The organism is Pseudomonas sp. IT-196MI5 (assembly GCF_949767415.1).
In the GTDB taxonomy this organism is placed as follows: Bacteria; Pseudomonadota; Gammaproteobacteria; order Pseudomonadales; family Pseudomonadaceae; genus Aquipseudomonas.
Genome location: NZ_CATKPZ010000012.1, coordinates 57,672 through 107,343 on the forward strand (window position 1 = coordinate 57,672; position 49,672 = coordinate 107,343).

39 protein-coding genes and 2 pseudogenes are annotated in these 49,672 nt (G+C 59.3%); 11 read left to right on the forward strand and 30 right to left on the reverse strand.

Annotation, left to right across the window (positions count from 1 at the left end; translation table 11 throughout):
* Positions 1-255 precede the first annotated feature (255 nt).
* The 3 genes from ACM6IK_RS11215 (at position 256) to ACM6IK_RS11225 (ending at position 2,998) form a co-directional block, all read left to right on the forward strand.
* On the forward strand, positions 256-1,062 hold the full coding sequence (locus tag ACM6IK_RS11215) for a lytic transglycosylase domain-containing protein (protein WP_414874358.1): 807 nt from the start codon (positions 256-258) through the stop codon (positions 1,060-1,062).
* Positions 1,063-1,466: 404 nt separating this feature from the next.
* Positions 1,467-2,132 (forward strand): GntR family transcriptional regulator, encoded by a 666-nt coding sequence (locus tag ACM6IK_RS11220; protein WP_414874359.1) that lies wholly within the window; start codon positions 1,467-1,469, stop codon positions 2,130-2,132.
* 14 nt (positions 2,133-2,146) lie between these two features.
* Positions 2,147-2,998: an urea carboxylase-associated family protein gene (locus ACM6IK_RS11225; RefSeq protein WP_414874360.1), complete on the forward strand. Its 852-nt coding sequence runs from the start codon at positions 2,147-2,149 to the stop codon at positions 2,996-2,998.
* A gap of 133 nt (positions 2,999-3,131) precedes the next feature.
* Here the strand turns inward: ACM6IK_RS11225 and ACM6IK_RS11230 are convergent, their stop codons facing one another.
* From ACM6IK_RS11230 to ACM6IK_RS11250, 5 genes are all read right to left on the reverse strand, one after another.
* A complete protein-coding gene (locus ACM6IK_RS11230) occupies positions 3,132-4,571 on the reverse strand; it encodes a hypothetical protein (RefSeq protein WP_414874361.1) in 1,440 nt (479 codons plus the stop codon).
* 79 nt (positions 4,572-4,650) lie between these two features.
* Entirely contained in the window at positions 4,651-5,799 is a 1,149-nt protein-coding gene (locus tag ACM6IK_RS11235; RefSeq protein WP_414874362.1) for an iron-containing alcohol dehydrogenase, read from the reverse strand.
* Positions 5,800-5,987: 188 nt separating this feature from the next.
* Positions 5,988-7,361 carry a sigma-54 interaction domain-containing protein gene (locus ACM6IK_RS11240; protein ID WP_414874363.1) on the reverse strand — a complete coding sequence of 458 codons (1,374 nt, stop codon included), beginning with the start codon at positions 7,359-7,361 and terminating at the stop codon, positions 5,988-5,990.
* Between the two features lie 35 nt (positions 7,362-7,396).
* The gene (locus ACM6IK_RS11245) at positions 7,397-7,579 is read right to left on the reverse strand and encodes a hypothetical protein (RefSeq protein WP_414874364.1); all 183 of its coding nucleotides are present in this window, start codon (positions 7,577-7,579) and stop codon (positions 7,397-7,399) included.
* Between the two features lie 27 nt (positions 7,580-7,606).
* Positions 7,607-8,995, reverse strand: coding sequence for an amino acid permease (locus ACM6IK_RS11250; RefSeq protein WP_414874365.1), 1,389 nt, complete (start codon positions 8,993-8,995; stop codon positions 7,607-7,609).
* A 277-nt stretch (positions 8,996-9,272) separates the two neighbouring features.
* Between ACM6IK_RS11250 and ACM6IK_RS11255 the strand changes: the two genes are divergently transcribed.
* Together ACM6IK_RS11255 and ACM6IK_RS11260 are read left to right on the forward strand one after the other, a co-directional pair.
* Positions 9,273-9,722 (forward strand): Lrp/AsnC family transcriptional regulator, encoded by a 450-nt coding sequence (locus tag ACM6IK_RS11255; RefSeq protein WP_414874366.1) that lies wholly within the window; start codon positions 9,273-9,275, stop codon positions 9,720-9,722.
* 252 nt (positions 9,723-9,974) lie between these two features.
* Positions 9,975-10,439: pseudogene (locus ACM6IK_RS11260) on the forward strand (DJ-1/PfpI family protein); the annotation flags it as partial.
* 168 nt (positions 10,440-10,607) lie between these two features.
* Here ACM6IK_RS11260 and ACM6IK_RS11265 read toward each other — a convergent pair.
* From ACM6IK_RS11265 to ACM6IK_RS11280, 4 genes and pseudogenes are all read right to left on the reverse strand, one after another.
* Positions 10,608-10,937 (reverse strand): annotated as a pseudogene (locus ACM6IK_RS11265) (transposase); the annotation flags it as partial.
* A gap of 156 nt (positions 10,938-11,093) precedes the next feature.
* On the reverse strand, positions 11,094-11,444 hold the full coding sequence (locus tag ACM6IK_RS11270) for a BON domain-containing protein (protein ID WP_414874367.1): 351 nt from the start codon (positions 11,442-11,444) through the stop codon (positions 11,094-11,096).
* A gap of 360 nt (positions 11,445-11,804) precedes the next feature.
* Positions 11,805-12,170: a response regulator transcription factor gene (locus ACM6IK_RS11275; RefSeq protein ID WP_414874394.1), complete on the reverse strand. Its 366-nt coding sequence runs from the start codon at positions 12,168-12,170 to the stop codon at positions 11,805-11,807.
* Positions 12,171-12,214: 44 nt separating this feature from the next.
* On the reverse strand, positions 12,215-13,207 hold the full coding sequence (locus ACM6IK_RS11280) for a response regulator (RefSeq protein WP_414874368.1): 993 nt from the start codon (positions 13,205-13,207) through the stop codon (positions 12,215-12,217).
* Positions 13,208-13,589: 382 nt separating this feature from the next.
* Here ACM6IK_RS11280 and ACM6IK_RS11285 point away from each other — a divergent pair, with 382 nt between their 5' ends.
* Complete coding sequence (locus ACM6IK_RS11285; RefSeq protein WP_414874395.1) at positions 13,590-18,641, forward strand: AAA family ATPase; 5,052 nt, start codon at positions 13,590-13,592, stop codon at positions 18,639-18,641.
* A 651-nt stretch (positions 18,642-19,292) separates the two neighbouring features.
* Here ACM6IK_RS11285 and ACM6IK_RS11290 read toward each other — a convergent pair.
* The 12 genes from ACM6IK_RS11290 to bcsQ all read right to left on the reverse strand — a co-directional run bounded on the left by ACM6IK_RS11290 (position 19,293) and on the right by bcsQ (position 35,342).
* The gene (locus ACM6IK_RS11290; protein ID WP_414874369.1) at positions 19,293-19,790 is read right to left on the reverse strand and encodes a helix-turn-helix transcriptional regulator; all 498 of its coding nucleotides are present in this window, start codon (positions 19,788-19,790) and stop codon (positions 19,293-19,295) included.
* A gap of 162 nt (positions 19,791-19,952) precedes the next feature.
* The gene (locus ACM6IK_RS11295) at positions 19,953-20,108 is read right to left on the reverse strand and encodes a hypothetical protein (protein WP_414874370.1); all 156 of its coding nucleotides are present in this window, start codon (positions 20,106-20,108) and stop codon (positions 19,953-19,955) included.
* Positions 20,095-20,304: a hypothetical protein gene (locus tag ACM6IK_RS11300; RefSeq protein ID WP_414874371.1), complete on the reverse strand. Its 210-nt coding sequence runs from the start codon at positions 20,302-20,304 to the stop codon at positions 20,095-20,097. The genes ACM6IK_RS11295 and ACM6IK_RS11300 overlap by 14 nt, the downstream gene beginning before the upstream one ends.
* 313 nt (positions 20,305-20,617) lie before the next feature.
* The gene (locus ACM6IK_RS11305) at positions 20,618-21,772 is read right to left on the reverse strand and encodes an alginate O-acetyltransferase AlgX-related protein (RefSeq protein WP_414874372.1); all 1,155 of its coding nucleotides are present in this window, start codon (positions 21,770-21,772) and stop codon (positions 20,618-20,620) included.
* The gene (locus tag ACM6IK_RS11310) at positions 21,772-23,181 is read right to left on the reverse strand and encodes an MBOAT family O-acyltransferase (RefSeq protein ID WP_414874373.1); all 1,410 of its coding nucleotides are present in this window, start codon (positions 23,179-23,181) and stop codon (positions 21,772-21,774) included. The genes ACM6IK_RS11305 and ACM6IK_RS11310 overlap by 1 nt, the downstream gene beginning before the upstream one ends.
* 18 nt (positions 23,182-23,199) lie before the next feature.
* A complete protein-coding gene (locus ACM6IK_RS11315) occupies positions 23,200-23,874 on the reverse strand; it encodes an alginate O-acetyltransferase AlgF (RefSeq protein ID WP_414874374.1) in 675 nt (224 codons plus the stop codon).
* Positions 23,871-24,539, reverse strand: a complete 669-nt coding sequence (locus ACM6IK_RS11320) for an SGNH/GDSL hydrolase family protein (RefSeq protein ID WP_223549681.1) — start codon at positions 24,537-24,539, stop codon at positions 23,871-23,873. The genes ACM6IK_RS11315 and ACM6IK_RS11320 overlap by 4 nt, the downstream gene beginning before the upstream one ends.
* 17 nt (positions 24,540-24,556) lie before the next feature.
* Positions 24,557-28,408 carry a cellulose synthase subunit BcsC-related outer membrane protein gene (locus tag ACM6IK_RS11325; RefSeq protein ID WP_414874375.1) on the reverse strand — a complete coding sequence of 1,284 codons (3,852 nt, stop codon included), beginning with the start codon at positions 28,406-28,408 and terminating at the stop codon, positions 24,557-24,559.
* Positions 28,384-29,625: a cellulose synthase complex periplasmic endoglucanase BcsZ gene (gene bcsZ / locus ACM6IK_RS11330; RefSeq protein ID WP_414874376.1), complete on the reverse strand. Its 1,242-nt coding sequence runs from the start codon at positions 29,623-29,625 to the stop codon at positions 28,384-28,386. Before bcsZ ends, ACM6IK_RS11325 begins: the two co-directional genes overlap by 25 nt.
* 22 nt (positions 29,626-29,647) lie before the next feature.
* Entirely contained in the window at positions 29,648-31,951 is a 2,304-nt protein-coding gene (gene bcsB, locus ACM6IK_RS11335) for a cellulose biosynthesis cyclic di-GMP-binding regulatory protein BcsB (protein WP_414874377.1), read from the reverse strand.
* Entirely contained in the window at positions 31,948-34,179 is a 2,232-nt protein-coding gene (gene bcsA, locus ACM6IK_RS11340; RefSeq protein ID WP_414874378.1) for a UDP-forming cellulose synthase catalytic subunit, read from the reverse strand. The genes bcsB and bcsA overlap by 4 nt, the downstream gene beginning before the upstream one ends.
* Positions 34,176-35,342 carry a cellulose biosynthesis protein BcsQ gene (bcsQ, locus tag ACM6IK_RS11345; protein WP_414874396.1) on the reverse strand — a complete coding sequence of 389 codons (1,167 nt, stop codon included), beginning with the start codon at positions 35,340-35,342 and terminating at the stop codon, positions 34,176-34,178. Before bcsQ ends, bcsA begins: the two co-directional genes overlap by 4 nt.
* A gap of 287 nt (positions 35,343-35,629) precedes the next feature.
* Here bcsQ and ACM6IK_RS11350 point away from each other — a divergent pair, with 287 nt between their 5' ends.
* The 3 genes from ACM6IK_RS11350 to ACM6IK_RS11360 all read left to right on the forward strand — a co-directional run bounded on the left by ACM6IK_RS11350 (position 35,630) and on the right by ACM6IK_RS11360 (position 37,086).
* Positions 35,630-36,151 carry a hypothetical protein gene (locus ACM6IK_RS11350; RefSeq protein ID WP_414874379.1) on the forward strand — a complete coding sequence of 174 codons (522 nt, stop codon included), beginning with the start codon at positions 35,630-35,632 and terminating at the stop codon, positions 36,149-36,151.
* Positions 36,152-36,367: 216 nt separating this feature from the next.
* Positions 36,368-36,589 (forward strand): hypothetical protein, encoded by a 222-nt coding sequence (locus tag ACM6IK_RS11355; RefSeq protein ID WP_414874380.1) that lies wholly within the window; start codon positions 36,368-36,370, stop codon positions 36,587-36,589.
* Positions 36,590-36,774: 185 nt separating this feature from the next.
* Complete coding sequence (locus ACM6IK_RS11360; protein ID WP_414874381.1) at positions 36,775-37,086, forward strand: hypothetical protein; 312 nt, start codon at positions 36,775-36,777, stop codon at positions 37,084-37,086.
* Positions 37,087-37,177: 91 nt separating this feature from the next.
* Here ACM6IK_RS11360 and ACM6IK_RS11365 read toward each other — a convergent pair whose 3' ends face one another.
* The 9 genes from ACM6IK_RS11365 to ACM6IK_RS11405 all read right to left on the reverse strand — a co-directional run bounded on the left by ACM6IK_RS11365 (position 37,178) and on the right by ACM6IK_RS11405 (position 46,230).
* Positions 37,178-37,615 (reverse strand): winged helix-turn-helix domain-containing protein, encoded by a 438-nt coding sequence (locus tag ACM6IK_RS11365; RefSeq protein ID WP_414874382.1) that lies wholly within the window; start codon positions 37,613-37,615, stop codon positions 37,178-37,180.
* A gap of 289 nt (positions 37,616-37,904) precedes the next feature.
* The gene (locus ACM6IK_RS11370) at positions 37,905-39,029 is read right to left on the reverse strand and encodes an acyltransferase family protein (protein ID WP_414874383.1); all 1,125 of its coding nucleotides are present in this window, start codon (positions 39,027-39,029) and stop codon (positions 37,905-37,907) included.
* Positions 39,030-39,303: 274 nt separating this feature from the next.
* Positions 39,304-40,212, reverse strand: coding sequence for a MurR/RpiR family transcriptional regulator (locus ACM6IK_RS11375; RefSeq protein ID WP_108219313.1), 909 nt, complete (start codon positions 40,210-40,212; stop codon positions 39,304-39,306).
* A 184-nt stretch (positions 40,213-40,396) separates the two neighbouring features.
* On the reverse strand, positions 40,397-41,161 hold the full coding sequence (locus ACM6IK_RS11380; RefSeq protein WP_414874384.1) for an ABC transporter ATP-binding protein: 765 nt from the start codon (positions 41,159-41,161) through the stop codon (positions 40,397-40,399).
* An 18-nt stretch (positions 41,162-41,179) separates the two neighbouring features.
* Positions 41,180-42,292, reverse strand: a complete 1,113-nt coding sequence (locus ACM6IK_RS11385) for a succinylglutamate desuccinylase/aspartoacylase family protein (protein WP_414874385.1) — start codon at positions 42,290-42,292, stop codon at positions 41,180-41,182.
* Between the two features lie 8 nt (positions 42,293-42,300).
* Complete coding sequence (locus ACM6IK_RS11390) at positions 42,301-42,999, reverse strand: ABC transporter permease (RefSeq protein ID WP_414874386.1); 699 nt, start codon at positions 42,997-42,999, stop codon at positions 42,301-42,303.
* Between the two features lie 12 nt (positions 43,000-43,011).
* Positions 43,012-43,701, reverse strand: coding sequence for an ABC transporter permease (locus ACM6IK_RS11395; protein ID WP_414874387.1), 690 nt, complete (start codon positions 43,699-43,701; stop codon positions 43,012-43,014).
* Positions 43,702-43,793: 92 nt separating this feature from the next.
* Positions 43,794-44,570, reverse strand: a complete 777-nt coding sequence (locus ACM6IK_RS11400) for an ABC transporter substrate-binding protein (RefSeq protein ID WP_108219308.1) — start codon at positions 44,568-44,570, stop codon at positions 43,794-43,796.
* Between the two features lie 268 nt (positions 44,571-44,838).
* Complete coding sequence (locus ACM6IK_RS11405) at positions 44,839-46,230, reverse strand: aldehyde dehydrogenase family protein (protein ID WP_414874388.1); 1,392 nt, start codon at positions 46,228-46,230, stop codon at positions 44,839-44,841.
* Positions 46,231-46,330: 100 nt separating this feature from the next.
* Here ACM6IK_RS11405 and ptrR point away from each other — a divergent pair, with 100 nt between their 5' ends.
* Positions 46,331-47,209, forward strand: coding sequence for a putrescine utilization regulator PtrR (gene ptrR / locus ACM6IK_RS11410; RefSeq protein WP_414874389.1), 879 nt, complete (start codon positions 46,331-46,333; stop codon positions 47,207-47,209).
* Between the two features lie 77 nt (positions 47,210-47,286).
* Positions 47,287-49,491, forward strand: a complete 2,205-nt coding sequence (locus ACM6IK_RS11415) for an OsmC domain/YcaO domain-containing protein (protein WP_414874390.1) — start codon at positions 47,287-47,289, stop codon at positions 49,489-49,491.
* Positions 49,492-49,672 lie beyond the last annotated feature (181 nt).

Below are 49,672 nucleotides of genomic sequence, written 5' to 3' on the forward strand. Positions count from 1 at the left end.
AGGAGACAGCCACAAGGAGACATCCGTTTGCGACGGCATGCCCCCTATCCAGTCGTCGGGCATTAAGCACTGTTGGCCTGCGTTCGCCCGGGAACGCCGGCAGCCCGTACGTCAATGCAAGATCCAAGGCCGGTTACAAGGGGGTATAACTATCAGAACAACAGGCGGGTCACCCGGAACAGGCCCTCCAAAGGCAGCGCCCGGGCAGGCGCCCCAGGCCTGATCGGCGCCTGCGGCGCGGAGCGATGTGATGTGATGAGTTCCAGAGCATGGCGATGGGCTCGCAAGAGCCTTCTTGGCTGCATCGAGCTGGCCTTGCTGGTCGCTCCACTGTGCGCCAGCGCCATGTTCAAGTGCCAAGCCAGGGACGGAGCCATCAGCTACACCAGCCAAGCCATCGCCAGCGCCCGCTGCACTCGCCTCAATGGCATGACGGGCGCAGGTGTCGGTGCCAGGGCAATGGCCCTGCCACGGCTTGTGCGGGACGACGACTCAGGCGCGGTGCGGATTCGGGTGTACACCTTCATCCACAAGGGTATTCGTCAATTTGTGAGCCGGCGTCCCGTCGGGATCTCCGCACGGGTCGATGTCCTTGAACTCTATTACATCAAGGGCTGCTATCTGTGTATGGCGTCGAAGGATTTCAAGGTCGCCTCACTGCGCCTGGACACCCATTCCTATCGGCGGGAGATCGAAGCCGCTTCGGGTCATTATGGTGTCGACAGGGCGCTGATCCGCGCAGTGATACATGCCGAATCGGCGTTTCGCCCCAACGCCATTTCCGAAGCCGGCGCCCAGGGGCTGATGCAGTTGATGCCCGCCACCGCCGAGCGCTTCGCCGTGGACGATCCGTTCGACGCACGACAGAACATTCGTGGCGGCGTGCGCTACCTGGCCTGGCTGCTCAAACGCTTCAACGGCAACCAGGTGCTGGCGTTGGCAGGTTACAACGCTGGCGAAGCGTCCGTGGTCGAGTACAACGGGGTGCCTCCCTACGCCGAGACGCAATCCTACGTCACCCTCGTGCAGTCTTTGACCGAACGCTATCGAAACCATCGCTAGTACCGTAGGGCGCATAACCCGGAACAGGTAATACGCCGGCCCCTCCACATTGACGATCAATCCATTGCAGCTTGCGAGCTATGCGGGAATCGCGCGCGTTCGGTAATAACCCGGAATTTCAGCTGCGTAAAAACTGTTTTTTGCTCTGCAACGTAGCGTTCGGTAACGAGTCGCACGGTGTTGGCGTACCCGTCTGTCCATAAAAGGCGTTCTCCAGACAAAAAGCTTTCAAGCAGGCCTTGAATTCAATGATTGGCACGGTATACGCATATAAGTAACAAAGTGATTGTTGAACAATCACGATCGCCTTTACTGCTTCCACCTACCGAGGATACGAACATGCAAAAAGGTCTGATGGGCAAGAAAGCCACGCGCAACCTCGCGTGAACGGAGGGCGTGCAACGGTGAGTCAACCCAAGGAAAAAAGCCTGTCGCTGCCGGACCAGGTCGCCATCGAGCTGCGCGAAGACATCATTGGCGGGCGCCTGTTGCCAGGCATGCCACTGGTGGAAAGCGAACTGGTCAACGCCTACAACGCCTCGCGCAACACCGTACGCGAGGCGCTGCACCAGTTGGGTCGCGAAGGCCTGACCAGCTATGTGCGCAACAAAGGTGTGATGGTGCGCCGAATGGGTATCGACGATGTGCGCGACATCTTCAACGTCCGCCGCACGCTCCAATTGCAGGCGATCGCCGCGAGCAAGCCGTTACGCGAGTACCAGTCCGATCTGATGCTCGATGCCCTCGAGGCGGCGCAACTGGCCCGGGATCGCGAGAACTGGCAAGCCTTCGGTACCCACAGCCTGCGTTTTCACCAACACATCGTCGGCCTGATGCGCAGCCCACTGTTCGACGAATTCTTCACCCAGGTGGCGGCCCAGATGCGCCTGGTGTTTTCCAACGCTCCCAGCGAGGAAAGTTTCCAGAAACCCTGGCTTGAACGCGACCGGCATATTTACGACCTGCTGGGCGATGGCCGCAAGAAGGAAGCCGAGGAAGCCATGAGCAGCTATCTCAACGACTCCGAACTCGTGCTGCTGGATATTCTGAGCAGCCGACCAAAACACTGAAGAGAGGATCCATCATGTACAAGGATTATCCAGCGGCCTACCAAGTCAGCAAGGGCGCCGCATTGCAGGTAGACAAAGCGTTCTATGACCGCGTGCGCGAAAGCAGGGAAGGCCGCACGCTGGTCGAGCAATTCGAAGTGCCGATTCGTACCGGCCGCGCCTGGAAGGTGCCGGCGGGGCATGTGTTTCGCGTGACCACGCCTGTGGGGCCGCAGGTCGGCGACTTCAACGTGTGGAGCGCCAACGATCCCCGCGAACGCATGTGGGCCGCCCGCACCCGTCAGTTGCAAGGCGCGCACGTCACCACCTACGACCGTTTGTGGTCGAACCTGCCGTTCCTGCGGCCGATGGTCACCATCACCGACGACAGCCTGGCCGGGTACGGCATCGACGAACATGGCGGCCGCTTGCACGACCTGCTCGGCACCCGCTGCGATCCTTACGTGAACAAGATGCTCACCGGCGAGGATTTTCATCACCATTGCCACTCCAACCTGACCCGCGCGGTGTTGCCGCACGGCCTGACCGAGTTCGACGTGCACGATGTGTTGAACATTTTCCAGTGCACTGGCCTCAATCACGACGACATGTACTTCATGAAGGCGTGCCCGGCGAAGCAGGGCGACTACCTGGAGTTTTTCGCGGAAATCGACCTGCTCTGCGCGCTGTCCACCTGTCCGGGCGGTGACCTGTCATTGCCGATGTGGGGCCCCGACGCGGAGGATCCGCTGAAGGTTTGCCGTCCTCTCGGCGTGGAAATCTACCGTCTCGACGATTCGCTGCTGGAGGGTTGGAAACAGCCTGAGCGCGCCGCTTATAACGGTAACCACGGCTTGATGATTCCCAAGGCCGAGTGGGAAAAGTAAGGACCGAGTCGATTGACACCCGGGATGTCCGTCTGCCCTGGTTGGCGCCCGTCAAGCTTGGTTATATGGGGTAAATGCGGACCTGTTCATGGCGTCGGCACTACGCCGCGCGCCATGAACGAAGATCGAAGCCTTATTCGACTGCCGCCGTCTCGGCCACACGTTGAACCGTGGCCGGTTTCAACGGCGTCTCGGGCGAAGTCTGCGGCGTGTTCAGGTCACGGGCAAAGGTCCGGTCGTTTTCGCCACGGAAAAAGTTCTTGCCGTAGATCAGCAAGCACAACACCACGCCGATGGCGAACGCCCAGCTCGCGCCCTTGATTGCCAGCACCGCGCCGATCACCCCGGCGATACCCAGGTCACGCTGGCTTCGCGCTTCCAGGATGCCCAGACGCACGCTGACATAACCCTGGATCAGCAGGGTCAGGGACAGCGCGACGCCCAGGATCGGTTGCACCAGGGTTACCACTGGCAACAGCAGCAGCCCGGTATTGGTCCCCCAGCGGAATGAGCCGACACCGCCAATGATCGAACCCATTGCCTTCGGCCCACCCTTGAAACGTTCGATGATCACCACCAGCATGGCTGCCCACTTCGGTCCGCACATGGCGACGTCGGGGCCGAAGATGCTCATGAAGGCGTTGCGTGCGCCGAAGATCAGGTGCGCGCGGTCCGGGTTGTAGTCGATCTTCTGGTCGGTGCGGATCTGTTCAGCTTCGTCCAGCAGTACCTTGGCGCTCAGTACGTCGCCGAACACGATGATGTACACCGCCAGCACCGTTGGAATTGCCGAGATGAACATCGACAAAGGCGGCATGCCGAGACCGAACACCGTGTAGTGGGTCCACAAACCAACGAAGTCCGGCTGGCTGATGCCCCATTGAATGGTCGGCCACGGCGCCTCGTTGAACAGCGGAGCGATGACCACCGCCAGCAGGACAATCGGCAGGATGCCGAGCTTGGCGAAATTCCACCAGAACGCGTTCTTCTGCTTGAGTACCTGGAAGTGCTGGGAAAAAATCAGGTAGAAAGCCAGGCCCACCGCGATGGAGATCGTCCAGGGGAACGCGTCAAACTTGCCACCTACCTGAAACACCGCGATCACGGCACTCAGGCCCGCGCCGACGATGATCCCGGATTTCATGGCCGCCGGTATGTAGGTGAACACGCGTTTGGCCATCCCCGTGGCCCCCAGCGCAATGGAGAACACGCCGAGCATCAATTGAAACGCAATCAAGGCATGGACACGTTCCGGGCCTACCGGAAAGGTTGCGCAATAGGCCATCAGCAGCGGCACCGCCGGGGTGATCCAGCCCGGTACGGTCGGGTCGCCGAGCAAGTGGTGGGTGAGGTACAGCAAGCCGTTGAGCATGACCACTGCCAGTGCCACTTCGAATGGCATCCCGAGCAATTCGGTCATCAGCGGGATCGCCGCCAGGTCGACTGCGCACATCAGCAAACCTTGCAGGTAGTCCGGCAACTCGAATTTGTAGTGGATAAAGGGCAAGCGCACCTTGAACGGGCCAAGGGCGATGTACGGACTTTCGTATCGTGGTTCAGGGGAACTGGACATAGGCTGCACCTGTTTTATTGATCTTGTAGGGTGAGCGCTCGATGGGACATCGAGCGTTGTACGGTTTGAGGGGCGCCAATCAAAACGCCGAGCGATAGATTTTTTCGATATCGACGGCGCTCAGGCGGCGCGGGTTGTTGCGCATCAGGCGCTCGATCTTGCTGGCCTCTTCGGCCATGGCCGGGATGGCGTCCTCAGGAACGTCAAAGGCGCGCAGGCTTTTGGGAATCTCCACCGCCTCACACAGATCGGCCATGGCCTGCACAGCGGCATCGGCGGCTTGCGGGTCGCTCAGGTGGGACACGCGCAGGCCCATCGCTTCGGCGATATCGCGGAAGCGCTCGACACAGGCCATCTTGTTCCACTGCATCACGTGCGGCAGCAGCAAGGCATTGCTCACGCCATGGGTGATGTTGAAGCGACCGCCCAACGGGTAGGCCAACGCATGCACCGCGCCGACGCCGGCATTGCCAAAGGCCATGCCGCCCATGAGGCTGCCGGTGGCCATGTCTTCGCGAGCTTGCAGGTCGGCCGGGTTGGCATAAGCCTTGGGCAGGGCCTTGGCGATCAATTTGATGGCGCCCAGTGCCAGTGCGTCGGTGATCGGCGAGCGATTGACCGACAGATAAGCTTCGATGGCGTGGACCAGGGCATCCACGCCACTGGCGGCGGTGACGCTGCGCGGACAGGTCAGGGTCATGGCCGGGCTGACGAGGGCGACATCCGGCAGCAGGTAGTCGCTGACGATGCCCTTTTTCAGTTGCGCTTGCTTGTCGGAAAAGATCGCGACGCTGGTCACTTCCGAGCCGGTGCCGGCGGTGGTCGGAATGGCGATGAGGGCAGGGCCCTTTTGCTTGACCAGGTCGACGCCGAACAACTCGGCCAACGGGCCGTCATGCCCGGCGAAGGCCGCGACGCCTTTGGCGATGTCAATGGCGCTGCCGCCGCCGAGGCCGATCAGGCCGTCATAACCGCCTTCGTGGAAGGCGCGGGTGCAGTCTTCAACGATGGCGATCTCGGGTTCAGGCTTGACCTGATCAAAGACGCCGTAACGCCGACCTCCCAATTGCGCAAGGGCAAGGTCAACCGTGCCGGACTTGACCAGCACCGCATCGGTGACGATGAGCGGAAAGTTGATATTCAGGCGGGTGAGTTCCACGGATAGCTGCTCGAGGGCGGCTTCTCCGGTAATCAGTCGATTGGCGATTTTGAACGCTGAGGCAGTCATTGGCTCGTCCTATGTAGTTGTTGTTTGCGCAAGGGCGTGTCAACCGGACATAGCGAATGGCGTGCCAGAATGCGCAAAGCCCCGGATGGCGGGGCTTTGCGGGGAAAAGGCGGGATTAATGCAGGGGAGTTGCGATCAGCATCCTGATCGCCTGGGGGCTGTTTGATTGAAATACTGATCAAGCGTTGTCAGTCAGAGTGTTCCCAGCGCTTCATTTTTTGCACCACGGTGGCCTGGCTCACACCCAGGGCCTTCGCCGCCAGGCGGGTGGTCTTGTGCAAGCGCAGTGCCGCGCGAATCGCCGCGCGTTCGGCATTCTCGACAATCTTGCGCAGCGGCAGGTGGCCCTGGTCGGTGTCCTGCGGGCTGAGGTTGAGTATCTCTTCGGGCAGATCCAGCGCCTCGATGGTATCGCCCTGGGTGGTGACCACCAGCCGCTCCACCACGTTGATCAACTCACGGATATTGCCTGGCCAGGCGTACTCACACAGCAGGTCGAGCGCTTCCAGGCTCCACTGCATCTGGCGTGCGTAACGGCCGTTGTAGGTCTCCAGGTAGAAATGCAACAGCGCCGGGATTTCCTCACTCCGCTCGCGCAGGGCGGGAATGTGGATGGGGACGACGTTGAGTCGGTAATACAGGTCCGCGCGGAACTGCCCCTGTGCCACCCGCTGCTTGAGGTCATGATGGGAGGCGCTGATGATCCGCACGTCCACTTCCTTGAGCTCCAGCCCGCCAACCGGAATGAAGCGGTTTTCTTCGATCACCTTAAGCAACTTGACCTGGACCGGTAACGGCAAATCGCCAATTTCGTCCAGAAACAACGTCCCGTGGTGGGCCAGCTCGAGCAGGCCACGCTTGCCTTTCGGCCCGGCGCCGGTAAAGGCACCGGGGACATAGCCAAACAGTTCGGCCTCGATGAGATTTTCCGGCAGTGCACCGCAATTGAGTGCCAGAAACGGCTCTTTGGCACGGGGGCCGGCATTGTGGATGTATTGCGCGACCAGGGTCTTGCCGACACCTGTTTCGCCTTGCAGCAGCACCTTCACCGAGCTGCTGGCCACCTGGCGCGCCAGGGCGAAGACCCGGCCGGAAACTTTTTGGTCCGCCACGGGCAGGGAGTTCAACAGTTCGTCGCGTTGACCGGCATGCAATTGCGCGGTGCTGTTGCGCAGTTGTTTGAGCTGATGCAGTTCGTCACGCTCATGCTTCATGCGCAATAACTCGGTCATGTCGCGTACGGTGCTGACCACGTAACGGATGCGTTTGACGCTGTCGAAGATCGGTGTTGCGCTGACCAACAGCTTTTTCCCGTGACTTACGCTCTGCATTACCGAAACGGGCAGGCCTTCGCGTAAAACCCGCAGGGTGGCGGACTGAGAGATCGTCCCTTCATTGACCAGCACTTGCATGGAGCGCCCCACCAGTTCGGCACTGTTGAGGCCGGTCAAGCGTTCGTAGGCCTTGTTGACCTTGAGTGTGTTGCCATCGCCGTCGGTGATGTAGACGCCGTCGTGCAGGGCGTCCAACAGTTCTTCGAAACTTGCGTCATTGACGTTCATGCAGGAGTCCAGGACAGCATAGTGGGGTGGCTAGTTTAATGCGTCACCCCGGTCATGTTCGATCGATCGCTGCGGTTTTTCAGCCAGGCCGCTACCGCAGCGATGAAGATCGGCACGATCAGCAGGACAAATGAGGTGAGGATCGACAGGCGAATGCAATCAGGTGCGCAACTGGAATGCAGTTGCGTACCTGAAAACGATTGGAGGCTGATCGGCACTCCAGAGAGACCTGGCGAAATGCCGGATTAATGCAACAACGAGCGGCGCCTCGCATAGGCGAAGTAGATCACCAGGCCAATTGCCAACCACGCCCCGAATACCAGCCAGGTCGTCTGCTTGAGGAAGGTCATCAAGGTTACGCAGAACGCGATGGCGAGCAACGGAACAACGGGCACGCCCGGGCATCTGAATGCGCGAGGGAGGTCGGGTCGGGTCTTGCGCAATACGATCACTGCCACCGAGATCAGACTGAATGCGGCCAACGTACCGATATTGATCAGCTCGGCGAGGACGTTCAGCGGAATCAGTGCCGAGATCAGCCCGAAGACTATTCCGACCATCCAGGTGGCGAAAAAGGGTGTGCCGAATCGTGGATGAACCCTGGACAGGCGCTGGGGAAGCAGTCCGTCGCGCGACATCGCGTAGATGATCCTGGTTTGACCGTACGCCATCACCAGAATGACAGTCGTCATGCCAACGATTGCGCCTAAATCAACGAACCCGGCAACCCAGCTTTCACCGGCATATTGCAACGCCAATGAGACCGGATGATCAACGCCAAGGAATTGGGCATAGGGCACGATGCCGGTCATGATCATTGAAACGGCAACGTACAACACTGCACAAACGGCCAAGGAACCGATAATGCCGATGGGGAGGTCACGCGCCGGTTTTTTCACTTCTTCGGCGGCAGAGGAAACCGCATCGAAACCAATAAAAGCAAAAAAAACCAGGGCTGAAGCACTCAAAATGCCTTGGCCACCGAAGGGCGCGAATGGTTGCCAGTTAGCCGGCTGAACATGTCGCACACCAACGGCGATGAAGAGCAGCACCACGGCGATCTTGATGATCACCATCACGTTGTTTACGCGCGCGGATTCCTTGATGCCCATGGAAAGCATCCAGGTAATTGCCAGCATAATCACCAGCGCGGGCAGGTTGAGCCAGGTTTCCACACCGGGCAAAGAGCCTGGAGCCGCCGTAAGCACAAGCGGAAGATTCAGCCCAAATCCGCTCAGCAGGGACTGGAAGTAACCCGACCACCCAACAGACACAGCCGAACTGGCCAGCCCGTATTCAAGCATCAGATCCCAGCCGATCATCCAGGCCACCAGCTCTCCCAGCGTCGCGTAGCTGTAGGTGTAAATCGAGCCTGCTACCGGTACGGATGAGGCGAACTCGGCATAACAGAGCGCTGCAAATGCACAGGCCAACGCCGCTAACAGGAATGAAACCGTGAGGGCCGGTCCCGCAGTCAGTGCGCCGGTTCCGGTCAATACAAAGATGCCCGTCCCCACGATTGCTCCGATACCAATCAGGACCAGATCCATCGGCCCCAGCACTTTTTTCAACCCGGCAGGCGCTCGGGCAGCAGCAATCATTGCGTCCAGGTCTTTTGTTCTGAAAATGCTCAATATTGCCTCCGTTGTTACTTGTTTTTATTGTCAGAGCCAGTGGCCAGGGTGTCGGAAATGACAAGAAATTGTATTTCAGTACCTCGAAAATTAACGTTCGAAACGGATCTGTATTTAATTATTTTTCAGACGTTAATTATCCAAAATGTGTTCTTTATGTAATTTCCTTTCTAGTATTTGTCGTTCCTGGAAATGGATGCTTGATCAAGGACCTGGGGGATGGGGCCAATCGCCCTGCCGCGTACTCATTGTTAAAGGGAGAGAACACAGAGTGGAAATGGATAAGGTTGATCGTTCAATTCTGGAAATTCTGCAAATGAATGGTCGCCTGACGAACGCCGAGATCGCCGCTCGTGTCTGCCTGTCAGCGCCAGCCTGTTGGAAGCGCCTCAAACGCCTGGAAGAGGAGGTGATTGTCGGGTATCACGCGCACTTGAACCCAAAGACCATGGGGCTGGGACTTTTTGCTTTCATCAGCGTCACCCTCGATAGTCACTGCGAGGACGCCATGGATCATTTCGAAGCGGGTGTTCTGGCGCTGCCCAACATTATTGCCTGTCACAAAGTGTCGGGGAAATACGACTACCTCTTGCAGGTAGTCGTCAAAGACATGGAGGCATTCCATGAACTCGCCATGCATCGCATACGTACGCTGGGCAATATCAAGGAAATGTACACCGGGTTTTCGCTCAAGGAGATCAAGCACTGCAATACCTTGCCACTGTAAGTGCCTGGGCTTGCCCCTTGTCCAGGACGAGTCACACAATCAATGCCGGGTTTGGCGGGATCTTTGTATCCTCGAACCTGGCGCCGTCGATGTGGGCTGGCTTCTATCTAACGACAAAAGCAACGACAGGGACCGTCATCAATGCAATCCGGCTTCAGCAAAGGCGCCATGTTTGCACTCTGCGCCGCGGCACTGATCATCGTCGGGCTGTGTTTCTCCAATGAGCTGATCCGCTTTGGCAGTAAAGCCCCGGCCCCTGCTACGGGGCAGTTCCGCTCGCAGGGTGGACTGGCTGTCACTGTCGATAGCAGTTTGCAATAATGCCTGGACTGGAAACCGGACGTTGTTGTCGTCATCGGTGGAATGGTCTGGGAACGTGCGGAAGCACCGGATATTCGAGACTTTCTTCATGCTAGTCGTTCAAGTGGAGCGACAATTGCCGGTATCTGTGGGGGAACGCTGGCACTTGCGAGGGCCGGGCTTCTCGACACGGTTTCTCATACCTCGAACAGCGCTGACTTCTTACAACAGAATGCCGTAGGTTATGAAGGGTCCACGCTTTATCGAAGCAGTCCAGTAGCTGTGGTTGCCGACCGCATCATAACTGCTCCAGGCCCTGCACCCGTTAGCTTTACCTGCGCAGTGTTCGAAGCTGCCGGGTTATCTTCAGAGAACATTTCGCAGTTCAGGTCATTGTTGGCAGCGGAACACGGGTGACCGCTTCGCCCTACAAAAACCGCCGATCAGGTGATGTGTTCGAGTGTTCGCTCCTGGCCGATTCTGTTGAAAAAAGCCGGATTTTCAGCTGGTCCGAACTCAGGCACGACCACCACTGGAGAACCTGCTGACCACATTGAGTGGTTTCTCGGCCCTTCCTTGAGCTTTGTCCCGAAAACGGCCGTGTCGGCTCTTGGAAAAGGTTGAGTGATCAGGCACTTCATCTTCAAGGTTCAACCGACAAAACCAGCGATAAGCCAAGTTCAAATGGGCCTCTTCGCACAGCCGTCGTTCGGAGCGAATGCCGTAGCAATAGCCCACGACCAGCATGCGGATCATCCGTTCGGGATCAAACGAGGGACGCCCGATCGGGCTGTAGAAATCGGCGAGGCAATGGCGCAGGTCGCTCAGATCGAGACACGGATCAATGCTGCGCAGAAGGTGATTGGCTGCTGTGTGATCCCCCGTCGGCCAATGCCGAGATTTTGCGAAGGCCAGACAGGGGAGCTACTTCTTCAACAGAATCGGCCAGAAGCAGCCAGTCGGAAATGTCCACGAAGCCATGGGCGATTCACTCTGGGGGCACACAGGCATTGAGCTTCCCTCCGCCCTCGGTTCCCGACTGGGAGCGCGGCGCCTGCAAAGTTGCCATTATCATTTGTCGTCCATCTTTGTTGACGATTGTGGCCGGCGCTCAGTGCTCTCTTCGGCGTTGGGTGCTTCTGGAAAACTCCCTGGCGTGAACACATGGGTCTGCAAGTCGCTGGCATCGACCTCGGCGACACCATGAACCGAACGGGCCAGACCAATGGCCTGTTCACATTGTCTGTGAGTATTGACGCGGCCGCTTAACCCCACTACGCCCGCATGGGTTTTGACATTGATATGCAGGCTAAGGGTCGGATCGGAAAATGCCAGGGCCGACTTCACCTTGGCGGTAATCCATGCATCGTGAACGGCCATTTCCAAACCATGAGCGTAATGCTGGAAGGAGTGATTTTTCATGGCTGAACTCTCTCTCGCGTAATCAGACGTACTGTCCATCCCATTTGCTGTGCCGTCCGCTGCCTGTCAGGTGAACGCTATGGACACCTGATTCGTTTTGGAGCGCTCGCCACGCAAACATTGACAGAGATTAATTATAGTACGGTCGTTGCCTGCGGTCAGAGCGCTGTCCCCGTGAACGTCCGCCTTGGTCGCTCTGTGCCAGGCGCAACACCTGCAGAGCACTCCAGACAGTCCTTATTGCGATCAGCCCTGATCAATCCATTATAGATAGTCCGTCCCGCCGCCAAACGTGCCAGCCTGGGACATGATGACTCCGTCTGCCCTGGTCAGATGCCATATTGGCTCTCAGGAAAACCTTCAACACTCACTTTGAAGTGCAAACTCGATAGCGCTCAGCAAAGCATCGCTGCTGAAGGGCTTACGCAGGCATTCGATGGGTTTATAGCGACCGGTTTCGGCCAGTGTCGCTTCATCCCAATGTGCCGACATGCAAATCACCGGGAATTTTCTGTGCTTGAGCGTCAGTGCGTGCATGACGTCTATCCCTGACAGGCCGTTCATTTTCAAATCCAGCAACAGGCAGGCGATGTCATTGAAGTTTTCCAGGGCCAGGAATTCCTCGCCCGAGGCGAATACCCGGGCGCGGTATCCGGCCGACCGAAGCAGGTTGGCCAGGCTTTTGCGCACGGACGCATCGTCGTCCACGATGCAGACGATGGTCATGACGCTGCCGGATGATCCGGGGGCGGTGCAGCCAGTGTCGATCGTCATGAAGTACCCTGCGTGCCAAACGCCGGCTCGGCGCTGAGCAAGCCATACAGGCTGACCAGACTCACCAGCGAGCGCGTCTGCATCTTCTCCATGATGTGTTTGCGGTGGACCTTGGCGGTGACTTCACTGGTGCCCAACCGGTTGGCGATGTGCTTGTTGGACAGACCCGCGACGATCAGCGGCAGCACTTCGCGCTCACGGGGGGTCAACAGGGCGGCCCTTTGACGGGCACTCTGAGTGCGTTGCCATTGCTCGAACGTCGTCGCTGCGCACTGACGGGTGGTGTGCAGGATGTCCAGCAACTGGCCGTCGTTGAAAGGCTTGGTCAGGAACTCGACCGCTCCCGCTTTCATGGCCTGCACCGACATCGGGATGGTGCCGAAACCGGTCATGAAAATAACCGGCCACGGCAGTCCGCGCCGCCCGAGTGTGGATTGCAGTTCCAGGCCTGTCGCCTCGGGCAGGCTGACGTCCAGCAACAGGCAAGCGGGGCTGCCGTCGAGGTCAGCGCTGAGCAATTCTTCGGCCGAGGCGAAAATCCGGTGCACGATGCCTTCGGCCCGCAGCAGTCGGCTGAGCGCTGTGCGTACGCAGGCGTCATCGTCCACGATGAACACCGGCACGCTGTCAGGATCGATCCTCTGCTGATCCTCGGACGCCAGGGGGCCCGGGGCCGCAGGATGGAACAGGGGCAGGGGCGGTTCACGTTCTTTCAATAATCGGTAACCTCGGCGCGGGACCGTCTGGATGAGCTCTTTTTCTCCGAGCAACTTGCGCAGCGAGGAAATCTGCACCTGCAGATTGTTTTCCTCGACGACGGTGTCAGGCCAGACCTGTGTGATCAATTCATCTTTGCTGACGATTCGGCCATCGGCCTGCATCAGCACCGAGAGGATTTCGAACGCTCGGCCCCCGACACGCAGCGGCCGTCCATCAAGAAAGGCTTCGCGCCGTTCCAGGGAAATAGTGGCTTGGCCGAGTCGGATCATACGTTCCTCTGCACTGCGTTGACGGGGCGTGACGCCGGAACGTCGTTTCATCAGGGCGACAACGCGGCGTGAAAACTAACTGAGAACGCACCCTAAGGGCCGGCCTCGCATAATGCAATTATCCCGAGGGATAACACGCGGCGATTTCAGAGCGCAAAAACCACAGGCGGCGGGGGCCCTCAACGGCCATTCTGGTGCCGAAGACGGACAGGATTGCTTGAGCGCAGCCCCCGGACCAGAGCCTTGCGTATACTCCCAGGCTCAGCCAGAAACGAATCTTCAGCGGTGATTGTTCATGCCCAGCAGCCCTCTCTCAGCATCCGGTTCCCACAGTCTTGGTGTCGTACACGATGAAGCCTGGCTGGAGCGTTGCACCTTCACCATACTGCGCCGGGAAAACGACCTGGCCTGGTTCACGCTCCTGGATCGGGCATCGGGCACACGCTGGCTCGCCGCCCGGGCGCCGATTCAACGGCCTGCTCTATGCCAGCGGCTGGAGCGCGATTTTCACCTGAGGCTGGATTCGGCCTGGGCGATTGCCCCTGTCGCGTTCATCCGCTCGGCCGAGGGGCCTCTGTTGATCTATCCCGTGTCTGGGGTACCGCTGAATGATTTGATCAGTGACACAGGGCTGCCACTGGCACGCTTGCTGGCCATCGCCGTAGCCGCGGCCAACGCGCTGGCGAGCGCCCAGAAGATGGGTGTGCGACATGCCAGCCTGCTACCCCACCACTTGGTGGTGGATGCGGCCGACTCGGTCAGACTAATGAATTTTCACCGCCACGCCGGGGAAACGCCCGCCATTGAACTGCCCGGCCTGGAGCAATGGCCTTATCTGGCCCCCGAGCAGGTACGACGCGATGCCGCCAGCTTTGATGCGCGCAGCGATGTCTACGCGCTGTCCGCGATTCTTTATCAGGCACTGACCGGCCGGCTGCCGCTCACCGCCCGTGACCCGTCCCAATGGCTGCACGTGCACGCCGCTGTCCAGCCGCAATCACCGGCGACTCATATCGCCGATCTGCCGGAAGGCATCTGCCGAGTGCTGCTCAAAGGCCTGGCGAAAGAACCGGGTGCCCGCTACCAGAGTGCCGAATCAATGGCCGTAGATCTGGCCTGGTGCCAACAGCAGTGGCTGGAACATGAGCGTATCGACGCGTTCCGCCTGGGCGCTTTCGATGCGTTGCCTTCCTTGGCCCGCAGCGATGTGCTGTTTGGTCGAGAGGCCGAACGTACGCAGTTGGTCGAGCTGATGCATCAGGTGGGCATCGATGGCATGGCCCGGGTGCTGCTGGTCGGTGGCGCGCCGGGCGCCGGCAAGTCGACGCTGATCCATCAGGGTGTCCGGCCCCTGGCGTCCGGCTACTGGGCCAGTGGCAAGAGCAATCTGTTGCAGCAGGAAATTCCATTTGCACCCTTGGCAGAAATCTTCAAGTCGCTGATGACCCAGTTGCTGGGCAAGCCGGCTCTGGAGTTGCAGACGCTGGGCGAGCAACTGGTCGAACGGCTCAAGGGGCGGGGCAGTCTTCTGGTGGAACTGGCGCCGGAGGCCGAGCTGGTCATCGGGGTCACACCTGAGCTGCCGAACATGCCGGCCCGACATGCGCTCGATCGCGCCAACCGGACCCTGCTCGATGTATTGGACGTCTTCGCTCAGCCGGGACGCCCACTGGTACTGTTTGTGGATGACGTGCAATGGGCGGACGATTCGACGCTGTCGTTTTTACAGGCCTTCGTCGCCCGGCGGCCCCGGCATCTGGTGCTGATCCTGGCGTATCGCGCGGCCGAGTCGCAGGCCCTCGAGCGCGAGGGGGGAGTGCTGGAGGTGCTGGGCCGTGAGCAATCGTTACCCTGTACAAACCTCATGCTGGGGCCATTGTCGGTGCCCGCGGTCGCGCAGCTGATCGCCGCTGAACTGGACGCCGACCCCAAGGAGATTGAGGCGCTCGCGCAAGTCGTGCATTACAAGACGGCCGGCAACCCTCTGTTCGTCAGCCAGGTGTTGCGCGCATTGATCGATGAACGTCTGGTGCGCTTCGACGTGCAGGGTCGCCGCTGGGTCTGGAATCAACAGGAGGTGGACGGTTATCGCTACGCCGACAACGTCGCGGACTTGATGGTACTGCGACTCGAACGCCTGTCACCGATGGAGCGCGAAGTGCTGCGCACGGCCGGCTATGTCGGCGGGCGCTGTGATGAATCATTGCTGCATCGGCTGTTACCGTGTGAGCCGCAACAATTCGCCCATGCTGTGCAAAGCCTGGTCGATGCAGGTTTTCTGCTGCGTGAGCGCGAGCAACTGGTGTTTCCCCATGACCGTGTGCTTGAGGCGGCCTGTCAGCTTGCGGCGCCAGCGGGACGCGCCACTGAGCATGCGCGTATTGCTGGTGCCATGCTTGATCATTGGGGCGAGCAGATCCATGAGCGTGTGTTCGAAGTCGCCAGTCAGGTCCAGCGCATTGACGCCGATGAGCTGGAGGCGCATCGCCGCGCCGCATTCGTCGAGCTGTTGGTCGAAGCCGCCGAGCGCGCCCGGGACACCGCCGCTGTCGAGCAGGCCGTGGGCTATCTTCGCACGGCCGATAGTCTGCTCGGCCAGACGGGTTGGTCGAGCCTCTACACCCAGGCGTTCGCCACCCGATGGCTGGCGGCCGAGTGCGACATGCTCCTGGCCGATCTGACCGGTGCCCAACGCCGTCTCGACGACTGCCTGAACCACGCCACCACAGTGCTTGACCGCGCGAAAACCTATCGGTTGCTCGCCACCTTGCGCACGCTGCACTCCGATTACGAGGGGGCGATCACCGAGGCGCTGAACGGTCTGGCCTTGCTGGATATTCCCCTGCAGCGCAAGCCCTCGCAGGAACAGCTGACCCTGGCGTTTTCCCAGGTACGCGCACTCGTCGGTACACGTCAGATCGCTGATCTGGTGCATTTACCCAAAGCGAATGACCCGCCTGTCGAAGCGGCCATGGAACTGCTCAGCACGCTGACGTCCTCGTTCTTCGTCAACGACGATATTGGTTTGTTGCATCTGGCGAAAATGGTTGAACTTACGCTGCTGCATGGCACGACGCCGGGCAGCGGTTACGGGTTTGCCTGGTATGGCGTGATGATTGCCGAACGCTATGGCGAATATCTGGACGGACAAGCCTTTGCTGAATTGGCACTTGAACTCACTGACAAGCATGGCTATGAAGCAGGGCGCACAGGCACGCTGGTAGCGCTCGATCAAGTCAGCCCGTGGACCCGACCGATGGCCTACGCTCGACAGAAGGCGTTCGCCGCATTCGAATGCGGCCAGGCCGGTGGCGACCTGGGCATGTCCTGCTATGCCTGCAACCACATCGGCTCCGACCTGCTGTTCATGGGCGAACCCTTGCAAGGCGTGTTGAACGAACTGGAGCATGGGTTGGCGTGGGTGCGGCAATTTCATTACATCGATATCGAGCGCATCCTGCTGGCGCAACAGGCATTCGCCACCGATCTGCGCGACGGGCGCCTGCATCGGCCGTTGGCCGAACTGGACGGCACGGAACATGACAGGTTCGGCCCCATCGATCGCCGCAGCGTGTCACAACCGACACTGTTCTGTTCGTGGCTGTATTGCGGTATGTCGGCGTTTTATTTCGGCGATATCCCTTACGCATTGCGACGTTTCGAAGACGCCGCCGCACTGGCCTGGTCCATTCCGGCGCATATCAATCTCGCCGATTACTACCTGTTCTACAGCCTGGCGCTGGGCAGTGCGCAAGCGCCGGGCGAGGTGGCGGAAAAACTGGAAAAACTCGAGCGGCAACGCCAGCGGTTCCTGCCGTGGGTCGAACTCAATCCCATAACCTTCCGCAACAAATTGCTGCTGATCGAGGGCGTCATCGCCCGTTTGCGCGGTCAGGAACTGGTAGCCATCCGTTGTTTCGATCAGTCGCAGATCGCGGCGGCGGCGGCCGGTTTCATCCATGAGCAGGCGCTGGCCCATGAACAGCTGGCCGGTATCTGCCTACCCAACGGGCTAGTGTCGGGTGCCAGCCACCACCTGCGTGTCGCGCGCGACTGCTACAACCTGTGGGGCGCCGAAGGCAAGGCACGTCAATTGGAAACCTTGCACCCGTTTCTGAGTGCGCAGCCGTCGTTCGAGCCGGTCCGGCCTGTGACCCAGGTCCGCCTCGATCTTGAGGTGGGGATCGAAGCGGCGCGTGCACTGTCGCAGGAGGTTCTGCTCGACCGACTGGTCGAAACCCTGATGAATCACTTGATGATTCAGGCCGGCGCCGACAATGGCGTGCTGATGATCGTCAGCGGTGCAGAACTGCAACTGGCGGCGACGGCTTCGGTCGAAGCCGGCAATGTACGGGTCGCTCTGGACGCCGGGCAGCCGCTCGAACGGATGGCGCCGGCCTCGGTGCTCAACACTACGATGCGCACGCGCACGCCCCTGGTGCTCGACGATGCCCGCATCGATTGTCCCGAGGCCTACAGCGCCGATCTGCAACAGCGCCAGGCACGGTCGGTGTTGTGCCTGCCGTTGCTCAAGCAAGGCACGTTGATTGGCCTGGTGTATCTGGAAAACAGCCTGGTCCCCAAACTGTTCAGCGCCCAACGCCTGACCATGCTGGAAATTCTCGCCTCTCAAGCGGCGGTGTCACTGCAAACTGCCAAGCTGTATGAACAGCGGGTCGAGGACAACCAGCTGCGCGCGCAGATGGAAGCGGACTTGCGCAGTTCCCGGGCGGAACTGGCGCGTAGCTCGCACCTCAAGGTCATGGGCGAGCTTTCTGCTTCGATTGCCCATGAAATCAGCCAACCGCTACTGGGCATCGTGTCCAATGCCTCGGCCAGCCTGCGCTGGCTCAAGCGCGATCAACCCGATCTGGAAGAGGCGATTCAGGGGCTGGAAGACATTCGCTCGGACAGCGCCCGCGCCGCCGACATTGTCCAGGCGCTTCGCGTACTCGCCAAACAGGTGCCGTTGCAACGGTTGCCGGTGCAAATCGATCACTTGATCGATGAGGTCGTGCGCCTGACCGCCACCGACCTGGCGAACCGCAACGTGAGCCTGGAAACCCGGCTCGATGCGCAATGCCCGGTGTCGGTCGACGCGGTACAGATCCAGCAGGTGGTGTTCAACCTGATCACCAATGCGCTGGAGGCCATCGCCGGAGCAGGGTTGCCCAATGGATGCATCATCATCGGCTCAGCGGTGAAGGACGCTCATGTCCAGGTCTGCTTCCAGGACAACGGGCCCGGAATTGACGCGCACCAGCGCGAGCAGATCTTCGATGCGTTCTACACCACCAAAGGCAGCGGCATGGGAATGGGCCTGGCCATCTGCAGGTCGGTGATCGGCGCGCACGGCGGGACGCTGGTGGTCGAGGATAGCGAGCAGGGCGCCCGGATTTGCTTCAACCTGCCACTGGCACCGGCCAACGCTTGATAAAAAAAGGTTTTTCATGGAATTCCGGGGGAACACCGATACCTGTAGAAGCTGCGGTGCGGCGATCCGACTTGCCAGCGATGGCAACTGACGGCCGAGCATTTTCTTCCTGGTGTACATATCCATTGTTGCGGTAACGGCCACTCAGGGTTCCGCCCTTACGGCGGGTCACTTGGAAAAGCCCCAAGTAACCAAGGGCTCTTGCCCCTGACGTTCGGTGCCTCGCTGTGGCTCGGCATGCCCTCGCTCCGGTCCTGCTCCGTGGGCCCGCCGCCATCGGCCATCCATGGCCGGCGGCGGCTAACCCGGCATCCATGCCGGGTTGCCCACTGCGCAGAACCTGCGCTCGGCCTCACGAGGGGGCGTGCACCGCAACAGCACCGCGAGGCGAGCTAACGCTCGACCTCTTGTTTGGTGGTGCACGCGTTCCCCTGTAGGAGCTGCCGAAGGTTCGGGCCGCGTTCGGACGATCTTTTGATCTTGCTTTTGCGATCTGGAGATTGCTGAAGATTAAGATCAAAAAGATCGCAGCCTTCGACAGCCCCTACAGATATTTCGTTATATGTGTTCCCCGGAATTCCGTGAAGAACCTAAAAAAAGGCCGCATGAGCGGCCAAAGGGGAGGAGTTCGTTTTGTCGATCTCGATCAGTTCACGCGTGCAACTCTTGCGCGCGCGACTGTCCCACGCCGTCGACCAGGCTTTCGCGAATTCTCCATTCGGGTATGTCCCGATCAATCACGGGTGGCTGGCCAGGGTGGCTCGCTACATGATCAAAGGCCCGCCGCCATGCCTTGGGTGTCATCCCTTCCAGGCGGCTGAAGGTGCGGGTGAAATGCGAGTGGTCTGAGAAACCGCATTCATAGACGACATCGGTGATCGGCATCGAGGTGATCAGCAGACTTTTGGCTTTTTCGATTTTCATCATCACTCGCCAGCCTTGCGGCGAGTGGCCGGTTACCTTTTTGAACGCCCGGGAAAAATGGCTACGGGACAGGTTGCAGTGTTCGGCAATTACGCTGATGCGAACGCAGCTGCCCATGTCATGCAGCATCAGCTCCTTGGCGCGGCGTTCCTGCCAGCCGGACAGGGCACCCAGCGGCCGGGCAAGCGTGCATGGATGGTTTGAAATCATCGATTGCGGGTTCATGGCGGCTCTCCTGATCGTTCAGGAAAGTCTGTCCGCCGGGGACATTTAAAGTCCTTAAGCAAACCTTAAGAGTTCTGAAATCCAGTGTCCGTTGCAGTGTGTCCTTCCATGCCGTTCAGCTGGCTTTGGAAGCGAAGGATGATTGGTTTTTTACCAGACCCGTCAGAGCGTTCCAAAGGTCAACTCCATCGCCAGTACAGCGGACAACGCCAGCATAATCAGCAACGCGATAAACATCAGGCTCAACTGAGCGACCTGCTTATAAAGGGTTATCGGCCTTCTGGTGACTCGTGCAATTGATTTATTAGAGGAAGCCATCACCCATTCTCCCTTTTGCGCGCAATGCGTAATCGCTCCAGAAGGAGTACATCAGGATCTCCCGCAGAATGAACTGCGCGCCGAAACCATCCAGCGGCACAACGTTGGCGGTGGTCAGGGTAAGGCGCATCGCACAGGGTGGGCTTGACCTGAGCAGCAAGGCGATGGCGTTGCATGGTGGTGTCGCATGTTTCATTAGTCACCCCTCGCGTCATGCCGAGCCCGCCGTCTCCATGATGTCCGGGACGACAGCTGTTGCGGGTACCAGGGGGGCTGCAACTAATGAGCCACTTCAATAGGGCAAAGAAAAAACTCAAATGAATGAACAGGCTCTGAGTGTTTGACGCGAGAGAAAAGGGGGAGGGGGGAATATTCCTCAAATCAGGTAATAACCGCTCGGATGGGTGGGTGAAATGCCCCATTTATGGAGATGGCAGCGGCCTTTTTTCCCGACCGCTTTGGGGCGGGGCTTCTCGTACCAGGCGGCGGTTCGACCGGTTGCGATTGGCCTACCGCAACGAGCGATAGGCAATGGGCTCGATGTAAGCCGACTGCAGGTCCCGCTCCGGGATCTCCCAGATGATTTGCTGTGGCGGCGTTTCTTTGGAGGCCGGGTTGTTGAGGTAGCTGTTTGCCGCACCGGAGAACGCTCCGCCGTCTTTGGCGAAGTTACCTACGGGGGCGCCCAATGCCTGCTGCACAAACCCTGCAAAGTTGGAGTTGCGCGAGAATGAAGTGCCAATGAGCACGGTATTGGGGAGGTCGGCATCGCCAAACAGGTCTGCCTCAGTGTCAGGGCTGGCGGCTGGCGCAACGGGAAGTTCGTGGGTGCGGGTCTCGGCGAGCATTTCGGGGGTGGGTTGCCATTTGAGCGGCAGCCAGTCGATGCCCGCCAGATGGACCAGGTCGCCAGGTCGCACCGCGAGCGAGGCATGACTTTCGTTGAACGACCTGCGTGGCGTGGCGCTGATGCCCAGGGTATTGAGGCGCTGTGCGATGGCCTCGGCCGCCGCCTTCGCACCGGATTCGCTCCAGTGCGTATCAGTGCGCAACCAGGCACCGGCCCCCAGTGGCATCAGCGCACCGGTAAGGTCCAGATTCGACACGCCCCCCGCATCCAGTTTCGAGGTCCAGGCCCGGATGCGCCCTTCGAGAGCGGCTGGGCGGTGCAGTGCGCAAAGCTCCCCGGAAGCGATGCGGCTCTTGTCTGGAACGATGACCACCAGCAGGCCGATGTCACGCTGGGAGAGCTGCTGCTTCAGATCAATCACTGCCTGGGCCTTGGCATCGGCATTACGCTGCGCTTGGTGATTGATCTTGAGTTCATCGGCCAAAAACAGCCAGTCAGGACAACCCGGGCGAACCCTCGGCCCCGTGTCGCGCAGGAGCAGCCAACTGGCACCGCGCTCCAGCTCGGCAAGCGTGGTGGGAAAGTGAGCGTTCGACAGTTCCTTGGCGATCCGATGGGTGATATCGCCGTCAAGAATCTGCGTGGTCAGCACCTTATCGGGTAGCAGCGAGATCTGCCCTGAAACGATCAGACGGCCAGAGGACAGTAGGCCGACGACCAGGAATATCAACAGCGCCACGCCGGCCAACCGACTGCTGCGTGTCGCCAGATCATCTGGCTGAGTGGGGGGCGGGGCGTGCTTTGGGGTCGTCATCAGAATTGGAAGTACAGGAAGGGGACGGTTTCGCGACTGGCGATCAGTGCGAACGACAGCATGAAACCGGCGATGGGCCAAAGGGCGGCGGTGTAGAGCGAAAGGCCGCCCAGTCGTTTCTCACAGTAAGGGCGCAGCAGCGGTGCGACGACACCGAACACTCCCAGCAAACCCGCAAGGCCGTGTACCGGGCGCAGGGTCGTGGACAGTTCGTCACCGAGGGCGATGCCCTGCAGGCCGAACTGTCCGGCATACAGGCTCAGCGCACTATGAAGGTCGGGGGCGCGGAACAGTGTCCAGGCCAGGCACACAAACAGCAGAGTCAGTCCATGGGACAGCACCGGCGGTACAGCGGGCAGGGCGCAGCGGCTCCAGGCACGATCAACGCATAACGCAATGCCATGGGCGCTGCCCCACAGCAGATAGTTCCAGCTATCGCCGCCGTGCCAGAGGCCGGCGATGGCCATGGTCAGGAACAGGTTGCGGTAGGTTTTCCAGGTGCCGTTGCGATTGCCGCCCAGCGCAATATACAGATAGTCACGTAACCAGCTGGACAGTGACAGGTGCCAACGACGCCAGAAGTCCTGGATGCTGTTGGCCAGATACGGACGGTCGAAGTTCTCGGGAAAGTGAAATCCCAGCATCAGTCCCAGCCCGATGGCCATGGCACTGTAGCCGGCGAAGTCGAAGAACAGTTGCAAGGAATAGGCAAGGCAGCCGATCCAGGCGTCGGAGAAGCTGGGGTTCGGTACACTGAACGCCACATCGACTACCGGCGACAGGGTGTCGGCCACCAGGACCTTCATGCACATCCCGACCATGAACCGGCGCGCGCCCAGCGAGAAATTCTGCCGGTTGAAGTAACGCTGACTCAGCTCGCGCCGAACCCAGTCATAGCGAATGATGGGGCCGGCGACCGAATGGCCGAACATCGAAATATAGGTGGCGTAGTTAATGAAGCTGCGTTCGACCGGCACGGTACGGCGATGCACATCCACCAGATAGGAAATCGCCTGCAAGACGATAAACGACAGCCCCGCCGGCATGATGACCCGCTGCCAGTCCGGGGGCATGGCGCCGTACCCGGTGAAGGTATCGATCAAGGTGCCGGCAACGATGTTGGCGTACTTGTACCAGCACAGCACCGCCGTGTTGAACACGATCAGCGTCGCGAGTAGCCGCACGCGGCCCTTGCCATCTTCGCGCAAGGCGTCAATCAGCAAGCCGCCGACCCACGCCGTGATCGTCAGCACTACATGCACCGCGAGGAACCGTGGGCTCAACCAGCCATAGAACAGCCAACTGCCGATCAGTAGCGTGACGTTGCGCCAGGCCGCCGGGCACAGTGCATAGGCACACAGGAACAGCGGCAGGAACAACGTCAGAAACTCGAGAGAGGCAAAAACCATGGTGGTGGCGCGATCCGATCAGTGGGCCAGGACGTCAGTCGCGAGCAACAGGTGAGGGCCATTTGCGCCAGGCAGCAGCACAACGCTATAGCGCTCGCCAGCCTTGAGCTGGCCCAGGTCCAGCGGGGCACCGACGTTGGTTTGGGCGCAGACCAATTGCACCGACAGGTTGACCGGGTTGATCGCTCGGCGTTGCACGCTGCCGTCGGCCACCTCCTTGAACAGGTCCGCGTTTCTCCCCGCAGCGCGCAAACCGGCCTGGGTGCATGCTGGATCGGCGCTGATAAACGCCAGCGAGGCTCTCAGGCTATTGAAGTCGTCGGGTTGCTCACGGATGACGACCTGGCGAATGCCTTGAGCGCTGTCTGGCAAGGCGATCACGCTGGCGAATTCGCCTGCTGCCACCTGGATGTCCAGCGGCTGGCTTTTGCCGTTGCGTTCCAGGGTGCCCTTGATCGGCTGATTGGCGGGCACGGGCAGGTAGTCGGACACGGCATTCGAGCCTTCCAGTTTGAGGCTGGCGCGCGAGCCTTCGGCCAGCAGCTGCAACGGTTGGTCGGCGGCGTTGATAAAGCGCAGGAAGGCCGAGTCCTGATCCGGGCCCGTCGGGTACAGGGCAATGTCGGCGGCCTGGGCGTGCAGGCTCAGTATCAAGGGCGCGAACAGCGCCCAGCCACAGGCGAACCGGGTCATTTGCCGGCTCCCGTGCTGCTGACGGTGTCGGCGGGCAGTTTGGCCAACGCGCCACCAATCGCATTGCCCCAGGATTGATAACCGGCGACGGTGAAGTGCTGCCCATCGGTGGTGATCCACTGCCCGGGTTTGGAGAACGTCAGCGAATCGATGTAGGTGCAAGGCGCCACGTTCGCGGCCAGAAACTGCGACATCAATTGGGTGCGGGCATCATTTTTCTGGTACATGCCACCGGCTTTGCCCCAGGCCGGACCCACCCAGGCGCAGCGGGTTCCGGTGGCGGCGATGGCCTTGGCCAGGCCGGTGACGCTTTGCCATGCCCAGGCCTTCGGAAACACCGGTTTGTCATAGGACGCCATGGTGTCGCCGATGACCAGTACCACCAGGTCGGGCTTGTCGGCGGCGATCAGGTCCTGGATCGGTGTGGTGGTTGCCTCGCGCCCCTTGATCACGATCTTGTCGTTGCCCTTGCGCTCGGCACCGCAGTCGACCTTCTTGCTGATCAGCCAGTCACCGGCGCTGGCGCCGCAGGCACCGATGGAGTGGACCTGGGCGCCTTGGCGAGTCAGGTTGTCGTGCAGCGGCTCCAGCAAATGGTCCGCGAGGCTCATATGGCTCTCCCCAAGGACAAGGAGAGTCAGACCGGCAAGGGCAGAAGTGGGCATCGAAAGCTCCAGAATGATCAGTTGGAATAAGGCGAGGTGTACGGGCTGACCGGCAGGCTCATGGGGCCGCTGATCTCCTCGAACTGGTAGCGCAAGGACAGGGCACCGCTGATTTGTTGGTAGTCGCGGGCGTTGTCCAGGCCCAGATTGGCGCCCAGCAGGAAGTTCGCAGCGACCTTGTATTCAGCCGCCGCGGCGACGCTGTAGCCGATCCCGGTTTTGTTTTGCCCTTCGTAACGCAGGCCCGAGGCTGCCTGCAGGGCTTTGTCGTTGGGGAAATAGTCGACGCTGTCCTGCTCGAAATGCTGCACGCCGACCGAACCCTTGACTTGATACGTCAAGCGCCCGGTGCGTTGTGCCCAGGTCACCGGCACGCCCAGGGCGAAGAACGTCTGCGGGCTGAAATAGCCGCCGTGGCCGTAAGTGAAGTAGTCCTGATTGTTGGCGTAGCTGATGCCGGTCATGCTCAAGCCGACGGTCAGTTTGCTGTCCGTTGCATTTTGCAGGTACCAGTACACACCGCTGCCCAGTTCACTGCGACTGTTGGACTCGACATGGTTGCCCAATAGCTGGTGCCAGGAGGCATAGCCATAGGCGCCGACTTCGCTGTCGTCAAAGCTCAATTGACCACGTCCGCCGTTGGCGGTCACACCGCCCCAGGACTGCCCGCTGCGTTTGTCCGTGGTGCCGGCAAACGAGGTGAGGCTGTCAGTCACCGGACGCCGGGAAACGCTCACGCCGTAGCGGACATTAGAGGTGTCGCTGATGGGGCGATCAACGCTGATGCCGCCGGTGGCAGTGGTGTATTTGAAACCGAGCGGGGTGGTGCCGAGATCGGCTTTGAGCCCATCGGCGGGCCGTTGAAGGGCGACGGAAAGACCGACGCCCTCGGCTTTCTGCGAACCGACGCTGCCGCTCTGCGCACCGTTGCCAAAACGCGACAGCGCCTCGCTGTTGGCACTGCCGGCGTTCAGCGAGACGGGCGTCACGCGTAGCGCAACGCGGCTCTCATCCAGTGGGATATTGATTTCCAGCGGTGTTTCAATATCGGTGAGTTTGCTCAGCCCCGACTCACTGTTGTTGCTGCGAATGCTCACGCCCTGGGTGACGTAGGCACTGCGCTCCTGAACGATTTTATCGAGCGCCAGTTGCGCGGGGCTTATGTCCTCGCTCACTCGTGCTGCGCGGGGCAACTGCGACTCGAATGGATTGCTCGCCTGCTGCGGCCTTGGCGGGGCGCCGATGGCAAAAGGGGCGCTGCCCGGCATCTCCTGAGCCGGTGGCGGGATGGCTGCCAGCAAGGTGTCGCGACTGACCTCGTTACGTGAACCCGACACCCCGGCAAAAGGGTTGGGTGCCACCGTCGAGCCGGCCAGTTGACCGCCCTGGCTTCTGCGTTTCTCGCTCTGTTCGATGGCCACGGCTTTGCGCAGCAGATCAGCCGCCGTGCCGGTCTTGCCCATGTTCTGGTAGAGGCGTGCGGCCTCGGTCAGCGTTTGAGGGTTCCCGGATTCGGTCTTGAGCAGCTGTTGCAGCGCCTGTTCGGCAAAGGCCGCGTCATGTGCCAGCACCGCCGCGTCGGCAGCACCCAGCAGCAGTTGCGGGTCGTTTGGCTGGCGCTGTAACAGCGGTTTGTAGAGTTCGAGGGCTTTTGCCGTATCGCCGTTTGCCGAGTACATCCGCGCCAGGGCCGCGACGGCCGCGCTGTCACCGGGACGTTGCGCCAGTGCGGGCGCCAGCGTGTCATAGGCGTTGGCCAGATCGCCGCGCTCACGCAGCTGGTCCGCCTGGCGGATGCGATAGAGATAGAGCAGGTCGTCGAATCGCTTGCGGGCCGGCGCGTTCAAGGGCTTGTTCTGAAGGTCGCGCAGAATCTGGTTGACCTGCGTGTCTTCTCCGGTTTTAAGCAGGACAGCGGCGTATTGCAGGATGAAGTCCGCCGAGGGCGCTGTGGTCTGTTGCAACCGACCGCGCATGAGGGCCAGCGCTCGGCCCGGCTCGCCGATGTCGACGTAGGCCGAGGCCAGGCTGGCTGTGCGGTCTGGACTGTCGTTGGCCGTCGGCTGAATGCGCTCGAGCAAGGTCAGGGCTTCCTGGCGCTGTCCGCGCTTGCCCAACTCGATCACCTGGCTGAGTTGCAGGTTGAAGCTGACGTCAGCGGCCAGCGCTTGCATGTCCGGGGTGCGCTGGTTGGGGCGCAGGCGTCCCAAGGTTGTCTGGGCGGCTTTCCACTCACCCATCTGGACCGACAGCAAGGCGCTGACGTAAAGCGCATCGGCATTGTCGGGGTGGGCCTGGAGCATGGCATCGATCAGGTCCCGAGCCTTCTGGGGTTCGCCCATCGCCAGGTTCAGGCGGGCCAGGGCGAAACGCGTCCAGATGTTGTCCGGCTCAACGCGCAGCGCGTCTTGCAAGGCGTTACGTGCAGCGGGCAGGTCGTTGCGTTGTTCGGCGAGGGCGGCCAGTTGCGTCGCGCGCAAGGCTTGCAGGCGTGTGGACTGGCCGATCTTTGCCTGTCCGGTGGCGGGCAGGCTGTTGATCAGTTGCAGGGCTTCATCGTTCCTGCCGCTCTTGAGCAGCACGTTGACCAGCCCTTCCTGTGCTTGAGGGTCGTCGCGGCGCAGGCTCAGCACCTGGCGATAGTTGCGCTGGGCGTCATCGAACTGGCCCGCGCCGGTCTGAATGTCCGCCAGGGCGAGGCGAGCGTCCACCCCGTTTGGATTGAGCCGCAGGGCCTGGTTGACCAAGTCCTGTGCCTGGGCTGTCTGGCCTTTGGCCTGGGCGTCGCGGGCCTGCTGCAACGCAGACCAGTAGCGCACTTCGTTCAGCGCAACTTGCCAGTGGCTGCCGCCCTGTTGTCGCGTGGCCTGAGCCAGGAGCTTTTGCGCTTCGTCCAGGCGGTGTTGCTGCTGGCGAACGACCCCAAGGCCACCCAGCGCGTCGGCATCGTCGGGCCGGCTTTTCAAGCGCGCCTGAAAAGCCTGTTCGGCGGTGGCCTGATCGCCTTCCTTGAGCGCCTTCAGGCCGCGCGCGACTTCGGCGGGCGGTTGCCATTCCTTGCTGGCCGTCGTCGCTGCCTGTTGCTTGCCCTTGTTCATCTGTGCGCGGATTTCCACGTCATCCGGATGCGTCTTGAGGTACGCCTCGAACAACGGCACTTGTGCCGGATCGGGCGGACCGATCCAGGTCAGCGCCAGGCGCCAGCTTTCGTCGGCATCACCGGCAATGTCGGTACGCTGGGTCAGCGCGGCCAGGGCGCGGATGCCCTCGGCACGGCTGTCTTCATGGCGTACCAGATGCTTGGCGTAAAACAGCGCGACGATCGAATCGTTGGGCATCTCACGTTGCAGGCGCTGAAATCCACCGCGTGCTTCAGCCCAGTCCGCCTGATTGAAGGCAAGGTTGTTGTAATACTCGCGGCCGATCGTACCTTGAGGTGGACGGCCATCGAACAGCGAGCGAAACACCACGGTCGCCTTGTCGCGCTCACCGGCATCGACGAGGCGCCGAGCCTCTTCCAGGCGCTGCTGGTTCTGCGGTTGTGCCAGGGCGATGTCCTGCGCCAATTGCAGTGCCTGCCGAGGCAAAGGCTGGATGGCCTGCAAGCGGGCGAGGTATTGCTGCGCCTGTTGTGGCTTGTCCTGTTGCACGCCGATCAAGCCCAGGCCATACAGTGCGTCAACCTGGACCGGGTCCAGCAACAGGACTTTCAGCCAGACTTCCGCCGCGCGTTGAGGGTTTTTGTGCAACTGCCAGTACTGCCCTTGCTCGACGAGCAATGTCTGTGGCGTCGGACTTTGAGCGTGGGCAGCAGCGGCCGTCCATGCGCTCATGACGGCGATGGCTAGCGTGCGGTGGTGCGCGTGCATGCGGTCTCCCAGGAGAGTTTCAGCGTTCCGTCTTCCCGGAATCGATAATGTTTATCTGCCCAGCCGAGCGCGAACAGGCTGAGCATGAAGTTGTAGTAACGCGGCGGACCAACGTCGGCATCGGGCCTGGCCAGCGCCTCACGCAAGGCGAGTTCCACGCGGTCTCGTTGCTGATCGGCCAACCTGGGTTGCCCCTTGGCCTGAAGGTAGGGAATCAGTGCAGCCCGGAAGCCGAAAGGGCTCTGACCCTGGACACTGCCGTGCATAACCTGGACCGTTTCCGGGGGGGAACCCGTCGCGACAGTGCTGCGGGCCATACCGTCCAGCCGTTTGAGCAGCAACGCCGCCAGCGGTTCGGCGGTATCACTCATGCCCAGCCAGAGGTACACGCGAATGGCGTCGTAGCTGCCTGTGTCGCCGTTGACCGGGTCGCTCACGAAGACACCCGATTGCGCTGAAGTGCCTTGATAACCGACCCAGTCCGCGATGAAACCGTGGCGGCTGGATTGGGCAATCATCGTCGCGGTGTTATCGGCAATCGCTTGCCAGGGCCCGGAAGGTGCTTCCTTGGCCAGCCGCCGTAACAGCGGCAGTGGCAGGTAGCTGGGGTTCAGGCGCCAGAGCGCGTCCGGCTGGACGAAGCCCTGTGGTCCGGGCAAAACCATCGGACCCAGCCCGGGCAAATTGACGACCAATTGCGCTTCGATCGTCGCCATCAGCTGCAGGGCGTCCCGGTGATAGTCCGGCCGATGCCACAGGCGTGCGGCTTCGAGCAGGGCGTAGGCGATCCACAGGTCGGCGTCGGCGGCCGAATTGACGTCTTGCAGGCGCCACTGACCGTCCTTGCCTTGGCCCCATAACCAGCCCGGCAGGCGTGTGGCGGTATCTGCGCCGGCGAGGTTGGCCGAGGTCCAGCGCCAGAGTTGGTCAAAGCGTGGCTGATCGTTGCCGATCAGTGCGAAGAGCATGCCGTAGGACTGCCCTTCAGAGGTGCTGTGATTGTTCTCAAGGCTCGATTCCAGGACCCGGCCGTCGGCCTGGACGAAGCGTGTTGCATAGGTTTGCCACAGGGGCCAGGCCGGCGGCTTGCAGGATTGTGCGGCCGCCATCGCCGGCGCCAGCAGGGCAAGCACAAGCACAGCGCTCAACCTGCGCGCGTTACCGCGCAGGCCCTGGCGAAGTGAAGCACCCCGGCTGCTCATGGACGGCACAGGCATGAACGACACTGGCCCGCGCGGCTCATTGGCCAAGACGACGTTTGGCCCGTAAGCGCAGGGCCAGGTAGGCCATGGACGCCAGCAGCAGGACCCCGAGAAGCGTGAACAGCATGAGCGCCATGACGTTTTGCGAGAGGTACCACTGCAGATAGCGCAACGGACCCAGGCGCCCGACGTAGTAATCCTGCTCGGCGACCAGCGATTCGACCTGCTTGCCCTTGACCACCACCAGACTGCCTTGCAATTGCCGGGCATTTTCTTCGCTGCTGAGCAAGGCACTGGTCACGTCGGCCAAGCCGCCGGGCCTGGTGCCGGCGATAAACACCACGCTGCGCCCACTCTTGAGCGGCGATTCGAATCCGGTCAGATAAGCACTGCCGCCCTCAGCGCTGAACCTGAAGCTGCTGCGCGCTTCACGCCGATTGGTTTGCGTATCCGGGCTGATCCAGTTGCGCAGACGCAAGGGCAGGTCAGACAGTTCGAAGTACTGTGCAGCGTCCTCGCCCCTGGCGGGCAGAAGGTGCTGCCATTGATCCAGCAGCGGCTGATTGTTGCCCGAGGCCAGCACCAGCAAATCCCGGTCGCGTTGCTCGGCCACCTGGTCGGCGTGAACCACCTTCACGCCAGTGGCCGGATAACCGGTGGAATCGCCGAAGCGACCCAGCAGGGTCAGATAGGCGCTCAGATCGGCCGGGCCTGGCTCGTTGGGCAGGATCACCGATGTTTCAGACAGGTCGGCCATGCGGGTGAACGGGAAGCCACTGTCCTTGAACACCCCGAGGTTGGGCATCGCCATGAAATGTTCGTATTGGCTGAGGTCCAGGGTCGAGTCCGGGTCGATCACACCGCGCATGTTGTCGATGATGATGTCGCGGCATTCGCCCTGTTTGATGTAGTCATACATGAAACGAAATTGCAGGCGCGATTGCAGCGCGACTGAATTGAGCGGCAACAGCATGCGCGACGTGCGGGCCAGGCTGTCGTCGGTTTTGAGCATCGACAGCAGGCTGTCGCTATTGCCGAGTTTCTCGATCGAAGGCAGGTCGATCGACTTGATGAAGGTGTCGTTGAAACTGATCAGCAACGAAGAGTTGGTGGAGACCGGTTGCGGTGTATAGCGGTACTTCAGGTCAAGTTGCGCACCGGGCTCACGCCAGTTGAACAGATCGGGTGGCAAGCGCAGGGCAACGGTCATTTGTCCCGGGTTATAACCCGACACATTGAGTTCTGCCGGTTTCGCCAGTTCACCCAGACGAACCGGGCGATCGGAGGGCAGCCAGTTGGGCGCGTCGTACGGTTGGCGTGGCTTGAGCGAGTCGATCCGGTCGATCACCACGCTCTGCCCGGAAAAGGCCGAGCCACCGAGGGCCAACGCGGTCGCGGCGACCTTGAGATCGGCGCCATCGCGCCCGGAGACGATCAGCAGTTTGCCCTGAGCATCATTGGGGTTGCTCACGAGGGTCAATGTTGGCCCGGTGGCCTCTTTGATCGGCAAACCACTCAAGGTCGTTGACTCGCTGGCGCTGATAAACACCACCGCGTTGCCTTTGGCCGGCAGGCTGCTGAGGCTGGCGGGGAAGGTTGCGCCGCGGTAGCTGGCCAGTGCACCGAACCAGGAAGACAGGATGCCGGCGGCCTCAAGCGCAGGACCGCTTGGGCGCGCGGCGAACACGAAGGGCAGCTTCAGGGGCGAGGCGTCTCGACGATCGAACAGGGGCTGCGGCAGAGCGGACAGGTCGTTGGGCTGTTTAATCGAGGACACCTGGAGGCTCAGCTGGCTCTCGTTGCCGATCCTGGCCCACAGGCTGGAGTGCAAAGGGTCTTCACATTGCATCGTGTAGTGACCGATGAACTGCAGGCTGAGCCGGTTGAATTCGGTGATGGTCTGCGGCGGAATCTGCACGGTCCGGGTCTGCACTTTACCGGCCTCTTCCTTCGGGAGGGGCAGGCTGGCGGCCACTTGATCGTTGATCAGCACGTTGATTTGCGACAGGTCGGCCAGCAGCGCCGGTGAGTAGCTGTACTGCAGCGTGACCTGCGCAGCCGTGACGACTTCGTCGGCGCGCACATCGAAATTCACGCTGTCGGTAGCCTCTACGCCTTTAAGGGTCATCGAATAGCTTTTGCCCAGCTCCTTGAGGGTGCGGGTATAGCTGTTGCCCGGGGCATCGGTCCCGGGCAACGATGCGGCCGGCATCACTGCCGTGTCCGTGGCGCTGATTGGGGCGGCAGCACTCAAGGCAAAGCCGCTCCAGCCCGCTAGCGAGCAGGCGATCAGCATGAGTGAGCGACGAGGAAGAAAGGTCCGGCGAGTGGAAGGCTTCAAGATCGTTGCGTGTCCGCGGTGGAGTCGATAGGTGATGGAGCGACCGGGCGTTTGCGCAGTAGCGCGTGGCTGTCCTTCAGGGTTGCAACGAACAAGCGCAGGATGGCGCGCAAGCCAATGCTGCTGACCTCGCGCAACGCCGACATGGGCGCGTCCAGGCGGCCGTTACCCCAGGTGTTGGCCCAGGTGTCGGCCCGTGAAAAGGTCAGTCGCACCAACTCACTTTGCTGGCGCAAGGTCAAACCCTCGAATTGCACGCCCGTCACGTTGTCGTTGCTGAATATCGTTTTTGCGGGAAAAAGGCTTGAGGGAGGTGTGCGCAGAATGCACAGCCGCAGCTTCTCATTGATGCTGAGCTGAACCTGCGGTGGCAGTGCCAGGCCCACGCCGTTTTGTGAGAAGTCCTGGGTTTTGCAGTCGAACGAGGTGCCGTCTTCGCGATAGACGCGCACGGGCAGATCTGCGGGCACCCTGGGTTCGGTACGCACCTGAGAGGACTCAGTGGCCACCGCCACGGCGGTGCTGACGATGATGATGTTGTACACCGTCCAGGCCAGGTTGATCAGCAGGGTCGTGACCTGGGCCGAATCACTCCCGAACAGTTTCACCACGCCAATCACCAGACCGATCATGTTCAAGGTCAGCAGGACGATGTAAGGCCGCGCGAGCTTCCAGTCGAAATAGTCCTTTTCGATGGTGCCGCCCTTGTCGGTCACGTTGAACTTGCCCAGCGAAGGGCTGATCAGGGCCAACAGTACCGGTCGCATGATGTACCAGGCCAACACCGACTCATACACTTCGTTCCAGAAGGAATGGCGGAAGCGCCCCTGGATGGCGGAGTTGGTCAGGCTGGAATGGAAAATATGCGGCAGCACATAGACCGTGACCATCAACGCCGAGGCATGGAAAATCTGCGCGTCGAACATCAGGTAGGCCAGGGGTGCGGTCAAGAACACCAGGCGAGGCAGGCTGTAGAAAAAGTGCATCATGGCGTTGAGATAGCAGATGCGCTGCCCCAGGTTCAGACCTTTGCCAAACAGCGGATTGTCGGTGCGAAAAATCTGCGCCATGCCTCGCGCCCAGCGTATGCGCTGGCTGATGTGTCGGGAAAGGCTTTCGGTGGCCAGGCCCGCCGCTTGTGGAATGGCCAGGTAGGCGGTATTGAAACCACGGCGATTGAGCTTGAGTGCCGTGTGCGCATCCTCCGTCACGGTTTCGGTGGCGATGCCGCCGACTTCCAGCAAGTGAGTGCGCCGGATGACCGCGCAGGAGCCACAGAAGAATGCCGCGTTCCACAGGTCGTTGCCGTCCTGCACCAGGCCGTAGAACAGTTCACCTTCGTTGGGTACCGAGCGAAAGGTATCGAGGTTCTTTTCGAACGGATCCGGTGAATAGAAGAAGTGCGGCGTTTGCAGCAACGCCAGGTTCGGGTCCTTTAAAAACCAGCCCATGGTGATCTGCAGGAAGGAGCGGGTGGGCACGTGGTCGGCGTCGAATATGGCGATGAACTCGCCATCGGTGACCTTGAGTGCCTCGTTGAGGTTGCCGGCCTTGGCATGTTGATTGTTGTCGCGGGTGATGTAGTTGACACCAATCTGCTCACAGAAAACCTTGAATTCCTCCCGGCGTCCGTCATCGAGCATGTGCACCCGCAGTTTGCCCTCGGGCCAGTCGATGGCCTGAGCCGCAAGCACCACCAGTTTGACGATGCCCAACGCTTCGTTATAGGTGGGAATGAAGACGTCTACCGTCGGCCATTCAGCGGGCGGCTGTTGCAAAAACTGCGGTGTGCGGTGCAGCGGCCAGGCGGTCTGTACGTAGCCGAAGACGAGGACGAGCAAGGCATACAGTTCGGCCAGCACCAGCCCGTAGCCAAATACGGCATCCTGCCAGTTGTCGAAGCCCAGGGTGTCGGTCAGGCGCCAGTACATGTAGCGCAGCGAAGCGATCAGCGAGAGGGTGATCAGGGTCAGGATCGCCAGACGCCCGGCTTGCTTGCGGATGATCAGGCTGGCGGCAAAACAGACGGCGGCAAACGCGGCCTGGGAATACAGGTTCAGCGGCGCAGTGAGGATACCCAGCACCAACAATGCAGCGCTCAGCCCGGCCGAGATCTTCAGGCCTTGGCGCCAACGCAGGGGCCAGCGACTGACGCGAGCCTGGAAAGAATCCAGTAGCTGCTGCAACCACCATGTCTTTGCAGGCAGCTGATTGAGCCGGGCGGTCATGGCGTGTCCTGCTGACTTGAAGCATCCGCCCAAAGCAGGGCATGGACCGCGCCTGACAACGAAAGAATGTCCTGACAGCCGATGCTCTCAGGTGCGTACTGCAACAGGTCCCGACCATAGGCCAGCGACTCGTTGAACTGGTGGTCGAGGCGAACCGTCCCGATCAGGTTGGCACCGAGCCGCCGCCGAAACAGCACGCCCATGTCCCTGCTGAACGAACGCGAGTCATCCCGTTGGTTGAGTACATACCGTTGTTGCTGCGCGCGTCGTCGGCTGGTTTCCAGCCACTGGGTCATGGTGTCCAGTGCCAGGTAGGAAGCCGCGTCGGCCACCGTCATCACCAGCACCAGATCGGCGGCATCGAGTGCCTGTTGCGAATAGACGGTCGCACCCGAAGGCGTGTCCAGGATCACGGTATCGTTTTCGCTGAGGTCCATTGACGCAAGGTGCTGATTCAACCAGTCAGAATCTTCAAGCATCAACTGCTTGAGCAATCGGCGATCGTTCACCTCGCCAGTGCCGAAGGGCAGGCACTCGCTGTCGCCAAAGCCCGGCAGGCGATGAGCGCCCCAGTCTGCGTCCTGCTCTTTGAGCTGGAGCAGCCCGGGAACCTGCCTGGTGATACCCAAGTGGCTGGACAGCGCGTTCTGAGGGTCCAGATCAATTGCGATGGTTCGCCCGCCAAGGCGCCGAAGTGTTTTTGCGAGGCCCGCGGCGACGGTGCTTTTACCCACCCCGCCATTCGCCGAAACGATAGCAATGACCTTCGCCCTGGTTCGCTTGCCAGTCGTTTCTGGCAGACCGTCTCGACGAACCTGTTTGAGTTCACGCAACAGGTCGCTCAATCGCTGACGGTCACCCGTAGCAGAACTCGCAGGTGGCTTGGTCAGGGGAGGGGATTTTGGCGAAGGTAGCGAGAGGGCAGCATTCTTCACAGGCTCGACCGGCGCGCCAATCAATAAAGAAGGCTGTGGCTCGTCCAGTAGAAACACGGGGGGCGTTGGGGTTGGGGGAGGCAATGCCACTGACGGCTCTGGCTCAGCCAGTGCAGGTGTAACCGGGTCGTCTTTGAAGTCTTTATAGTTCGGTTGTATTTCCTGGTAGCTCTGCGCATTGGCGCCAAAACGTGTAAAAAGTTTCGTAATGTCGTCTACATATTTCATGCGTTGTACCAGGAATGAAATAGCTCGGAAACTCAGCATTCCATTAACTTGACAAAGTTGATGCGTCGTCTGGGCGTTGGCAGAGTGCCACTAATCTAGGGTTTCTACGTATTAGTGTCAACGAATGTTATAAGAAGTCAGTCAGTATTATTGGTGTTGGACTGAGTGTTATCAGGATGTTGTGTTATTCGTGAAGAGTGTGAGTTTTAGAGTGCGCCAAATGATTACTGTCAGGTGAGGTGTAATATGATGAGGTGTAATGGGTGTATTGGCGCGATGGAGTGCGAGTGTTGATCGCCTTCGATGGTTTGATGCGGGACAATATATTAAAGAAGTTGATCAATCTATTTGAGGGCATAGTGGCGGTTTCAAAAAAATACAGCTCGGATAAGGCAACGGGTGTCGCGGATGTCAGGCTGTGTAAAAACCCAAAGAAATTTCCCGCCTTGCCTATAGCGCCTGAAAATCAACACGCCTTATCAAGCGACCCATTTGAAAATCGGACATGGCGATTCCTCGCCCGCCGTTCACCTGCAGGCTCTATGTTAATTTTGTTCAGGGTTGTGTTCGGGACACTTGGCACTGCGCTGGGTAAAGTCATGATCGCTCGCCCGGCCTGGTGTGTTTCAGATGGATTACTGAATGGCCAGCAACTGGTCAGGGTGGGCACCCATTCAGACAAGGTGCAGGCGACAAGCCGAGTCGTTCGGCTAACGTTCAATCGTTCGCCTCACCAGTTGCGTTATACACACACTCTCTCCCCTGAGATGACTGGTGGGGTGAACCCTTGGCGCCGTGGCCCCTTGTAGATGAGCCAGAGCATCAAGAGCGGCGCTGCTATCAGTTAGATGATCATGGGGGGACCGCCCCGAGCAGGCCTCAGGGCATCCCCCAAAGCGATGCCCTGAGGCCTCCCTTGCATGCGCCGCCCTCCGTGACGGGATGCGACAGGGGTAGTGGCATTTTGATTTTTTTTTGAGCTATTTATCTCTATGGCCGGCATGGAGCCGGTTCAGGGAGATGAAATGGTCACTGATCGCGAAATTGCACTTGAGCAGGCCCTGGTAGCAATTATTGGAGAGGCCATCGCCAGCGGGCTTGATGTCAAAAGCCTGATGGACAAAGCGGCAGCTGGCTTACTTGGAAGTGCTTCATACCGCTGGGTCGGGCATCCCCATGTGTCAAACGCCCTTCAGGTGATGATCGCTGCTCATGCGCAGGCACTGGACACTATGCCACCGCAGTAACTGAAGTTTCAGGTTTCAATACCCGTCCTGGCAAACGCTTCAAACTGTCGCGATTACTTTTCCGTAACCGCGATTTCAGGTCGCGACATGCTCGCAATGCGGGCGGACTCTTGGGCCGGCACCGTAGCGAGGGTGATCAGGCGCGTTGACGCCATCTCCTGCCATTGCGTGACCGGAAGCGACAGGTGGAGATTCTGGATTTTGGTGTTCAGCTATGCTTTCAGCACTTTGTTCACGAAATGGATTTCACCATGAGCAGCGTAAGAAAACCGACTCAGCGAGAAATCTCCGATGCCTTGGAGCTTAGCGAAAGCGAGGTCGCGTTGTACGTTGCAGACGTAGAGGAAAAGGCCGATGGCTCGGGGCATTGGATCTTTTTCAGCCTATTGACGCCTAGCGACGTACTGTTCTGGCTCAGGGTCGGTAACAACCTGAGGCTTGAAACAGATGCCATAAACCTCCTCTGGACAAAACAGTCACCGAGTATCGCTCGGTAGGTTTGCGGGATCGCGCTTTAACTCCGCCTGGCTCGCTCCTGCAATTTCCTTAACTGAACAGCATTGCATCCATGAGCCGGAGACTTAAAGCTCATTCAGGATTTATTGTTTGGATAAGGCAGTAACCGCGACTTCTTACTGAACGGAGGAGGTTGTCGCCTTTGGTGAATTTCTTGAATTTCGCTTGCAGTCTACTGAGGCACATGGGCAATCCTTTGTAATTATAAGGGTCCTTATTTAACCTCATAAGAATGTCCTCGTTGCTGATAACGCGTTCCTCGCTGCTTGTTAATAAGTCAAGCACTACGCATTCCATGCGAGTTAAATTGATAGTCGTTAGACTGTTAGAAAGCAGGCGTTGGGGTTTGTTGAACACCCAGGTATGTAGCTTTGGCATATTGGTGCGATCAGACACACACGTAGAACCGCGGTGGTCGATCCAGGCAGCAACCTCATCGATAGTATGCTCGGGGGCAATAGAGTCTTCGTCGCAAGGATTGAGCGGGGCGGGGGCAAGATCTTCTGGCATCGCGCTTCCTCCATGCACAGGAAAAGCGTAGCACCCAGAGCTGCGCACACTGTAAGTAGTGCGTGAAAAAAAACCGCACTGGCATCCTTGAGGGGTCGAAGACCCCCTGAAGGATGCCAGTGATTGCCGAGCAAGGTCTTCAGCATTCGGTGAGTCACTGCTGCCGCCAACTCTGCCTATTTTTGAGCGTTCGGCTGGCATCCTTGGCAGTCAGCGACTCGAGATCTTTGAAAAAATACCGCGTCGCGTTGAATCAGCTTCGCTGATCAGGACGGCTACTTCAATAGCATTAGTTGGCCAACATCACCCGCTTGAATTTTGCTTTAGAAAGCTGCGCCCCGTAATTTCTAAGTGGAGTTTCCACAACTTGGTAGGAAAACTCTGCAATCACTCCAGTTAGTACTATCGCGATAAAGACGGCAAATATTTTATCGGTTTCAAGTGTGAGATCCGTATACCCTGACTGAAGGCATATTTCTCTTACAATTGCAAATACAGGGTTGTGAACAAGATAAATGGAGTAGGAGCGCGATCCGATGTAAATGGCGATCTTTCGGAGGCGGCCATGTGAGCCCGTAAGGTTTAGATTTCCCGAACACAGGAGCACAACCAGACTTGAAGTGATTGCGACAAGTCCCATGTAGTAGGGGGACCAGCCGATTTTTGCCGTAATGATGGGTAGGGGAATGCAGATCAATAATGCAAGTTGTAATGTATTTTTATTCTTGGTGGAGAAAATACTTGATATCCGCTGTGGGTAGTAATGCCAGGCCAGCGCGATCAGGGTGCCGTAAAGCAATGCGTCGCATCGAATAAACCAAAGCAGTGTGCCCCACGGACGTATCTGTGTGGAATGGTAAATTGCTACGGCAAGAAAAGGGATGATCAATAATTTTCGATTAGGGACGAAGAACAGAATGATGGGGAGAATTACATAGAACTGTTCTTCTAGCGACAAGCTCCAGTAGTGCCATAGTGGAGTTGCGCTGTTTGAGTTTTCAGTGTACCAGATGTATATATTCTGGATATTCAACATGCCGAATGTCCAGGAATTTACCATGTTCTCTTGTGAGCCAAATGTCCTGGAGACGTCAAAGGTAAATGAAATTGCCAACGTTATGGTCGACCAAAAAATCGCTGCGGGCCACAATCGAAACAACCGCCTTGTCCAAAAAGATCCGGCAAAACGCAGGAACTGATCTTGCGGGTTCAAAGCTTTTATCAATGATGTCGTTATAAGGAATCCGGAAATGCAGAAGAATAAATCTACCCCTCCACCCAGCCAGAAATAGGTAGTCCATTTAAACCAATCCGGATTTAAAAGACCGAGATGAGCAACGAAAGTAATAGCGATGGCATAGGCACGCAATACTTCGATGTCCAGATTCTTTGTTTCGCTAACGGAGGGTGTCATGCGCTACCTGCGAATCAAGAAAGTTTTATTTTTTTCGGCGCGCGATTCTATAAGCTAAACCATGCGCTGTCGATAAGTCGGTGGCCAGTCGTTTTTATTTAGGACGATCTGCATTCGAAGCGATGCAGACATGAGCATCACACCGCAGCAATTGCTGCAAGTCTTACCCCGTAGCCGGCGCCTGATCCGGCTTTTTACGCTCGCTCTAACCCCGCCTGTTCCCGATTTCAGCATGTTGGCGCCAGGCGCGTAGTCGTGCGCCCCCCAAGAACCATCACTTTTTCGGCGATTTACTGCTGGAAGGAATATGCAGGTAAGACATCACGCTTTCGGTCAATTCTGTCGCCAGCTTGACGGCTTCTTTATTGCGGGCCATCACACCCGCCACCAATCCTTCGATCAAGGCGAGCACGGCGATGTTGGAGCTGGTCATGACCGGATGGTCGGCGGGGGCAAATAGCACGTGTTCGGCAATGCTGGTGAGAGGCGATGCGGGTGAGTCGGTGATTGCCAGCACCGAGGCGCCGCGCTCATTGGCAAAACGTGCGAGTTGCAGGGTGTCGAGGGAATAGCGCGGCAGGGAGATCGCCAGCAATACATCCTGATCGGTGATGGCGGCCAGGCGGTAAGCGGCGTTTTCGTTGCCGCCTTCCATGCTGATGGCGGTGGCGTCCGCACAGAAGGGCATCAGGGTCGAGGCGGCCAGGCCGGCGAAGTAGACGCTGTTGCCAAAGCCAAGGATGTAGATTTTACGCGCTTCGGTCAGGCGGGTGACGAACGCTTCAAAGGCATCTTCATGGTTGTTGGTCGCCGCCGTGGCGAGGTTGCTGGTGGCGCTCTGGATTTGCTCATGCAGGCCAAATGCGCCGCCCGGCCGATGCGCCAGTTCATTGCGAAGCTTGTCGACCGGCGACACCATCTGCTGCAAAGTCGCCACCAGCTCGGCCTTCATGCCGGTGTAGCCACCCAGGTTCAGCGCTTTGGCCAGACGGTTGACGGCGGCGGGAGAGGTCAATGTCTCGTGTGCCATCTCCTCGATGGTCAGCGTCGCGGCTTTGAGCGGGTGACGCAGGATAAAGTCCGCCACCTTGCGCAGTGACGGCGGCAGTTCGGAAACGATTTCCGTCAGTTTGCGCATGACCGGTGCGGCATAGACAGTGGTGTCTTTCGATGGGGTTGGCATGTCCGGCTCTGCAGTTCCTGAGGGTTGGAGATGGGGCTGGGGCGGGCGCATAACCTGTGGGAGCGTGGCTTGCCCGCGAAGAACGATAACGCGCAATGCCTGAAAAATCGCGGTGTTCGCTTCGCGGGCAAGCCACGCTCCCACAGGGTTTTGCGCGGGGGCATAAGTTGGCTGGAGTGTATGATTATTTCAAGCTCCCGGACAGAAATTGCCGCAGACGCTCGGACTGTGGATTGACCAGCACTTCACGCGGATTGCCGCGCTCTTCGACCCGCCCTTTGTGCAGGAACACCAGTTGATTGGAAACCTCGCGGGCAAAGCCCATTTCGTGGGTCACGACCACCATGGTGCGTCCTTCGAGTGCGAGATCCTGCATGACTTTAAGTACTTCACCGACCAGCTCGGGGTCGAGTGCCGAAGTCGGTTCATCGAACAGCATCACTTCCGGTTCCATCGCCAGCGCGCGGGCAATTGCCACACGCTGTTGCTCACCACCGGACATATGCGCCGGCCAGGCGTCCATGCGGTGCGCCACGCCGACTTTGTTCAGGTAGTGTTCGGCTTTTTCCCGGGCTTGTTTTTTGTTCATGCCAAGCACATGCACCGCAGCTTCCATGACGTTTTCAAGGGCACTCATGTGCGACCAGAGATTGAAATGCTGAAACACCATCGATAGCCGCGAACGCATGCGTTGCAGCTGTCTGGGTTCGGCAGCCTTGAGCCCGCCGAGTTTATTGGTCACCAGTTTGAGCTGTTCGCCATTGAGTACGATGTTGCCGGCGTTGGGTTGCTCCAGCAGGTTGATGCAACGCAGGAAGGTGCTTTTGCCAGAGCCGCTGGAGCCGATAATGCTGATGACGTCGCCGGCTTTCGCTTCCAGGGACACGCCCTTGAGCACTTCATGGGCGCCGTAGCTTTTGTGAAGATCCTGAATTTCAAGTTTGTACATGGTTTCAACTCTCTGGAATCAGTCGCTGAGCAAACGGCCTTGGCGAATAGGGGTGTTACCGGCCACTTTGGCCAACCACAAACCGGGCTGGGCAAAACGCAGGCGTTCACGGGCATACAGGATGCCGCCGGTGCTGGCGTGCACCACGCTGTGCTGATCGGTCAGCGGATCAAGCACTTCGAACAGCGGATCGCCGACCTTGACGTGGGCCCCCAACGGCTGCAGATAACTCACCACTCCAGGATGCGGCGCATAGGCATACTGCGCGCCGGCGAACGGTGTCGCTTCACAACGGCTCGGTGGCGCTACAGGCCATTCACCGCTGATCAGGCCTTGCTCGGCGAGGTAGCCGAGAATGGCCTGGGCACTGTCGACGCATTGCTCGCGCTCGGTGTCAGCCATGCCGCGCAATTCAATCGTGGTGGCCACACACGCCAGCGGAATACTGGCTTCAGGAAAGCGCTCGGCCAGGTGCAGCCAGGGAATTGCGCAGGCTTCATCGAAGGCGTTGCCTCCCGCGGCCTCGGCCAGCAGGGCCACGCCAGCGCCGAGGCGGGCGGCCAATGAGCGCAAGCGGGACCAGTTTTGCGGCATGGCATACAGCAGCATGATCGACTCGAAGTCGCAGTGCAGGTCCAGCACCACATCGGCATCACAAGCATGCTGCAGCAACAGGCGCCGCAAGCCATCGAGTTCCGATGTCGGTGCCGGCATGTTGGTTAGGGCATCGCCCATGGCGCGGCGGATCAGTGTGATGTTGGCGTTGGCGTCGTTGCCCAGTTGACCTTCCAGTTGCTGCGCCACGGCTTCGGCGAGTTCCGGGAAGTCGCGATTGAAGTTCTTCCCGCTGGAGAACTCGAAGCGCCCCTGATGGGTGGCCTGGAACATCTGTGCGATACCAATCGGATTGGCCATCGGTACCAGTTCGATCACCCCGGTGAGGCGACCTTGATCTTCCAGTGCTTGCAGACGGCGCTTGAGTTCGACGGCAACGCGCATTCCCGGCAGTTCGTCGGCATGCAGGGAAGCCTGGATATAGGCCTTGCGCGGCCCGCTGCCAAAACGAAACAGCGACAGCTTTCGTTCTGTGCCCGAGGCACTCCACGGCAAAAGGTATTGAATGTGCTTCATAACGCTCCTTAGTGCTTGCGCGGTGCCAGATAGGCCAGCCAGCGACGCTCGGCCAGCTTGAACAGGCGAACCAGGATGAAGGTCATGGCCAGGTAGATGAGGCCGGCAGTGATGAATGCCTCGAACGGCAGATAAAAGCGCGAACTGACGGTTCGCGCGGCACCGGTGATATCCACCAGCGTGACGATGGACGCCAGGCTGGTGGTCTGCAGCATCATCAGCACTTCGTTGCTGTACTGCGGCAGTGCCCGGCGCAAGGCCGACGGCAGGAGGATGCGGCGGTACAAGGTCAGGCGTGACATGCCCATGGCTTTGGCGGCTTCGATTTCGCCGTGGGCCGTGGCCTTCAAGCTGCCGGCCAGGAGTTCCGCGCTATAGGCGCTGGTATTGATTGCGAAGGCCAGGCAGGCACAAAAGGTCGCGCTGGACAGGTAAGGCCAGAGCGCGCTTTGACGTACCGCTTCGAACTGCGCCAGCCCGTAGTAGATCAGGAACAATTGCACCAGCATCGGGGTGCCGCGAATCACGTAGGTGTAGAGCCAGGCCGGGAGGTTGATCAGCGGTGATCGGGATACGCGCATCAGCGCGACAGGAACCGCAAACACCAGGCCAGCCGCCAGGGAAATCAGCAGGACTTTCAGGGTCACCAAAGCGCCGTTGAAATACAGCGGCAGGTTTTCCCAGATCAGGTTGTAGTCGAGCATCATGGGGGCTCCCAATTACAGTTCGGCGGCTTTGATGCCGACCGAGTAGTGTTTTTCCAGATAGCGCAGCACCAGCAATGACACGCTGGTCAGCATCAAGTAGAGCGCGGCAACCGCTAGGAAAAACGTGAACGGCTCATGGGTGGCGTCCGCTGCGTTTTTGGCTTTGAACATCATGTCCTGCAAACCGATCACCGAGATCAGCGCGGTGGATTTGGTCAGTACCAACCAGTTGTTGGTGAACCCGGGAATGGCGAAACGAATCATCTGCGGCACCAGAATCCGCCAGAACACCTGTGCGCCAGTCATGCCATAGGCCACGCCAGCCTCGCCCTGACCTTTAGGGATCGCCATGAAGGCGCCACGAAAGGTCTCCGAGAGATAGGCGCCGAAAATGAAGCCCATGGTGCAGACACCGGCGATGAAGGGATTGATGTCGATGTACCGGGTGTAGCCGAGTGCGAGGGCAATGCGGTTCATCAGATCCTGGCCGCCGTAGAAAATCAGCAGGATCAACACCAGGTCAGGAATACCGCGAATCAGGGTTGTGTAACCTTCGCCCAGCACCGCCAGCCATTTGAACGGCGACAAACGAAAGGCTGCGCCGATCAGTCCCAGGGAAATGGCCATGGTCATGGAGGTCAGGGCCAGATTGATGGTCAGCCAGGCGCCATCGAGAATGCTCGATCCGTAGCCGTGAAGCATGATGAAATTCCTCAAGCGAGCGCCGGGAAGCGCGCAAGACAAGCCAAAGGCGGCGCCCGCAAGGGGCCGGCGCCAGGGGTTCGGGTAAAGGCTTATTCGCCGTAGATATCGAAGGCGAAGTACTTGCCCATCACTTGCTGGTACTTGCCATTGGCGCGGATCGCGTCAATCGCTGCACTCAGGCGGGCGACGTTCGCACTGTCGCCTTTACGCACCGCGATCCCGGCACCTCTGCCGAAGTATTTCGGGTCGTTGATGTCCGGCCCTGTCAGTGCGAAACCCTTGCCTAATGGTGTTTTGATGAAGCTCTCATCGGTGTTGACGATGTCTGCAAGCGTGGCGTCCAGGCGACCCGCCGCCAGATCGAGGAAGGCTTCATTTTGCGAGGAGTAGCGCACCACCAGGGCGCCGGCTTTCTCAAGCTGCTCGGTGGCGAAACGGTCATAGGTCGAAGAGCGTTGCACGCCCAGTTTCTTGCCTTTGAGATCGACCAGCGGGTCGTTGATCACGCTACCGGTCTTCATCGCGAACTTGCCCGGCGTGTGGTAGTACTTTTTGCTGAAATCGACCGACTTCATACGGTCTTCAGTGATCGACATCGACGACAGCACAGCATCGATCTTGCGCACTTTCAGCGACGGGATCATGCCGTCGAATTCCTGGATGACCCACTCGCATTTGACCTTCATCTCTTCGCACAGCGCGTTGCCAATGTCGTAATCGAAACCACTGACGTTGCCCTCTGGCGTCTTGAAAGAGAAGGGCGGGTAGGCGGCTTCGATACCGATACGCAGGCTGTCGTCGTCGGCGTGTGCCAGCAAGCTTGCGGCGCACAGTGCCAGTGCACCTAGAAGTTCTGTCTTGTACATATTGTTGACTCCTTGGATGGGGCGTTGGGGTGATACGGGGTTGCCGTCCGGTCTGGCGAGGTGGACTGTCCTGATGATTTGCGAGGCTATAAATGACATAATATATTTCACAAATCAACATAATGAAAAAAAACATATCAATATGGGGCGGCACACAGGATGCTGGTGGGCAGAACCTCACCTGTGTCATCAATCCTTTGAGCAAAAAAAAAGGGCGCCGATAAGGCGCCCGTTTTTTCATTTCAGTATCAAGGTTTTTGCGCTGTCCTTAGCGCCGATCCAGCCAAACCGTCTGTGCATTACAGAATTCGCGCACCCCGAAATGCGAGAGCTCACGGCCAAAGCCACTCTTCTTCACGCCACCAAAACTGACACGGGGATCGCTGGCGCTATAGCCGTTGATGAACACGCCACCGGTTTCAAGTTCGTCGGCCATCTGTCGGGCGAGTTCGACATTGCGCGTGAAGACAGTGGCGGTGAGGCCGAACTCACTGTCATTGGCCAGCTCCAGCGCATGGGCTGGGTCTCGGGCCGTGATGATTGAGGCCACAGGACCAAACAACTCCTGTTTGAATGATGTCATCTGATCGGTCACGTCGCCGAGTACGGTGGGCTCATAGTAGTTGCCGGGGCCTTCAGCCTTCTTTCCACCCATCAGCAGCGTCGCGCCTTCTTCGAGTGTGTCGCGCACCTGTTGATCCAGTTCGTCGCGCAGATCGAAGCGAGCCATCGGGCCGATGTAAGTGGTGGTGGCCAGTGGATCACCAACGACCAGTCGTTGGGTGGCCTCGACGAACTTGCGGGTAAATGCCTCGACGATGCCTTGCTCGACAATCATGCGCTTGGCGGCAGCGCAGACTTGCCCGGTGTTTTGATAGCGCCCGATCACCGCGGCTTGCACCGCCTCATCGAGGTCTGCGTCGTCGAGCACGATAAACGGGTCGGAGCCGCCCAGTTCCAATACACATTTCTTCAGTGCCGCTCCAGCCTGAGCGCCGATGGCCATGCCTGCACGGACGCTGCCGGTGAGGGTGACAGCCGCGATACGTGGATCGGCGATCGCCTTGGATACCCCCTCCGGCGTGACATTGATGACCTCGAAAACACCTTCGGGAAAGTCCGCTTGCTTGACGGCTTCCAGCAGCAGGTAGGCGCTGCCCATGACGTTTGGCGCGTGCTTGAGCACGTAGGTATTGCCAGCGAGCAAGGTTGGGACCGCGCCGCGCAGGACTTGCCAGATGGGGAAGTTCCACGGCATGACGGCGAGAATCGGGCCGAGCGGGCGATATTCAATGCGTGCCTTGTCGCCTTCAACCAGGGTCGGTTCCGGGCGCAGCATGGCGGGACCGTGTTCGGCGTACCAATCGCAGAGCTGCGCACATTTTTCAATTTCACCGCGGGCCTGAGCAATCGGCTTACCCATTTCCTGGGTGATCATGTTCGCCATGGCCTGCGCATTGTTGCGCAAGGCCTGGCCGAGGTTGATCAAAAGCTGCGCGCGCTGCTCAACCGGTTTGCGGCGCCAGGCGTGAAACCCGGAGGCGGCCCGCGTCAGCGCGGCCTGTAATGCCGAATCGGATTCGAAAGGGTACTGGCCGATCTGCTCGCCCGTGGTCGGGTTGATCGAAATGGCATGGGTAAGGCTGGATACGTTGGTCATTGCACCGTCCTGCGGGGTGGGGATGTGCTCAGGTTATGGGGGTATATGTTTTCTGGAAACTGAATAATACTGAGCAGAACGTTCACGTTTGGAGAATGACTTGGACCTGGTTCAGCTCGAAATTTTCAAGGCTGTCGCCGAGCACGGCAGCATCAGCGTGGCTGCCCAGCATATCCACCGGGTGCCATCGAATCTCACGACCCGAATCAAGCAGCTCGAGCTGGACCTGGGTGTGGACCTGTTTATCCGCGAGAAGAGTCGCCTGCGCCTGTCGCCGGCCGGCTGGAGCTTTCTGGATTACGCACGACGCATTCTCGACCTGGTTCAGGAAGCACGCGCGACAGTGGCGGGTGAAGAGCCGCAGGGGGCCTTCACCCTGGGTTCGCTGGAAAGTACTGCAGCGGTACGTATTCCAGAGCTATTGGCCGCCTATAACCAGAAGCACGCCAAGGTCGAACTGGACCTGTCCACCGGCCCCTCCGGGACCATGATCGATGGGGTGCTGTCGGGGCGGCTGGCCGCGGCATTCGTCGATGGTCCGGTGTTGCATCCGGCACTGGAGGGCGTGCCGGCATTCGAAGAGGAAATGGTCCTGATCGCGCCGCTCAACCATGAGCCGATTCATCGGGCCAGGGATGTGAATGGCGAAAACATCTATGCCTTTCGCTCCAACTGCTCCTATCGGCATCATTTCGAAAGCTGGTTCGCCAATGGTGCGGCGGTGCCCGGCAAGATTTTCGAAATGGAGTCCTATCACGGCATGCTGGCCTGCGTCAGCGCCGGTGCCGGCCTGGCGCTGATGCCTCGCAGCATGCTCGAAAGCATGCCTGGATGCACGACGGTCAGCGTCTGGCCGTTGTCGGAGTCGTTCCGCTATCTGCGCACCTGGCTGGTGTGGCGCAGGGGGACGGTGTCGCAGAGCCTGGCGATGTTTGTGCGCTTGCTTGAGGAACGTGGGGTGGTGTTGGTCGAAAAATAGTGGAAAGTTAACGGTCTGCGCTGAAAAACCGGATAATGGCGGCCAAATCGTTTAGCTCGTTATTCTGGTAAGCACGCATGGAAATCAAGGTCAACTTTCTCGACAACCTTCGACTTGAGGCCAAGTTCGACGACTTCACGGTGATTGCCGATCAACCCATTCGCTACAAGGGCGATGGCTCGGCACCGGGGCCGTTCGATTACTTCCTGGCTTCGTCGGCGTTGTGCGCGGCGTATTTCGTGAAGTTGTATTGCGAGACTCGCAATATCCCCACCGAAAATATCCGCCTGTCGCAGAACAACATTGTTGATCCGGAAAACCGCTACAACCAGATTTTCAAGATTCAGGTCGAATTGCCGGCAGACATCTCCGCCAAGGATCGTCAGGGGATCTTGCGCTCCATCGACCGTTGTACGGTAAAGAAGGTGGTGCAGACCGGGCCTGAGTTCGTGATTGAAGAGGTCGAAAACCTCGACGCCGATGCCCAGGCGTTGCTGATGCCGCATTCGACTGGCGAAGCGGGCACCTACATTGTGGGCAAGGACCTGCCGCTGGAACAAACCATCGCCAACATGTCGGGCATCCTGGCCGACCTGGGCATGAAGATTGAAATCGCTTCGTGGCGCAATATCGTCCCCCATGTGTGGTCGCTGCACATCCGCGATGCGCACTCGCCAATGTGTTTTACCAACGGCAAAGGCGCGACCAAGGAAGGCGCGCTGGCATCGGCGCTGGGCGAGTTTATCGAGCGGCTCAACTGCAACTTCTTCTATAACGATCAGTTCTGGGGCGAGGACATCGCCAACGCGGCGTTTGTGCATTACCCGGACGAGCGCTGGTTCAAGCCGGGCCCGAAGGACGAACTGCCGAGTGAAATCCTCGACGAGTACTGCCTGAAGGTTTACGACCGGGATGGCGAGCTGCGTGGCTCGCATCTGTACGACACCAACTCCGGCAACACCCAGCGCGGCATTTGTTCACTGCCGTTTGTGCGCCAGTCGGACAATGAGGTGGTGTACTTCCCGTCCAACCTGATCGAAAACCTGTTCCTGAGTAACGGGATGAGCGCCGGCAACACGCTGGCCGAAGCCCAGGTGCAGTGCCTGTCGGAGATTTTCGAACGGGCGGTCAAACGCGAAATCCTCGAAGGCGAAATGGCCCTGCCGGATGTGCCGCAGCAAGTGCTGGCGAAATACCCGGGCATCCTGGCCGGTATCCAGGCCCTGGAAGAGCAGGGCTTCCCGGTGCTGGTCAAGGATGCATCGCTGGGCGGGGAGTTCCCGGTGATGTGCGTGACCTTGATGAACCCGCGTACCGGTGGCGTGTTTGCCTCGTTCGGCGCGCACCCAAGCCTGGAAGTGGCGCTGGAGCGCAGCCTGACGGAACTGCTGCAAGGGCGCAGTTTCGAAGGCCTGAACGATCTGCCCCAGCCGACCTTCGAAGGTCAGGCGGTGACTGAGCCGAACAACTTCGTCGAACACTTCATCGATTCCAGCGGTGTGGTCTCGTGGCGCTTCTTCAGTGCCAAACCGGATTTCGAATTCGTTGAGTGGGATTTCTCCGGTCAAGGCGAAAACTCCAATGCCGAAGAGGCCGCGACCTTGTTCGGCATTCTCGAAGACATGGGTAAAGAAGTGTACATGGCAGTCTATGAGCACATCGGCGCCAAGGCCTGCCGCATTCTGGTACCGGACTACTCGGAGATTTATCCGGTAGAAGATTTGATCTGGGATAACACCAACAAAGCGCTGCAGTTCCGCGCCGACATCCTGAACCTGCACAGCCTGAGCAAGGTCGGCCTGAGAACGCTGGCCCAGGGTCTGGAAAACAGCGAGCTGGATGATTACACCGACATCACCACCTTGATCGGCATCGAGTTCGACGACAACACGCCTTGGGGCAAGCTGACGATCCTGGAGCTGAGGCTGCTGATTTATCTGGCCTTGCGGAAGTTTGATCAGGCCAAGGATCTGGTGGAAGCCTTCTTGCAATACAACGACAACACCGTCGAACGCGGCTTGTTTTATCAAGCCGTGAACGTCGTGCTGGAAATGCAGCTGGACGATGATCTGGAACTGAGCGACTACGAGGTCAACTTCCGTCGGATGTTCGGTAACGAGCGGATGGACGCGGCGATAGGGTCCGTGGATGGCAGCGTACGTTTCTATGGTCTGACGCCGACGAGCATGAAACTGGAAGGGCTCGACAGGCACCTTCGTCTGATCGACAGCTACAAGAAGCTGCACATGGCGCGGGCGAGGGTGGCGGCGTTGTACAGCTGATAGCGATAACAAAAAGCACCTTGGGTGCTTTTTTGTTTTTTGGCTATGGCATGGGCTGTGGCTGCCCATGAGGAAGCTCTTCTATATAGAAGGGCGTTCTGGTCCTTCTATATAGGCGTCCTTTGGGGCGATTTGCAGGTTGTTGATAGAAAACCCGAATCAGTGCTTGACGGCAGATTAT

Bases quoted from the DNA above. Each gene is read 5' to 3' on its own strand.
- ACM6IK_RS11215 (WP_414874358.1), top strand. From the start codon at position 256: ATGAGTTCCAGAGCATGGCGATGGGCTCGCAAGAGCCTTCTTGGCTGC.
- ACM6IK_RS11225 (WP_414874360.1), top strand. From the start codon at position 2,147: ATGTACAAGGATTATCCAGCGGCCTACCAAGTCAGCAAGGGCGCCGCA.
- ACM6IK_RS11230 (WP_414874361.1), bottom strand. From the start codon at position 4,571: ATGTCCAGTTCCCCTGAACCACGATACGAAAGTCCGTACATCGCCCTT.
- ACM6IK_RS11235 (WP_414874362.1), bottom strand. From the start codon at position 5,799: ATGACTGCCTCAGCGTTCAAAATCGCCAATCGACTGATTACCGGAGAA.
- ACM6IK_RS11240 (WP_414874363.1), bottom strand. From the start codon at position 7,361: ATGAACGTCAATGACGCAAGTTTCGAAGAACTGTTGGACGCCCTGCAC.
- ACM6IK_RS11255 (WP_414874366.1), top strand. From the start codon at position 9,273: ATGGATAAGGTTGATCGTTCAATTCTGGAAATTCTGCAAATGAATGGT.
- ACM6IK_RS11270 (WP_414874367.1), bottom strand. From the start codon at position 11,444: ATGAAAAATCACTCCTTCCAGCATTACGCTCATGGTTTGGAAATGGCC.
- ACM6IK_RS11275 (WP_414874394.1), bottom strand. From the start codon at position 12,170: ATGACCATCGTCTGCATCGTGGACGACGATGCGTCCGTGCGCAAAAGC.
- ACM6IK_RS11280 (WP_414874368.1), bottom strand. From the start codon at position 13,207: ATGATCCGACTCGGCCAAGCCACTATTTCCCTGGAACGGCGCGAAGCC.
- ACM6IK_RS11290 (WP_414874369.1), bottom strand. From the start codon at position 19,790: ATGAACCCGCAATCGATGATTTCAAACCATCCATGCACGCTTGCCCGG.
- ACM6IK_RS11295 (WP_414874370.1), bottom strand. From the start codon at position 20,108: ATGGCTTCCTCTAATAAATCAATTGCACGAGTCACCAGAAGGCCGATA.
- ACM6IK_RS11300 (WP_414874371.1), bottom strand. From the start codon at position 20,304: ATGAAACATGCGACACCACCATGCAACGCCATCGCCTTGCTGCTCAGG.
- ACM6IK_RS11305 (WP_414874372.1), bottom strand. From the start codon at position 21,772: ATGACGACCCCAAAGCACGCCCCGCCCCCCACTCAGCCAGATGATCTG.
- ACM6IK_RS11310 (WP_414874373.1), bottom strand. From the start codon at position 23,181: ATGGTTTTTGCCTCTCTCGAGTTTCTGACGTTGTTCCTGCCGCTGTTC.
- ACM6IK_RS11315 (WP_414874374.1), bottom strand. From the start codon at position 23,874: ATGACCCGGTTCGCCTGTGGCTGGGCGCTGTTCGCGCCCTTGATACTG.
- ACM6IK_RS11320 (WP_223549681.1), bottom strand. From the start codon at position 24,539: ATGCCCACTTCTGCCCTTGCCGGTCTGACTCTCCTTGTCCTTGGGGAG.
- ACM6IK_RS11325 (WP_414874375.1), bottom strand. From the start codon at position 28,408: ATGCACGCGCACCACCGCACGCTAGCCATCGCCGTCATGAGCGCATGG.
- bcsZ (WP_414874376.1), bottom strand. From the start codon at position 29,625: ATGCCTGTGCCGTCCATGAGCAGCCGGGGTGCTTCACTTCGCCAGGGC.
- bcsA (WP_414874378.1), bottom strand. From the start codon at position 34,179: ATGACCGCCCGGCTCAATCAGCTGCCTGCAAAGACATGGTGGTTGCAG.
- bcsQ (WP_414874396.1), bottom strand. From the start codon at position 35,342: ATGAAATATGTAGACGACATTACGAAACTTTTTACACGTTTTGGCGCC.
- ACM6IK_RS11355 (WP_414874380.1), top strand. From the start codon at position 36,368: ATGGTCACTGATCGCGAAATTGCACTTGAGCAGGCCCTGGTAGCAATT.
- ACM6IK_RS11365 (WP_414874382.1), bottom strand. From the start codon at position 37,615: ATGCCAGAAGATCTTGCCCCCGCCCCGCTCAATCCTTGCGACGAAGAC.
- ACM6IK_RS11370 (WP_414874383.1), bottom strand. From the start codon at position 39,029: ATGACACCCTCCGTTAGCGAAACAAAGAATCTGGACATCGAAGTATTG.
- ACM6IK_RS11375 (WP_108219313.1), bottom strand. From the start codon at position 40,212: ATGCCAACCCCATCGAAAGACACCACTGTCTATGCCGCACCGGTCATG.
- ACM6IK_RS11380 (WP_414874384.1), bottom strand. From the start codon at position 41,161: ATGTACAAACTTGAAATTCAGGATCTTCACAAAAGCTACGGCGCCCAT.
- ACM6IK_RS11385 (WP_414874385.1), bottom strand. From the start codon at position 42,292: ATGAAGCACATTCAATACCTTTTGCCGTGGAGTGCCTCGGGCACAGAA.
- ACM6IK_RS11390 (WP_414874386.1), bottom strand. From the start codon at position 42,999: ATGATGCTCGACTACAACCTGATCTGGGAAAACCTGCCGCTGTATTTC.
- ACM6IK_RS11395 (WP_414874387.1), bottom strand. From the start codon at position 43,701: ATGCTTCACGGCTACGGATCGAGCATTCTCGATGGCGCCTGGCTGACC.
- ACM6IK_RS11400 (WP_108219308.1), bottom strand. From the start codon at position 44,570: ATGTACAAGACAGAACTTCTAGGTGCACTGGCACTGTGCGCCGCAAGC.
- ACM6IK_RS11405 (WP_414874388.1), bottom strand. From the start codon at position 46,230: ATGACCAACGTATCCAGCCTTACCCATGCCATTTCGATCAACCCGACC.
- ACM6IK_RS11415 (WP_414874390.1), top strand. From the start codon at position 47,287: ATGGAAATCAAGGTCAACTTTCTCGACAACCTTCGACTTGAGGCCAAG.